The sequence below is a fragment of the Paranoxybacillus vitaminiphilus genome (assembly GCF_003259935.1).
Taxonomy (GTDB): Bacteria; Bacillota; Bacilli; order Bacillales; family Anoxybacillaceae; genus Paranoxybacillus; species Paranoxybacillus vitaminiphilus.
Genome location: NZ_QLMH01000017.1, coordinates 1 through 54,631 on the forward strand (window position 1 = coordinate 1; position 54,631 = coordinate 54,631).

A 54,631-nucleotide genomic window follows, 5' to 3' on the forward strand; every position below is an offset into this window, starting at 1 on the left:
GAGGGTATGGATACCGAAACAACGCACATCTTTTCTTGCGCATCCGCCTAGAAACGGGAGGGAAATTTGTCACCCCCGACTTTTGGTGATGAACCAATTATGTTTCATCAAAGAAATATGACATGTTGACCAGTGTTAACATTACGATACGATAGGACGCTTGAGAAAGCGAAAAGAATCAGTAACTATCATCCCGATTAAAGAATATGGGGATTATCAAGTATACTTATTAGTAGAATTATAGAGATAAAATCATAAGGAAAATGCCGGAAAGAAGTAATAAAATTGTTTAACATTCGTCCGATGTGTTCAATTTGCGGCAAGAACATCGAAGGAAATGCACTTGTATATATCCAGATGAGATACCCTGAACGCAGGGGAATAACGGAAATTAAAGCATATATACAAAATGAAGGGAAAATCATTTGTGAAAATTGTTTTAGCATTTATAGTCATAAAAGTACAAATGCACAATGAGGAATGTGGAAAGTCACTGTTTATTTTCTATTAACATGTTCACCGAAAAGTCTCTTACCTCTAAACAACGTGTAGGTGGAAGAGGTTCATTGTTGTTGCAAAATCAAAATGGAAGGGTACATGCAGTAATTTTTAAAAAAGCTTCGCGTAATCCTAAAGTATGGTGTGTGGATTTTTGGGAGATTTCTATATTCAATTGAGAGATTTTACCGTGATCAAAGGAGTCGGTTGTTATGACCATTCATGAATACGAAATTGTTTCCATCAACGTAGGGAAACCGAAAACACTCGTTTTTGAAGGAAAAGAGTTGTCGACAGGTATTTATAAAAATCCTGTTCATGGACCTGTCTTTTTATCTTTTTTGAATTTTGAAGGCGATCGTCAGGCGGATGCTGTTCATCATGGCGGCAAAGATAAAGCGGTATGCGTTTATCCATATGATCATTATGCATATTGGGAGAAGGAGCTTGGGCGGAAGCTGGAAGAGGCGGCGTTTGGCGAAAATTTGACAGTAAAAGGCTTAGTGGAAGAGGACGTTTGTATCGGGGATCTGTTTCAGTTGGATGAAGCGGTCGTTCAAGTGAGCCAGCCGCGGCAGCCTTGCCATAAGCTGGCGAAAAAGCACAACGTAGAAGATTTGCCGATTCGTGTGCAGAACACAGGATATACCGGTTTTTATTTTCGGGTGCTGAAAGAGGGCTGGGTCACAAGAGAGTCCCGCCTGCAGCTATTAAGCCGTCATCCGCTTGGAGTAACCATTTCATTTGCGAACCATATCAAGTATCACGATAAATATAACCGAGAAGGCATTGAACGAATACTGGGTGTTCCAGAATTATCGGAAAGCTGGCGGACAACGTTGTTGAAACGTCTAAATCAGTAGTAAAAATACCTTACTCCTTTTCTGACTTTCTAGAAGAATACTTAAAATGTTCAAAAACTTAGTTTCTTTTTTTAAGTTTTCTGATTATAATAATGAATAAGAACATTTTTTCATATTAAAATGAAATTTTGAAACATTATAATAAGATTAAACAATACGGCAGGGTGAAACTATGGAAAACAATAAGTTATTGCAAATCGTCGAGGCGGCCAAATTATATTATCAGCTTGATTACAATCAGCAGGACATTGCCAAAAAGTTGGGCATTTCACGTCCTACCGTGTCCCGGTTGCTTCAGCAGGCAAAAAAGATGGGGGTTGTCAAAATTGAAATTATCGATCCGTCGGAAACGCTAGAAGAATTAGCAGAACAATTGAAAGAGAAGTATCAATTAAAAAAGGTTTTTGTCGCCGCTGCATCGCAAAATGAAGATGCCGCTGTCAAAGCGGCGATTGGAAAACGAGCAGCCGATTTTTTATATGAAACCGTAAGCGATGGTGACATCATCGGCGTGACATGGGGGAGAACCCTTTACAATGTTGCGCTCGGGCTAAAACATAAACCGCTCAAAGATGTCGAAGTCGTCCAATTAAAAGGTGGAGTAAGCCATTCCAAGATCAATACATATGCATCGGAAATCGTTTATTTATTTGGAAAAGCATTTGATACCATCCCTCAACACCTGCCTCTGCCTGTTATTGTTGATCATATGGCGGTCAAAAAAGCGCTCGAAGCCGATCGGCACATTCAAAAATTGTTGGAAATGGGGAAAAGAGCCAATATTGCCCTTTTTACGGTTGGCAGCGTGAACTTTGATTCGTTATTATTTCAATTAGGATATTTCAGCGATGAAGAATTGGAAATGTTGTCGAGGGAAGCAGTAGGGGATATTTGTTCCCGATTTTTTGATAAAGATGGAAAAATTGTCAGCGAAAGTTTGAATGAACGAACAATCGGAATTGATTTAAGTGAATTGCAAAAGAAAGAAAAGTCTATTCTTGTTGCTGGCGGAACAAATAAACTCCAAGCGATTAAAGGAGCATTAAAAGGAAAATACGCCAATATCTTAATTACGGATCAATACACAGCCAGAGCATTGCTAGATAAATAGATGAAAAATATCCACTTTCATAGGAAATAACCGGTGCTGTCCCAATTTATTTAGAGGAATGTGCTGAGCTTTAGTTCCCGGAAATCTTGGGCGGAACAATTTTCTTGAAGTTTCAACTTTTTTAGTATCCGTTTTCGAGCGGTTTTGAGCAAAATTCTGAATGAAATTTTGATAAATCCCTCCAGAAAAAATCATTTATTTTTGACGAAATTAGCAAAAATAATGAAATCGTTTTACTTTTTTTCGATTTGATGTTCACATTTGTTCAAACACCTGTTATAGTTATGGTGAACGCGATCGCGAATGAATCAAAAAAGAAGGGTGGCGGCGAAAAAAGTTTACTGATTGAGTGAGCTTTTTGAAAACGTTGTCACTATCTCATCTGGAGGGAATGACATCATGAGATTTTTATTTTTTGCAACGGGTTTGCTGCTCGTATTTATTTTGGCTTATCTTGTAAGCAATGACAAAAAGAATATCCGTTATAAGGCAATTTTATCTATGATTGCCGTTCAAATCATTCTTACGTTTGCCTTGCTGAATACGAAAGCAGGTATTTTCATCATCGGTTTTATTTCAAGAATGTTTAACAAACTGATTGAGCTGGGTATACAAGGCGTGGATTTTGTTTTTGGCGGTTTAGAAAACGAAAAGATGTCTTCATTTTTCCTTGATGTGTTATTGCCGATTATTTTTATTTCGATCCTTATTGGGATCTTAAACTATTTTAAAATATTACCTGTTATTATTAAATATGTCGGTCTGGCATTAAGCAAAATAAACGGAATGGGGAAATTGGAAAACTATATTGCTCTTTCATCCGCCGTATTGGGACAGTCCGAAGTTTTTTTGACAACGAAAAAGCAAATCGGGCTCGTATCGAAAACACGTCTTTATACGTTGTGCACTTCCGCTATGAGTGCCGTTAGCATTGCCATCGTTGGTTCATATATGACGATGATTGAGCCAAAGTATGTTGTCATTGCCATCATACTGAATATCCTTTCGGCTTTAATCATTGCTAATATTGTGAATCCTTACGAAATTACGGATGAAGAAGATTTATTGATCGTGGAAGAAGAGCATAAAATGAGCTTTTTCCAAATGCTTGGTGAAAGCATCATGGATGGTTTGAAAGTTGCTGTGATTGTGGCGGCTATGTTAATCGGATTTATCGCTTTAATCAACCTTATCGATTATGTATTCACGCTCATTTTCCATGTTTCATTCCAGACGATATTAGGATACATCTTTGCGCCAATTGCCTTTTTAATGGGAATTCCTTGGGATGAAGCAGTCAAAGCGGGCAGTATTATGGCGACAAAATTAGTAACGAATGAATTTGTTGCGATGTTGAATTTTAAAGATATCGCTGGAACATTATCCGAGAAAACGGTTGGAATTGTATCTGTATTTCTTGTGAGTTTCGCTAACTTCAGTTCCATCGGGATTATCACAGGCGCTGTGAAAGCTCTTGACACAAAACAAGGGGATGTCGTAGCGAAATTCGGTATGAAACTTTTATATGGTTCAACACTCGCTTCCATGCTATCGGCAACAGTTATGGGTTTATTTTTATAAAATCGCTTTGTTTGTATCCTGCAATAATTGAGGTTCAATCTATCCTAATGCTTGCCGACAGGTGATTGCGGAATTTTTTGATCCTAATATGCCGGCTATTTTAACCAATTTGAAAGGGGATATTCAAGAAACAACAGTGAAGGAATTACTTCCGTTTGCTTTTTCATACGAAGAGATATGATATTAAAGAAAGAACGGACCAAAAATCAGCCTGACACTGACCCGCTTTTTTGAGACGCAGAAAAACATGTAAACGGCCTGCTTTTTGAAACTCTACAAGAAACAGATGGTTTCATTTTTCGTGAATTCGAATTGAATATTAAATGATGAAATGATTCGAAAACACTTCCAAAAATCGATTTCGTTATACATTCGATTCAGGAGGTGTTTTTCTTTCGTTCATTTTCTTAGGGATCTCAGAAAAGCAAAGGTGTTTTTGAGACATTGTTACATTTTGCTGCAAAATGTCTATGCATTCAATGATTTCGAGCGTGTATGAACCGGAAAATCCAGATTATCCAATTATGCAAAAGCAAATGAAATACGGTGGCGGTCTTGTTTCTTTTGGAATTAAGGAAAACAAACAACGTTAAGTCAAATTACCATTAAATGCTGAAGAGCCTAAATTCCTTAAAGACGTGGAGGGATCGGGCTTTTTGTTTTTGACGGAAAAATTTTTTCAAAAACTTATTGACAGATTTTCTCTATGGAAATAGTATAAAAATGAAAGTTGGTTTAAGGAAAAATTTTTTGTTCATTCAATAAGTGTTTTCTCAAACCATATTTGAAAATAGGTTTTTGTCACACTTTTTGCTTCGCGGCATATGTTAACAGTATTGCGGGAAAGAGAAAAATTTTTTTAAACTAAAAGTTGCATTGGACCAAATTTTATAGTTTTGTACAAAAAGAGGAGGGACGTCCATGTTCAAAAAATGGTTGCTTATGATTACAAGCATTGTATTGTTTTCTGTCGTTGGAGCCGGCTGCGCTAGTTCGGACGAAACGGAAAAACAGGAAGGAAAAATTGTCGTTACAACAACAATCGGGCAAATTGCTGATATTGTGAAAAATGTAGGCGGAGAGCATGTGGAAGTCACGGCGTTAATGGGACCTGGAGTGGATCCGCATCTATACCAAGCATCACAAGGGGATATTCAAAAATTAAGCAAGGCAGATATGATTTTTTACAACGGATTGCATTTAGAAGGAAAAATGGGAGAAATTTTTGAAAAAATGGCGAAAAATAAGCCAACGATTGCGGTAGCGGAAGTGATTCCTAAGGACAAATTGATCAAAAGTCAAAGCGGGACGAATGCTTATGATCCGCACGTCTGGTTTGATATCGATCTTTGGTCATATGCGGTGAAAGAGGTACGTGACGAGTTAAGTAAGTTTGATCCAAAACATCAACAGGATTACAAGAAAAATGCGGATGAATATCTTAAAAGCCTGCAGGACGTAAAAACTTATGCCCAACAGCAAATCGTGCAAATTCCGGAACAAAGCCGGGTTCTGATTACCGCTCATGATGCGTTCGGTTATTTTGGCCGCGCTTACGGAATCGAAGTCAAGGGGCTTCAAGGGTTAAGCACAGATTCTGAATATGGGTTGAAAGACGTGCAATCATTAGTTGAGACGATTGTATCGCGAAACATTAAAGCGGTATTTATTGAAAGCAGCATTTCCGAAAAGTCGATCAAGGCGGTTGTTGAAGGGGCGAAAAAACGCAATCATAAGGTAACGATCGGCGGTCAGTTATTCTCCGATGCAATGGGAGAAGAAGGAACGGAAGAAGGAACATATATCGGTATGTACAAACATAATATTGATACAATTGTTTCGGCATTGAAGTAAAGTGGAACTTCATCATATTGATATTAGTTGAACTTATCGCACTTCTAGCGTCCATTATGAGGCTGACTCAAAATCCAAGGGTCAGACCCTTATGAGCCAGCCTCTCTTATGGACGATTAGAACGGGATAAAAAGGAGGAATCAAGATGAATCCGGTAACAGTGGAAAATGTAACGGTGGCGTATCACAGCAAGCCGGTTTTGCAAGAAGTGAGCTTTTCAGTGCCGGAAGGAAAATTAATTGGCATTATTGGTCCAAACGGAGCGGGAAAGTCGACGCTGATTAAGGCGGTTTTAGGTCTTGTGCCGCGTGCATCAGGTGATGTCTATATATATGGAAAACCGTACAAACAACAACGAAAACTTGTCGGATATGTTCCACAGCGCGGTTCGGTTGATTGGGATTTTCCAACGAACGCTTTAGATGTTGTCTTGATGGGAAGATATGGCCATATCGGCTGGTTTAAACGCCCAAGCAAAAAAGATGTTGAATTCGCTATGTCTTGTTTAGAAAAAGTCGGCATGAAAGAATATGCCAATCGGCAAATCAGCCAGCTCTCAGGCGGACAGCAGCAGCGCGTCTTTTTAGCGCGCGCTTTAGCGCAAGATGCAACCGTTTATTTTATGGATGAACCGTTTGTCGGGGTCGATGCAGCGACAGAAAAAGCGATTATTTCTTTGCTAAATGAGCTAAAAGCTCAAGGAAAAACCGTGCTTGTTGTGCATCACGATCTGCAAACGGTGAAAGAATATTTTGATTGGGTGCTGTTGCTAAATATGCGAAAAATTGCGATTGGGCCAACGGAGGAAACATTTACGCTTGAAAATTTACAAAAAACATATGGCGGCCGCCTGACTTTCCTTCATCAACAACACGCCATTGTCAACCAACAATAGGAGTGATCGTCAATGAGTGAAACACTCGTTTCCATATGGACAGATGCCAATACACAGTGGGTGTTAATCGGAACGCTTCTTTTAGGGTTGGCAAGCGGACTGGTTGGAAGCTTTGCCTTATTAAAAAAGCAGAGCTTAATTGGCGATGCGATGGCCCATGCGGCGCTTCCCGGCATCTGTATTGCTTTTTTGATTCACGGGGCAAAATCGATGTCATGGTTTATTATCGGCGCCGCTCTCTCAGGCTTACTGGCGACGTTTTTCATTGAAAAAATGATTAAGTTATCACGAATTAAAGAGGATACGTCCATCGGTCTTGTATTATCGGTGTTTTTCGGGTTCGGAATCGTATTGCTAACATATATTAACCATCAAAGCAAAGGCAATCAAAGCGGAATTGATGACTTTATTTTTGGGCAGGCCGCTTCCCTTGTCGGCGCCGATGTGAAACTGATTAGCGCGGTCGCTGTTCTCCTCATTATTATCACCGTTGTCTTATTTAAAGAATTAAAATTGCTAACATTTGACCCGCAATTTGCGCAAGGAATCGGCTTGCCGACCGGCTTATTAAACGGGTTATTAATGACATTAATTGTCGGGGTTGTTGTGATTGGCCTTCAGGCGGTTGGTGTGATCTTAATGTCCGCGATGTTAATTACCCCGGCAATAGCGGCACGATATTGGACGGAACGGCTTGATCATATGGTGATTATTGCCGGGGCAATCGGCGCCTTTTCCGGTGTTTTTGGCACATTGTTAAGCACGACGACAAAAGGAATGCCGACAGGGCCGTTAATCATTGTGGCTGCGACGATCATCTTTTTGATTTCGATGGTATTTGCGCCAAAGCGGGGATTGTTAGTGAAAGCGATTCGCCGATCCCGGCTCCGCAGGCAAGTGGCGAGAGAACAAGTTTTACAGACGCTTTATGATTTTACCGAGCAGGAATATCTGCAATATAAAACAGGAAACGGCTTTCACGAACAGCAAATCATGAAAAAGCGTCCGATTTCTATGAGCATGCTCCGGAAAGTCCTGCGGTCTCTTGAAAAAGAAGAGCTGGTGAGAAGAACGGGAGATGCGCTTTGGTGCTTAACGGAAAAAGGGTTGACAGAAGCGTATCACATTACACTAAGAAACCGTCTGATGGAAGTATATTTAATGAATGAAATGAATTACGCTCATTTCAACATTAGACAAGATATGGATTTATTACAGCTTCCGGAGAAAGTGTTAACAGAGTTGAAGCAGCTGTTAAAACAATATGGCAGGGAACCGCTTGTATTACCGGCGAATATGAATGCAGGCAAACGCCCCTACCACCGTTATGCCAGCATAGGAGGGAAGTGAAACATGAGTTATGAAGGGTGGATTTTGCTGACAGGGTCTCTCGTAGGCATTAGTTGTGGGATTGTCGGCTGCTTTCTCATTTTGCGGAAGATGGCGATGCTTGCCGATGCGATTAGTCATACGGTTCTGCTTGGAATTGTTGGTGCCTATTTAATTAGCAATAGTTTAGAAGGAGTTTATATGCTTATTGGTGCGGCTGTTGTCGGCATTTTAACGGCGTTTTTCGTACAGCTGCTACATTCGATCGGCGTTCAGTCCGATGCGGCGATCGGCGTCGTCTTTACTTCGCTCTTTGCCGTTGGCGTTATTCTTCTCTCTTTATTTGGAGGAAAGGTGCATTTAGATGTGGAGCATGCTTTAATGGGAGAGATTACATTTATCCCGTGGGACATTCTTGAAATAAACGGCATTAACTTAGGACCAAAAGCGGTTTGGATGCTCGGTACAGTATTAATTCTTAATTTAATCATTATTCTCCTATTTTATAAAGAAATCAAAATCAGCTCTTTTGATCCTGATATGGCTGTAGCACTGGGAATTCCGGTTCTTTTCATTCATTACTTATTGATGGGAATGCTTTCGCTTACAACGGTTGCTTCCTTTGACAGCGTCGGTGCGATTTTAGTTGTGGCGATGCTCATTGTTCCCGGAGCGACGGCATATTTGCTTACCGATAAGTTAAGCGTTATGTTAATGCTCAGTGCGCTTGTCGGCGTGCTTTCGGCGATTGCCGGTTATTTCATTGCGATGATTTTTAACGTATCCATTTCCGGCTCGATGGCCGTAGCCGCAGGTGTGATCTTTGCGATTACCTTTGTGCTTTCGCCAACCCATGGCCTTCTCTCACGATGGCTGGCGCGAAAACGGCTGCAAAATAAATCAGCATAGTTTATTTTTGAAAGATTCAAGGGAGCAAAACAGGGTCTTGAAGATACTAAAAAACCTCGCAATAGAGAATTAACACACCATTTCCGTTTTTCCTGTACCGGCTTCACCGATGATGTTGTAAAAATAAAAAACCTCGTATGGGAGGCTTCGAAGTGCTTTAAATTATATAAATCAAATTTGATTTTTCGACAATATTTAAAAGGCAACTTGCCATCTTTTAATGGAACTTCAGTCTATTTTCATGTTGCATTCATATTCATATGTCGAGAATTTAAGTTGAATTTATATAGAAAAACACCTTTTAAATCGAGTGGGGAATTCATTCGATTCGAGAGGTGTTTTTCTTTGGAATAAGTAAAATGGTCATTTCAATAGAAAGAAAGAATAGAAGTGTTTATAATATCATAGTGAAAGGGGAGTGGGCGCTAAAACAGATGGGATACATAACACACGATGAATGATAGACTAGAAGAAACGAGGAACCCATCATGAAAATACGAGATTGGGACCGCAACTTGAAGGTGCGTTTATTCGGGGAAGCGTTGATGAATGTTACGTTTTGGATGTTTTTCCCGTTTATGGCAATTTATTTTACGGAAGCGTTTGGTAAGGACAAAGCCGGTTTTTTGCTGATTTTCTCGCAAGTGTTTTCTGTTGTTGCCAGCTTACTGGGCGGTTATTGCGCTGACCGCTTCGGAAGAAAACGAATGATGGTGTTATCGGCATACGGGATGGGACTTGCCTTTTTCTTCTTTGCGCTCGCCAGTTCGCCTTGGTTTACTTCACCGTTTGTCGGTTTTTTATGTTTTACTTTAGCCGGCATTTTCGGATCGTTTTATTGGCCGGCAAGCCAGGCGATGGTGACCGATGTCGTGCCGGAAGAAGATCGCAACAGCGTTTTTGCGGTTTTTTATACATCGATTAATATTGCTGTTGTCATCGGGCCAATGATTGGTGGAATTTTTTATGAGAAACATCTCTTTGAATTACTATTAGCAACAGGATTTTCAGGTGTGCTGCTGGCAACGATTTTAGCGAAAATGCTTCAAGAAACGGTGCCTGTGTACTCGATTGAAAACGGCAGCAGCATGAAATGGTATCAGTTTTTACGCGAGCAGATTCACAGCTATGGCATCATTATTCGCGATAAAACGTTTTTATTATTTATTGTCGCAGGTATTCTTGTCGCACAGACGTTTATGCAGCTCGATTTATTAATTCCTGTCTATATAAAGGAGGTTGCCGAGAAGCAAACGTTATTTTCGTTTGGAGATTACTCTGTTCTCTTAAGCGGTGAAAAGGCATTTGGGGTATTGATTTCTGAAAACGGCTTGCTTGTTGCTTTATTTACCGTGTGGATAACAAAATGGATGTCTCATTACCGTGAAAGTTCTGTGTTCATTTGGTCGTCCATTCTTTATGGCATTGCGATTATCATGTTCGGACAGACGACAAACATTTGGGGGATGATTGGCGTAATGGCCGTATTTACTTTTGCTGAACTTATGACAGCTGGTATTCAGCAAACATTCATTTCTAAACTGGCGCCGGAAGAGATGCGCGGACAATATTTTGCCGCAGCGAGCCTGCGCTGGACAATCGGCCGGACCATCGCCCCCTTCTCGATTACGTTAACACTTTGGATTGGCTACGAATGGACATTTCTCATTCTTAGTGTGCTCGCCTTTTTCAGTGCCTTTATTTATTTCGTCATGTTTCAGCAGTTTGAAAAACAGCAGGCAAAAAACGTCATACTATAAACTTTCAACGAGGCTGTCTGAGCGGCTTGCAATGACTATATATCGTACTATATAGCGAATAGCGCTTATGATTCTAGCCTCTTATTGTTAGAGGAGAGGTCAAATATGGAAATTACGCTGATTCGTCATGGAAAATCACAGTGGCAGCAAAGCGGTTGGTTGTCACCAGCCAAGTTTGCAGAGTGGATTAAAGCATATGATTTGCACGGGGTGTCCGAAGATGATGGCATTCCTCAGATGACATTCGAAAAGGTAAAGAAAGCAAACTACTTAGTGGTAAGCCCTTTGCCTCGGGCGGTTCACTCGGCGAATGTGCTCAAACTGTCATGTCCATTCGAAGTCAATCATTTGTTCCGTGAAGTAGAAATGCCTGTTCCATTTATCAATCTGGCTTTTAAGCTGCCAGTAAACGTCTGGCTTATCATAGCAAGAATTCTCTGGCTATGCGGTTATGCACGGAATGTGGAATCTTATCAGGAAGCAAAGCAACGGGCTAAACTGGCAGCCGGTCAATTATGTAAATATGCCGCGCAGCACGGTCATGTTGTCGTTGTCGGACACGGGTGGTTTAACCGCTTGCTTGGGAACGAACTGAAACAAAGACAATGGACTTTAGAAAGGGATAAAAGCTTTCGCCATTGGCAAGCAGTAACCTATAAGAAATAATAAGCAGGCAAGCAGCATTGGTAAATGTACATGGTCGTTTATCGTTTCGCTAACATATTTTCCCTGAATATGTAATAAAGATGAACTAGACTGTTCAGAAATGTTTATCAACAAGAGAGGGGAAGTTAGGTGAAACAGACTACGACACATGAAACAATTACCGATGAGATCATGTCTGCTTGTAATGATTCTGAACAAACAAATCAAGAAGCGATTCTTCCCGCTGGTGATGAGCAAGTTCGTGTTCAATCTGAGAGGATGCGTTATGCTAAACAGAGTGAAGCACGATTTCAGGAAAAACAACATCAAAAATATTTTTATAGAATTCTTTTTCGTATCATGTTTGTTATTATCATTGGCTATGGGGTTTTAAAGGGGTATGGAATAATGAAAACGTATGGCGGGAAAGACATGACGATTGAGCGATTTACCGAAGCGTTAGAAGAGAAGGATCTTCCCGAGTTGAAAAAGTACATTCGCGTGCCTGACCCGGCCATACGTGTGAACGAAAAAAGTTTGCAGCCGCTCTTTACCTATTTAGACAAAAACCCGGATGGGTATAAAAAAATTCGCGATGAATTAGAAATGCAAGACGAAAAAGAGCGTGTTTACATTAAAGGATTGACATCAGAACCGCCGATCTTTCTCATGAGAGTTTATGAGAATCATTACTTTCTTTTTAACCAGTACGTATTTGAACCAGTTGTTTACTCATTAATTGTTCATGTCCAAGGAAAAAATGTGATATTATACGTCAACGGAAAAAAAGTTTACAAAACAGAGTCGGAAACGTTCTCCGGAAAGATCGGCTCCTATATTCCCGGCATTTATGAAATTACGGCTGTAAAGAAAGAGGGAAATGAAACGAAGAAGAAAAGAAAAGAGATTGTGCTATTTGGCGGACCGAAAGCGCAATCTGTTCAATTTACATTTAAGTAAAAGATGGGGTTAGGAGCCCATCTTTTTTAATACTCAAAAATCGCTTGCACGGTTGCTTTGATGACGATATCCTGTGTTTGAATCGGCGGGGCGCCTTGTTCCGCTAAGACCATTGTTTGGGCTGCAAATCTCGGTTGCGGCAGTACGGGGCTCTCCTCTTTTATCTTCAGCGGAATCGTTTGAACAGGAATACCGAGGGTGCGGCCAAGAATAACAGCTTTTTCGACGGCATTCCGAAGCGCATCGGCTAAGGCGTGTTCATAATATATATCCGGGTTCGAAAGATGAAATTGGATATTGCGCGCGATATTAGCACCGTTTGCGACAGCTGTTTCATAAATGTTTCCCGCTTTATTGACATCTTTTACGGTAATATCAAAAATGTGTTCGACTTCGTATCCGACTAGCGAGGATTTTCCATCTTTATATTCGTATTTTGGATAAATCGAAAATGACGCGGTGTCGATCTCCTCGTCTTTAATCCCGATCGATGTTAGTGCCTGAATCATATTATTGGCTCGTGCTGCATTTTCCGATAATGCTTGACTGACGATTTCACTCTCTGTACGAATGCCGAGGGTAATGGTCACCGTATCTGGTTTCACTGTGATGGTCCCTTGGCCGCTTACCGACATCGTTCGCTGTTTCGGTACGTGTTGGTAGGCGGAAATATGATGGCTGTCCCAGTCGTACATAAACACACTCTCCTTTCATCATGCCGCTTTATTGTCATCTTCCTCTTTATATTGCTGTTTTAACTCCCAATAATACACTCTCGGCAGACCTGAAAAATACCAATATTCTTTTATCAATGACATACCAACGAAATAGAGCATTTGCCAGTCAATTCCTTTCATCGTTTCTCATCTCCTTTCAATGGACGGTCTTTGTAAAACATATTCGGCAGATAAGTTGTCTTATGATGGCTCAATCGGTTATGCTAAAAATACAAGATACAATTTTTTCTCCGGATGAAACTAAATGTCCGGTCATACGTAAAAAGTAGACAAGCAGTGCAGTACAGAAGAGAAGATGCAGGAAGGGATGGAACATGCGTAAAGCATTAAAAACACTTTGGCGGCTGTTCGTTTCATGGAATATCGGGTTAATCGGTGCCATTGTTGTCTTTTTCGTTTTTGACTATCAGTTTTTTCTTTCTTTTCTATCAGGGACAGTGTTAATGGTTATAACGTCGGCTTACATGAAGAGAAAAGAGGATAAAATCGTCGCGAGCGATCTTTTTAAAGAAGAAAAAGATTATATACGCAGCGAGCTGAAAGAAGCGGACAAGAAAATAAAACGAATGGGCCGGGCGCGGTTTAAAGTTCGTTCCTTAGTCATATGGAATCATATTTCCCGCATTTATACGGCTTCACGAAAAATATTGGACGCTGTAGAACAAGATCCACGCCGGTTTCGCGCAGCCCAGTCATTTTTTATTACGACATTGGACTCTGCTGTTACGATGATTGAAAAATATATTTATTTAGTCCGCCAGCCTGTGCGCAGCCAAGAGATGAACGAGGCGATTCGCAATGCAGAAGAGCTTCTCAGGGAGCTGGCGGCATCAACAGAACAAGAGCTGCTGCGCATTCTTTCCGATGATGTGTTTGATTTAGATGTGGAGGTAAAGCTGTTAAAGCAAGCGTTAGAGCAGCCAAAAGAAGAAAACGTACTCCAGTGGCAAAGAAAGAAGGAGGAGGAATATGAAAGAATTCGATAATCAGGCATTCAATAGTAAGATGGATCAAGAGCTTTGGACAAGCTCGGTTGATTCGCTCTTAGCTGATCCTTTCGCTGCACCGAATACCTCTGCTTTTGAGCAAACGCAGCCGCCGAAACTCATTGACACATTGAAGCCGGAACATAAAGAAAAAGCGCTTCAGCTTGCTAAACAAATTGATCCGAAGAATCAGCAGGCGATTATTCAATATGGAGTGGCTGCCCAAGCGGAATTATCAAAGTTTTCGCATTCGATCTTGAACCATGTACAAACGAAAGATGCCGGACCAGTGGGCGAAATCATTAGCGAACTCATGGGAAAAATTAAAGAAGTCAACCCGGATGATTTTATGAAGACAAAGGGAGGCATTTTTTCCCGGCTGTTCAACTCCATGTCCAAATCGATCCAAGGCATTATTTCAAAATATCAAAAAATTGGCGTAGAAATTGATAAAATTGCCGATCAGCTGGAAAAACACCGGCAAATGCTCTTTCGCGACATTATGATGTTAGAAACATTGTATGAGAAAAATAAAGAGTATTTTGATGCGCTCAATATTTATATAGCTGCTGCGGAAATGAAGCTGGAAGAATTGCGGACAAAAACGATTCCGGAATTAAAGGCAAAGGCAGAGCGTTCAGGCAGCCAAATGGACATTCAAGAGGTCAACGATTTGCTTCAATTTGCCGACCGTTTAGAAAAACGTGTCCATGATTTGAAATTAAGCAGACAAATCACGATTCAAACGGCACCGCAAATTCGTATGATTCAACATATGAATCAAACATTGGTGGAGCGCATTCAATCGTCCGTTTTAACAGCGGTGCCGCTTTGGAAAAACCAAATCGTCATCGCTCTTACGTTATTCCGCCAGAAAAAAGCGGTCGAAGCGCAAAAACAAGTCACAAAAACAACCAATGACTTGCTGCTTCGCAATTCGGAAATGCTAAAAATGAACACGATTGAAGTCGCGAAGGAAAATGAGCGGGGGCTTGTCGATATTGAAACGCTGAAGAAAACGCAGGAAAATTTAATCGCGACTTTAGAAGAAACGCTAAAAATCCAACATGAAGGCCGGATGAAACGCCAGCAGGTCGAACAGGAATTAATCCATATGGAAGAACAGCTAAAAGAAAAGCTAATGTCGATGAGAAAGTGAGCTGGATGTGGCGGCAAAAAAAGGCTGCGGCAAAAGCAATGGGCAGACCTCACATACATTCCGTTTTGTTATGAACGACGTGTGAGGTCGGGCCCTTATGAGACAGTCTCTTCATTCTGCTATTCATTGTTATCGTGCTTTTTTAAATGATAAATATCTTCTTCTTCGGCAAATTCGGTTTGCAGACGATTCAATGCGACACTGTCGTCGTTAAAGTACCGATCCTGATCTTGATGGCGGGTGAGGACGCGGTTTTCCATATAGGCATGGAATAACGCTTCGCCGAGGGCGATAGCAATCGCTGCAATTAATGAAGCAATGATGAGATTGGTTTGTGCTTCCTGAACGAAAAATTGGCTCAATAGCCATATGCCGGCAGTAAACATAACAAAATCGGCAATCGAGGCAATTAAATTTCCAAAGCGAGGCAGGATGAATAAGTCGCCGATGACATATGTTGCTAGCGTAATGACTAAGCTTATTAATGTAATTTCTGAAAACAAGGCGGTACTAAAAATGGTTAAAATGGAAAATAACACAGTTGCCGTGAGAGCCAATTTAATTCCTAACGCCGTTACATGTCTCATTGTCGCAACCATCCTTTTTATCAAATTATTCTGCCGGTCGGTTTGGCCCCTCTAATTTTTTGTCCCCGAAACCAGGTTTTTGTTCTCCATCCTGCTCATTTTGCCGAGCTTTATGCTGTTGTTCTAAATTTTCTTCATTTTTTCTTTTTCCCATTGTTTTCACCCTTTCAGGAAAGTCTTTTCACTGGATAGTTTGCCTATTTTTGTGCGTAATATTTACAAAAAGGAGAGATATTTTCGAGTTTGTCACATATGTGAAATTGACAAATGAATCAGAAATGGTTAATATACGGTATTGGGTATATAACTAAAGAGGTGATAAAAGAAAAAATGAGTGTATTTTTGGTGATTCTTTTGCTTGTTCTTACTTATCATCTTTACATTCGCTATGTGCCAGTTTGCTGCATTCCGACGCTTACTTTGCAACAGCTGCGCAGCGTGAATGATGAAAAGGTAGCCATCGTGGATTTACGCGATTATAACGACTCAAGCCCATTGCTTGTTGAAAACGCTATTCGTGTCCCGCTCGCATACTTAAAAAGAAATTATCAACAGCTGCTTTGTGAAGAAGAAGTGATTATTATCGCTTCTGATTACATTACAAAAAATATAGGGATTCGAACACTGAAACAATATGGGTTCAAAGTAAGGGGTGTATATATCGCAGTTTATCCATCTCTCACTGCTTAAAGTGAGAGACTTTTTTATACCATCATTTTCGAAATATGTTATATTATTTAAAAGTGCTCTTACATCATAAAATAATTACTGCAAGAATTCGAGGGATTGCTTTGGAAACATCATTTTTTTTATTGACGCTAATTGGTATCCTATCCTCCTTTGTTGGTACGCTAGCAGGCGGTGCGGGTTTGATAACGTTACCTGCGATGATGCTTGTTTCCATTCTTTTTTTATTAATCGGTCAAATACTTTATAAACTTATATAACAGCGAGGCTGACCGAAGCAAAGTGTCTGACCTCACGCATCTATAATCTCATGTTATGGTGGGTCTGACACTTAGCTTTTAGGTCAGTCCTTTTTTTATAAATTAATATATGTAATAAAATATGACAAGAAAAATTCGTTTTATCATCGTTATTATTCAATTTTTAGAAAAATCATATAAAAAGGTTGAAAATTTTATTTTTATGTAATATATTATTACATAAAAAGTTATCAAAAATAACAAAGGAGGATGTGAAATGGATTTAAAAGAACTATCAATGGGACTTGATTCATTATGGGTGATGGTGGCAACGATATTGGTCATTGGGATGCAGGTGGGCTTTGCGTTGTTAGAGGCAGGTTCAACGCGAATGAAAAACTCCGCACATGTCGCCGGCAAGCAAATTTTAAGTTTTGCGATTGCTTCGATCGCGTTTTGGGCTGTTGGCTTTGCTGTTACATTTGGTAAAGGAAATCCATTTATCGGAACAGAAGGATGGTTTTTAAAAGAAGGAAAAGATACATTTGCTTCGCTTGACTGGGCCAATGTTCCGCTTTCTTTAAAGTTTCTGTTTCAATTAGCCTTTGTTGGTGTATCTTTAGCGATTGCTTGGGGAGGATTTGCCGAGCGCGCTAAATTATCTGTGTACTTTATTTTTGGGATAATTTTTACAATAGCGATTTATCCGGTCATTGGCCATTGGGTGTGGGGCGGCGGCTGGTTAGGATCAATGGGAATGCAGGATTTTGCGGGCTCCACGGTCGTTCATTTGCAGGGAGCGATTGCTGCCCTAATCGCTACGATTTTGCTTGGACCGCGAATCGGTAAATTCAATAAAGATAAGACACCGAATATGATTCCGGGTCACAACCAAGTATATACGGTCATTGGCGGACTGGTTTTATGGATCGGATGGTTTGGTTTTAACGCAGGAAGTACGATGGGAACAGCCGATGGTTTCTTTGGTTATGTAGCGTTAACAACGAACTTAGCTGCTGCCGCCGGAGCGGTTGCTGCGATTTTAACCGCGAAAATCTTAGTTGGAAAAGCGGATATCCCAGCGATGGTCAATGGAGTATTGGCAGCTCTCGTTGCGATTACAGCAGCATGTGCATTCGTTGAGCCTTGGGCAGCTGTTGTTATCGGCGCTGCAGCCGGTTCATTTACGTTTTGGACTTCTGTCTATTTTGAAAAGAAGGGAATCGATGATCCGGTTTGTGCGTTTTCTGTGCATGGGATTGCAGGTATTATCGGCACAATTTCAACAGGCTTTTTTGCTTCCCCGCGATTGGTAGAAATCACAGGGATTGGTAAGGCAGGATTATTGTATGGCGGCGGTTTTGAGCAACTAATTGTACAGACAGTAGGAGTCATCGGAGCGGCTGTGTATGTAGCGATTGTCTCATTTATTGTGTTGTTCGTACTGAAAAAGACAATTGGTCTCCGCGTCACAGCAGAACAAGAAATTTCCGGGTTGGATATTAGTGAACACGGTTCTTACGGCTACCCTGAACAGCTTGATCCTGCGTACATGAATGCGGTGAATTTGAAGACAACAAACGCTTCGTCTCATTAAGAAAACAATAAAGCGGCTGACTGATACACAAAATTGCTGCGGTTAGCTTGTGTGTAGTCAGCCGTTTTTTAGAGGATGGTGAAAAATGGATGAAATGAAAACATTGCTAACAGAAATAAGTCGAGCCAATTCGCTTGTGGAGCTGAAGGGACTTCATGAGAAGCTGGAGAGGAAAATGAAGGAACAATTAAAAGGATATAATGTGCCGGAAGAGTTTGTTTATTCATTGTCTGAAGTGCATGATACTATTGTGAAAAAAGCTTTGTATTTTGCTGAATGTGAAACTGCACATTCCAAGGTTGGAGAACGGCCGAAAACGTGGTGTTGGTTTGTAATGGGAAGCATGGGAAGGAGAGAAGCGACAATTTGGACGGATCAAGACAATGGAATTTTATTTGACTGTGAGCAAGGGAAAGAACAAAAGTGTTATGCGTATATTCAGCAGTTTGCTGCAGTAGGGACAAAATATTTACAAGCTGTCGGTTATCCGTTTTGTCCGGGGAATGTGATGGCGACCAATCCACGCTGGTGCAATTCACTTCAAGATTGGCGCAAAAAAATTTATAACTACCTTGCTGATCATTTCCCTAACGATATTCGCTTTTTATTAATGGCAGTGGACATGCGGCCGATTTATGGAGAGTTTCAATTAGCGGAAGAGGAAAAACAACGGATGACAGAGCTGATTTATCAACGCCCGATCATTTTAAAAAGAATCGGCGAACATTCATTATTTCCGAAGCTCCCCCTTGGGTTGTTTGGTCATTTTTTAGAAGAACGCTATGGCCCGTATTATGGACAGTTCAATTTAAAGCATAGCGGATATGTCCAGCTTATTAACTGTGTAAAGTTTCTTTGTTTATTTGAAAATATCACAGCGGAAACAACGTTAGAACGGATAGAGAAATTAAAGACAAAGGGAGCGATACCTCATGCACTACTCGAAGATACTAAATATGCCTTTTTACAATGTTTATATTTTCGCTTGAAATATGACGCACAATACGGACAGCATGACTATTATATTCACGGTGAAAAGCTGAATAAAGAAGAGCGATGGAAACTGAAAAAAGTGATGAAGACGGCGAAAAAGCTGCAGCGCTTCGTTTTGAAAAAGGCCGGTGGAATGAAGGATGTATGAGCAACGGGGATTCCGCCAATGGGTTAGCCGCCTGTTGTCGTTAGGGCTGCCGAAGGAACAGCTGTTAGGTGTATCGGAAAATAAATACAGTGCGTTTCATCAAGAAGCTTGGATTCGTAATCTTTTAAAAGAGGCGCAAAGAAATCGGCTTCATCTTCACGTATCATTAGAAGAGGTTCCGTTTTTTATATTGGATACAGAAACGACCGGCTTTTATCCGCAGTTAGGCGATGAAATTATTGCGATTGCTGCGGCAAAAACGATGAACGGAACTATTCAAAATTTTTATTTTAGTCTCATTAAGCCGGGGCGAATGATTCCGCATGAAATCACTAAGCTGACGGGTATAACGGACAAAGATGTTGAATCAGCACCACGCTTAGCAGAGGAAATAACAAAATTATTGGCGTTTCTCGAAAATGGAGTGATTGTAGGCTACCACATTGGCCATGATCTCGTATTTATTAATCATTTTCTTTGGACACAATATAGAACGAAGCTCACCCATCGGTATTTTGAAATGAAAAGCATATTAGAAATGTTGTATGGAAAAGGGGCATTTCCAACACTTGATGATGCGCTTCACTATTACTCCATTTATTGCGAAAAACGGCATACGGCAGATGGAGATGTAAGGGCGATGACTGAACTATGGGGATATTTGCTTCAGGAACTGAGGCAAAATGGAATAGAGACGCTGCATGATTTGTACAGCGCCCTAAGCTTATGTTGAATTTGTCATATTTTTACCTGTCAATCGGAAGATAAGAAGATACATGAAAGCATCATTTAATAACTTTTTTATATAAAAAATTGTAAAAGACCGGGGCAAAGGATCATATTCATTTCTCTTTCCCATTCAGCAGGTTATGCGTGTTATTTTTTTTAAAATAGAATTAGAATTGAATACAAAATAAAAGGGCTGACTAGTGTCAATCCCTACAATTACAATACGATTTGCGTATCGTTTGTAAGAGTGGACACTTATGAGTCAGTCCGCTTGCTCTGAAAGCTTTTCATAATACTCCTCTAAAATAGAAATGATTTCAATATACGGCGGAATCATGTAAAATGCCTCTCTTTTTTTTATTTGTTATTGCTATTATGGACGAAAGGAAAATTTTTTAAACGTTATACTTCAGGAGTAGGGGTTGGTTTTCCGTATCCTTCTTTATATTTTTCATCAATCATTTTACGGATTTCTTTTACAGATTTTCCGTTGTTAAATTCATAAATCGATTCAGCAGCAATTTCCAGGCAAACTCCGCATTTTGTTGCATGGTCGTCCCATGTTACTGAGCCGTCCTTTTTATTTTCAAACACAAAACAATCATAGTTGTTCATATGTCCCGCTGAATCACCGCATCCGCAATAGCATGGAAGGTTTTCGAGCAACTCTTGATGTTTTGCGGCTTGTTGGTAAAGAACAGCCATTTCTTCTTCATGTTTGCTTAAGAAGCTTGGCAAATGTTCGCTCGATTTCGTTGTCTCGCGAATATCTCCAGAGCTTGTCATATGATGAGCGGAATGCTCGTCTTTTTTTTGTGCATTTTCGTCCGCAGAGCAGGCGCTCAGCAATAAATTTACCGAGAATAGGCAAGCCGCAATGGCAAGACTGCGTTTCATCGTTTCCATCGACCCTCTCTATCCTTTTTTCTTCACAAAGATAACATACATGCGGTCCCATCGGCAACAAAAGTGTTTCTTTATCATGAATTTTTTGATGGATTTGAACAACCGCTGCAGCCGATTAGCAGAGAAGAATGAGTAAGAGTATAAGAAGCAAAAAGGACGGATTGCTGCAATTTAGTAAATATAGTAAAACTTATATATAAGAACAAATGTTTTTTGTTAGATCGGAGAAGGAGAATAAAATGAAAATAAATGAAATACAATCAAATTGTTGCAACAAGAGTTTGAGGATGTTGAACTATTTATCTCGCAACAAGGTTTTATGCCAAATCAATAAAACAATCAGACGATAAAAAGGTCATTCTCATAAAAAACGGAGAATAACCTTTTTTCTATTAGTTTTCTATTAGTTTTCCAAGAAATATTTTTCGATATCGTCTAACATTAAATGAGCTGCTAGTACACCACCAGCTGTGTTCCAAATCGCATCGCTTACTTTATATACTTTTCCTTGTTTGGCAACATTTAAGTTTTTGAATAATGGATCGTTAATCCATTCTTCTTCCACTTTTGTCGCTTCACCGTTGCCTTCTTCATAAGTGAAGTAGAAGAGAATATCGCCGTCCATTGCCGGGATGCGTTCTTTTGTAACGCCTTTTTCTGCAAAGTCATTCACATTTTGTGATTCAGGGCGGGCAAATCCTAGTTGCTCTAAAATAACACCGGAGAAGGAATCTTTATGATAAATGCGCACATCGCCAGCCATAAAACGTACAATTGATACTTTCATATTTAGTTTGTCACCTAATTTTGCTTTTAAATCTTCAATGCGTTTGTCATATTGAGTGATTACTTCTTTTCCTTTTTCTTCTTTATTTACCGCTTTTGCGTATAACATAAAGTTTTCTTTCCAGTTACCTCTTAGCGTTTCGGCAAATACAGTAGGAGCAATCGCCTTAAGCTGCTCGTAAATTTGTTCATGGCGCATTTTATTGCCGATGATTAAATCAGGTTTTAAAGCAGCGATGGCTTCTATATTCGGCTCTCCTTCTGTCCCGAGCTCTTTTACGCCATCCATTTTGTCTTTAATATGATCATACCAAGGGTTTCCAGTCCAAGATTTAACCGCACCAACAGGTTTTACACCAAGTGCCAATAAAGCTTCCGTTCCTTCGTTTGTTAAAATAACAACGCGTTTTGGAGTGCCTTTGATTTCAGTTGTTCCCATTGCGTGTTCAACTGTATAGGAAGTGGATTCCTCTGTTTTTGGTTCTTCTTTTTTCGGCTCGGCTTCTTCTTTTTTTGTACCGCCGCAGCCGGCAAGAACGAAAAGAAGAGCAAAAACAACGGCTGTTAGAAAAGCGAATTTGTGATGCTTAAACATTATGTATTACCCCCTGTTTTTGATAATGATTTTCATTTACAAAAAGATAATAACGGCAATGAAAATCATTGTCAATGCATAATTGAAAATAATTTTCAAAATCATTGACACTGATAGTCATTATCAAATAAACTTAAAATTGTAAGATTAAGAAAAAGGAGAAAGCAGGAAAGATGCTGTTAAAGACAGATAGAAATCGCTTGGTTGGCTTTATCTTTTTTGTCCTATTGCTGTTAGTCAGCATTGGGATCAGCATTGTCTATGGCTATACCGATACAAGCTGGAAAACAGCGATTGAAGCGTTTACCAATAACAACGGTTCAAATGAACATATTATTATAGAAACGGTTCGTTTGCCGAGAGCATTGATTGCTGCTGCAGTCGGAGCCAGCTTGGCGATGGCGGGGGCATTGATGCAGGCGATGACGAAAAATCCTCTCGCTTCTCCGGGACTTTTTGGAATTAATGTCGGCGCGGGATTTTTCATTGTCTTGTTTGTCAGTTTATTTCATGTAAACTCGCTGCAAGCGTTCACTTGGCTTGCGTTTATCGGAGCGGCTTTAGCAGCGGCTGTCGTTTTCGTCATCGGGTCGCTCGGCCGTGAAGGAATGACTCCTTTAAAATTGACATTGGCGGGAGCTGCTGTTGCCGCTTTATTTTCATCGCTGACACAAGGAATTTTAACAGCGAACGAAACAGCATTAGACCAAGTGTTGTTTTGGCTTGCCGGATCGATATCCGGGAGAAAACTGGAAATGCTGCTTGCCGTTCTTCCGTATTTTGTCATTGCTTGGACAGGGGCGATCGTATTCGCAAAAAAAGTCAATGTGTTGACGATGGGAGACGATGTGGCCCGGGGATTGGGTCAGCGAACAGAACTGGTGAAGCTGGGAATGGCTGTATTAGTTGTCCTGTTGGCTGGAGGAGCGGTAGCTGTTGCCGGTCCCATTGGATTTATCGGTATTATTGTTCCTCATTTTGCCCGTGCGCTCGTAGGAATTGATTACCGCTGGGTATTGCCGTATTGCGGAGTGCTTGGAGGCATTTTATTAATTGTTGCTGATGTGGCGGCACGATACATCATTATGCCGCAGGAAGTCCCAGTTGGCGTTATGACAGCATTTATCGGTACGCCATTCTTTATTTACATTGCCCGTAGGGGGATTTTGGCGAAATGAGAAAGTACATAGCTTTACGATTTAGCAAAAACATATCCTTTTTTCTGGACAAAAAAGCGATTATCGTTCAGTTTCTATTATTATGTTGTGCCGCAGCGGTTTTCATTATTAGTACAGGAAGCGGAGAAATGTACATTTCTCCACAAAATGTTCTGAAAGCATTGTTTGGCAGTGGTTCAGAAATGGAAAATCTTGTAATTCATTCTTTTCGTTTGCCGCGTATATTCGTCGCGCTGTTTGCGGGAATGAGTTTGGCTGTTGCAGGAGCGATTTTGCAGGGAATGATTCGCAATCCGCTCGCTTCGCCGGACATACTTGGCCTCACAGCAGGAGCCTCCGTTTTTGTTGTAGCGTTTTTTGCGATTTTCAGCGACAAAAACAACTCTTTAACGATCAGCATACATTGGCTGCCGTTAGCTGCGTTTCTTGGTGCAACCATTACCGCTTTACTTGTTTATAAACTTGCATGGAAAAATGGCATAACACCAATGCGGCTTGTATTAGTTGGAATTGGCATGTCCGCTTTCATGCAGGCAGGCACGACACTTTTTATGTTGCTTGGACCGATATATCGCGCAAGCCAAGCGAATATTTGGATCACTGGTACAGTGTATGGAGCTTCTTGGGAACATGTGAAAATGCTCTTCCCTTGGACAATGATTTTGCTAATGATCAGTTTTGTGTCGGCACGCCATATGAATATTCAAGAATTAGGGGATGAGCTTGCTGCGAGTGCAGGTGTTTCCCTGCAAAAACAACGTTTTGTTCTTCTGGCATTAAGCACGGCATTAACAGGTGGAGCCGTTGCCTTTGCCGGCGGAATTGGCTTTGTCGGTTTAATGGCTCCGCATATGGCGAGAAGGCTTGTCGGTTCATCGTTTGGGGCGCTGCTGCCGGTTGCTGCGCTTTTAGGCGCCATTTTAGTGATGCTTGCCGATTTAATCGGGCGTACGCTTTTCGCTCCTTTAGAAATTCCTGCAGGAGTATTTACTGCGGCTGTTGGAGCGCCGTACTTCATTTATTTACTTTATAAAAACAAATGAGGTGATCGCTAAATGAAAGATGTGTTAGAAACTAAATCGCTCACTTTGTCTTATGGCGACACGATTATTATTCATCAACTTGATTTTCGCATTCCAAAAGGAAAAATCACCGTTTTGATTGGCGGAAACGGCTGCGGGAAATCAACGCTGCTTCGTTCGCTCGCCCGCCTGTTAAAACCAACTGACGGTGCGGTACTGCTCGAAGGGAAAGCCATCGCGAAAATGTCAACAAAGGAAGTAGCGAAGAAGCTGGCGATTTTGCCGCAATCTCCGACAGCGCCGGAAGGACTGACCGTATTGCAGCTTGTCAAGCAAGGGCGATATCCGTATCAAACATGGCTAAAACAATGGTCGGAAGAAGATGAAAGAAAAGTTCAATTTGCTCTTGAAGCAACAGGGATGAAAGAATTCGCGGAGCGTCCAGTTGATTCGCTTTCCGGAGGACAGCGTCAGCGCGCTTGGATTGCAATGACTCTAGCCCAAGATACCGATATCATTTTGCTTGATGAGCCAACAACGTATTTAGATATGACGCATCAAATCGAAATTCTCGATTTGCTGTTTGAATTGAACGAAAGAGAAAAGCGGACGATCGTTATGGTACTTCATGATTTAAATCTTGCCTGCCGCTATGCTCATCATATCGTGGCGATTCGTGACAAAAAAATATACGCGCAAGGAAAGCCGGAAGAGATTATTACTTGCCAGTTAGTCAAAGACGTATTTCAAATGGATTGTCAAGTTACAATGGATCCGCTTTTTGGTACTCCGTTATGTATTCCTTATGGAAAAGGGAGATGTATTTTACAAAAGGAAGGCGTATCGTGATGATGTTTTCCGAAAGCGAAATCGCTCAATTAAAGAAGTTTCGGCTTTCTACGGAAGAGACTAATTCACCATTGTCTGTCCGCCTTGATCAACTGCTGTGCGAAGACCGTTTAACAGCCTATTTAGAAATGTTAAGGGAAAGGATTCACGCACCTAATAAGGCGGTTGCTGCTTCGATGTTCATGAAAAGATACAGTTTTTTGCTCATCATGTCTCTTTATGCCATGTCCGTTTGGAATAAGAGCATCCATTTTGACTTCAAAAAAATCTGGATGGAAAGCGAAGATGAAAACAAAGTATGGATGCCGACATTCCGCTTTGAAACGTTGGAATACACTAAAGCGGATAATGACCGTCAAAGCTGGCGCAAACAGGTGATGACTGACCTTTTTGCCAATCATACGTATGTACTCGTTGAAGTGCTCGCTGATGTGTCGAAACTGTCGAAACGGATTCTTTGGGAAAATGTTGCTATTTATATATTTTGGCTTTATGAATCGTTAATGGAAGATGAGAAATTTGCTGCAATACATGACCATTTATTTGCTGATTTTCACTTTATCGTTCAAGAAGCGGAAGGAAGTTTGTTTGGCGCCTATCACAAAAATCCGCTGTTTCGCTTTTGGAAGGAAAAGACATTTTCGATAGAGTTGCAGAAAGAGATTCGGGTGCGGACTACTTGTTGTTTATATTATCAAACGGCAGAAGATGGTGCACGCTGTCAAACTTGTCCTTGTCGTGTGTGAATATTATGGCGAACATCACCAAAAAGGTGATGTTTTTATGTATAGCAGACAACATGATTGTGTTTATAACTTTCAAAGGTATAGTATAGGTGAAGCAAATGTTAGATCCAGCTTGCCATACGGAAACAAAAAGGCTCTCTCTGCTCACAAAATGAATGTGATTGTCTTGAGCGAAAATTTTGATCAAATTTGTTGATTTGTGTATGTATTTTAGTGAAAATGAAATTGATAGACAAGCTATTTTGATAGAGTGAGAAGCTTATTATACAGATAGGATGTTGATAAGAGAAAATGATTTGGAGAGGTATTAGCTTGTATGACAGATAAATTCTCTGCTTTTTTCCATTACTTTGCTGATGCGATGGTTATTTTCGACCCGCAAGGAAATGTCGTAAACATAAACCCGGCATTTGAAGAATTATTTGGCTGGACGGAAGACGATCTGAAACAAATCGGCTTAGCAAATATCGATTTATGCGATTGGGAAAGAGCTAAACAAGTGTTTGAGCAGGTCAAGCGTGGCGAAATATTGCGCAATATTGAATTTAAAGCCAAAAAAATAAATGGGCAATCTATCCCGATCAGTGCTACTTTATCGCCGATTTTTAACGAAAAACACGAGGTGATATATATTACCTGTGTCTTCCGCGATATTACAAAACAAAAGGAAATAGAGTCTGCCCTGCAAGATAGCGAACGGCGTTTTCGTCTTATCGCTGAACATTCCTCTGATTATATACTTATGTTATCAAATGAAGGAAATTTAACATATGTATCTCCTTCATATAAAAACGCTTTTGGAAATTTATCTGAAACAATTTCTAGAGAAGATTTGTTTTGCTCGGTTTATCCAGACGATATTCCCATGTTAAAGGAAAAATTGCAAAAACTATATACAGATTGTAAGCCTCAGACAGTGGAATTTCGCAGGAAGTCTAAAAATGGGGACTGGATTTGGCTTGAGGCCCAAGGCACACCGATTTTAAATGAAAAAAAACAGATTGACTACGTAGTGATTGCTGCTAAAAACATAAGCGAACGAAAAAGATACGAAGAAAAGCTTCGCCAGCTTGCTTATTTTGATTCACTGACAGGCATACCGAACCGTTCTTATTTTGAAAAACATGTAAAAGAGCTGGTCGGGCAAAATTGTACGTTTGCCCTTTGTTTTTTAGACTTTGACAAGTTTAAATGGATTAACGACCATTTTTCTCATCAAGCTGGTGACTATTTTCTAAAAGAAGCGGTCAATCGCGTGCAAAGCGTGCTTCGTCCTAATGATTTTTTTGCCCGCTTAGGCGGAGATGAATTTGTTTTATTGCTGCCAAAAGTGACAAAGGACGAAGTGACAGTAATGGCGGAAAAACTGATTCAGGCATTTCATCAGCCTTTTTATTATGAACAGCAGCTGATTCAATCGACTCTTTCAATTGGCATAGCTTTTTATCCAACGGACAGTGCGAATATTGATAAACTGATGAAGTATGCAGATAAAGCGCTTTATCAAGTGAAGGAGCAGGGGAGAAACGGCTATTATTTTTATCGTCCGCTGCAAAAACGCAATGCCATTATTGAACAAGATTTGCCGTTTGCGATTATGAGGAAACAGTTTTATTTATGCTATCAGCCGAAAATCGAACTTGACAGCGGAGTGGTGATGGGCGTCGAGACATTAATTCGCTGGAGTCATCCAGCATTAGGAGAGATCAGCCCGCTGGAGTTCATTCCATTGGCAGAAGAGAGCGGATTTATCTTTGAAATTACGCTATGGGTGTTAGAGCAGGCGTGCAGGCAAGTGAAGGAATGGCAGCGTCATTTTACAGACTTGCATTTAGCGGTCAATCTTTCGCCGTACTTGTTAAACCGCAAAGAGTTAGTTGGTCATGTGATGAATGTATTAAAACGTACACAATTTAAGCCTGTCCACTTAATTCTTGAAGTGACGGAAAGCGGCTTGATAGAAAATATCGAAACAGGAAAAAAGATTTTAACCGAGCTGAAAAATATCGGCATACAAGTAGCCATTGATGATTTTGGAACCGGTTTTTCTTCATTGGCATATATCCGCAATTTGCCGGTGTCTCTTTTAAAGATTGACCGCTCCTTTATTAAAGATATTGCCGGCAGTTCAAAAGATGCGACGATTGTTGATACGATTATTCATTTAGCGAAAAGTTTAGATATAAAAGTGTTGGCTGAAGGAGTAGAAAACAATGAGCAGGTATCGCTTCTTCAGCAAATGGATTGCGATTTTGCCCAAGGATTTTATTTCAGCCAATCGCTTGAAGCGGAAAAATTAAAAAAATGGCTGGAGGAACATAACGCAAAGGCTTCAACTCGTTAATGGAGGCTGTTTCAAAAATCAAGGGTCAGACCCCACAACCATAATATATAGGACATAACATAGGATAAGAACACTATTGGATTATTCATGAGGTCAGTCCTTTATGAGACAGCCACTTTTTTCATGTAATTAAGGCGCGAATGGGAAATACATGAAATAAACAATAAAAAGCGAAAGATAAGACAATGTTCAATACAATCCGCTAAACAGGAAAGTCAAAATGTTTAAGCGCTGTTTTAGTTTTTGGTCACTTTTCATTATTTTTCTGATTAACCTAAATAGAATAAGGCCGAACATAGAAAGCGATAACAGAATATAAAATGGGACAACCCATCTTTCAAGGATGAGTGGTAGCACCTGAATTTCGCCACTCTTGTTTGTCTAATGAAAATAAACCAATCTATAAACTCTCGATCATAAAAGCAGCAACCACTAAAATAAAAAATTTGCCAATCCATATTTTTTGTTTTTTTGATACCCCTCTTAGTAAAAGAAACACCATTAACAAATATACGAGGGCAATCCATTCCGTGTTTTAAGTTATGATGAGAAAAAATTTTGGGATTGCGGTCGAGTGGCTTGAAAAAACGGGCGAAATGAGATGAAACTGGAGGGAACAAATATGCTGACATTATATTTAACAAGACATGGGGAAACAGAGTGGAATGTACAAAAGCGAATGCAAGGGTGGCAGGATTCGCCGTTAACGGAAAAAGGGAAAAGGGATGCAGCGCTTTTAGGCAAACGGCTTGAATCGATTGAATTCGCCGCGATTTATACAAGCACAAGCGGCCGTGCGATTGAAACAGCACAATTAATCCGCAGCGGACGGCTTATCCCAATGTATCATCATGAAAATTTACGGGAAATCAACCTCAGGGATTGGGAAGGAAAAACGCATGATGAAATTGCTGAATTCGACCCGGTTGCTTACGAGCATTTTTGGAATAGGCCGCATCTCTATTCACCGCAGCGCGGCGAACGTTTTATTGAGGTCCAAACACGAGCCCTTCATGTCATACAAGATATCGTGAACCGCCATCCATCAGGCAATGTTCTTGTTGTGACGCACGCTGTTGTTTTAAAAACATTAATTGTCTATTTTAAAAACATGCCGCTTGCCGAGCTTTGGGAGCCTCCGTTTATGCAAGGAACAAGCTTAACGATTGTGCAGGCGGCGAATGGGACGTTTGAGCTTGTCACGGTCGGGGATGTGTCGCATTTAGAGATGAATGTTGAACGTTGATAAAAACCCCCCTTTACAGCTTTTGCGTATTTAAGGGGGGGATATAGCTCCATCTCAGATTTTCAACATATAGAGCCTATACTTTTCTCCCAAAAAATTAAATCAAAAACATGTTTATGACGCTATAGTATTGAAACAACTAAAGTATGCGCAATAAGGAAAAATTTTGAGCCGATCGATCGTAGAATCGTCCAAAAATATACATCCCTCACGAAAAGTGCAGAAAATATTCCAATGATTTTTTGAAAATGGATATAAAATTGAGAAAAAGGTGATATGCATGAACATTGTCATTGCACCAGATTCATATAAAGGAAGTTTGACGGCTGTTGAAGTCGGAACGATAATACAAAAAGCATTTTTGAGCGAATTTCCTCATGCAAACATTGAAGTCGTTCCGATGGCCGATGGCGGAGAAGGAACGCTTGATGCATTTATGTATGCAATAGGAGGAGAGCGTTTTTCTGTTGAGGTAACAGGGCCTTTGGGCAGCAAAATTGCGACGAAATATGGGGTGTTAGAGGACGGAAAAACGGTTGTTATTGAAATGGCGAAGATTGCCGGTTTGCCGATGGTTCCGCCAGAAAAACGGGACCCTTATAAAACAACGTCTTATGGGATTGGAGAGATCATCATTCATGCAATGGAAAAGGGGTACCGTCAATTTATTATCGGTTTAGGGGGAAGTGCTACGAATGATGGCGGTTTAGGGATGCTGCAAGCGCTTGGCGTTACTTTTATCGATGGCAATGGTGAAACCGTGAAACCATTTGGGGAGTTTGTAAAGAAGGTAGCGAAGGTTGATTTTTCATCTCTCCATCCGCTGGTGAAAGAATGCCAATTTCAAATTGCCAGCGATGTCGATAATCCATTATGCGGTGAAAGAGGAGCGTCGCATGTATTTGGTCCGCAAAAAGGAGCGACACCGCACCAAGTCTTTGAATTGGATAAGGCATTAGACCATTATGCGAATGTCATTGAAAAAGAGATTGGCAAGTCTTATAAAAACGTAAAAGGTGCCGGAGCAGCGGGCGGATTGGGCTATGCTTTTTTGCTGTTAGGCGGAAAAATGATGTCAGGCTCCCGCATTGTTGCTGAAGTGACGCAGCTTGAAGAGAAGATAAAACAGGCTGACTGGGTCATTACGGGGGAAGGACAAAGTGATTTTCAAACGCTCTATGGAAAAGTGCCTTCTTATGTAGCGGCAATCTCAAGACAATATGGAGCTAAACCGATTCTTATTTCCGGTAGTCTTGGGACAGGGTATGAACAATTGTATGAGCAATTTGTCAGCTGTTATTCGATTGCAAGCGGACCGATGAGTTTAGAACAATGTATAAAACAGGCAAAAGAATTGCTTTTTACCCAGGCAAAAAACGTGGCGAGATTAATTAGAGCCGCCTCTGTTTAGAAATTTATGCTAAAGCTAGAAGAGGCTGACCCAAAAGAAGTGTCAGATCTCATAACTATAATGATAGGATATAGCATGGATAAAAACACTATACGAGAGGTCAGACACTTGTGTCAGCCCCCATAAACAATAGAAAACGTAAATGAAAAGGCAGCGAAAACTGTTTAAGTTATGTAGATTCTGTATCAAGTGTTAAAAGAGCATCAAAATAGTTTTAAAGATTTTTGAGCAAGTAAATAAAATATTCGTTCATCGTTTTTTCTCTTTATTAATTAATGTATGTTAATGTTTCAGTCTTCCGCTAATTCCGACGCAAGAAAGCCGATGACGAGCTCATCAATGATGATAGGGAGAGTAAACGATTGTCGCAAATTCCCCGCCGTTGATGATTATTATAAGAGGATATTCGGATACAAATTCTTCTTACTTCATAAGTCCTTCAGCCATATATTTCGTTTTTGTACTGTGTTTTTTTATTATAATTTCGTACGTTATCCTACTCTGTTTTTATAATACGCTCATACTATAAATTTTTCATTTTATACATTTATATTTCGAGGAGTGTCAATACGGGAGAAACAAAACATACAGGACCAATCAAATTAGATCAACGGCCCGAGCCATCTCTTTAAGGAAGCTTGATGCCGATGGGGCTTGGAAAAGTTACATCATATCATATTCACGATATGTCAAAGGTTTTCATTTTCGCGAGGATTCGTTATGCCTTCTCACAGAATATATATTTCAATTATTTTTAAAATTATAAAAATTATTTGAAAAATAGAAAAAGAAGTGATTAAATAATAAGTAGTATCCATTTAGATAATGGCAGTGAAACAATAGAAGGGGTTTTTTACTAAATTAAAGAAACAGTGTTTCTTATTACAGAACAACAAGGGGTGTTGGGATTGATTGCCACAGAGTTTTTATTGGAATTAAAGTCGATTTTACGCGACAGCCAAATTCAGGTGGAAGAAAACGAAAGCCATCCGCTGGGGAATAGCGGTCGGGTAACGGTTTATCCGCAAACAGAAGAAGAAATTGCGAACGTTTTAAAGTATGCCGACAACGGCGGAAAAAAAGTAACGATTGTCGGCGGCGGAACAAAGAGAGGATTTGGCGGGTTAACGGAATGTGCTGATATTTTGCTTTCATTGGCGGACTATAAAGGTGTTGTCGAGCATACCGTTGGCGATATGACATTAACGGTTAAGTCGGGGACGCCGTTTCAACAATTGCAGGAATATTTAGCTCAATATAACCAAACGATTGCTTTAGACCCGGCATGGCCGGAATATGCAACGATTGGCGGAGTCATTGCGGCCAATGACAGCGGTCCGAAACGATTTCGTTATGGCTCTGCCCGAGACAGCGTCATCGGGATGAGAGTCGTTTATCCGAATGGAACCATCATCCGCTCAGGTGGCAAAGTTGTAAAAAATGTGGCCGGTTATGATATGAACAAGCTGTTTATCGGTTCGATGGGGACGCTCGGAGTAATAGCGGAAGTAACGTTGAAGCTTCGTCCGCTGCCAAAATACGAAAGCCTCATTCTCTTATCGTTCCCGGAAGGAAATATTGAAGAGATTCGCGCTTTTGCTGTGAGGTTGCTGGATTCGATGATGGAACCAACGTCCCTTGAACTGTTAAGCCCATCCTTATCGGAACGGTTAACCGGTAAGCGGACTTATACATTAGCGATCGGCTTTGAAGATGTCGAAAGCTCCGTCCATTATCAAGAAGATTTTGTAAAGCGCATTCAGCCGTCAAAAACAAGCATGGCCATTTTGCCACTAAAAGAAGCGCGAGTGTTTTGGCAACAATTTTATACAATCGGTCCGAATGGAAGACAAAGCGGAGACGGCCAAGAAATAGAAGCTGCCTTGAAAATCGGTGTCGTTAACCTCGACGTCCTTCAAGTCATCAAAGAAAGCCACATCTTGCAGGAGGCCGCGAATGTAGCCATTGAGGCGCACGGCGGTCTAGGGCATGGGTTATGCCAAGTATATGTAAAAGGGACAGGCGAAGATGTTGTCGCCGTCATTGAACGGTTTCGACAGTTTGTGACACCGCTTGGCGGATACGTGATTGTGAAGCATTTACCGTTTGCGCTGCGGCAAAAAGTAGACGTTTGGGGTGAAAAACCGTCTTATTTCTTCCTATTAGAAGGAATTAAAGCAAAAATTGACCCGAATCATACTCTTAATCATAGACGATTTGTAGGAGGGATCTAAAGTGAGTGTAAGAGAAAGCGATTTAAAACAAGCACCTGCATGTACAACGACGAGCCTGGGCAATTATCTTTGGAGCGATCCGCCTGATGAAAGCAAATGGGCCGATTGCGTTCATTGCGGCATGTGCTTGGAATCATGTCCAACTTATGAGCAAACCGGACAGGAGCAGCATTCTCCGCGCGGACGTGTCCATCTCATTAAATCGGTTGCCGAAGGAAAGCTGGAAGTTAATGAAGCTTTTGCAGATCCGGTTTTTGCCTGTCTTGATTGCCGGGCATGTACAACAGCTTGTCCTGCTGATGTCGATGTCGGAGGGCTCATTGAAGAGGCGCGCGGGCAAATTCGTCAGGCGATGCCATTAACCGGCTGGAAGGGAGCGGTAAGTAAATTTTTCCTTGAAGGAGTGTTTCCGCATCCAGATCGCCTGCATTTATTAGGAAACTTGTTAAAGTTTTATCAAAAGAGCGGATTGCAAAAGGTGGCGCGCAAAACGCGGCTTATCAATATTATGCCTGAACATTTAGTGGAGATGGAAGCGGTTTTACCGGAAGTCAAACAGCCGGTGCGCAAAAAATACAAACAGGCGGGCGTCATTAAAGCAAAAGGGGAGACGAAGCGGACTGTTGCGCTTTTAACCGGATGTGTCATGGATGTGATGTTCAGCGATATTAACGAAGCAACGATCAATGTGTTAACCCGTAATGGAAATGACGTAGTGATCCCGCAAAATCAAACGTGTTGTGGAGCGCTGCATGTTCACGCAGGCGACCGCGAAACAGGAAGAAAGCTGGCGAAGCAGAACATCGAAGCGTTTAAAGATGCTGAGACGGTCATTGTCAATGCAGCAGGCTGCGGCTGCATGTTGAAGGAATATCCAGAACTGTTCCGCGAAGACGATGAGTGGCGTGAAAAAGCAGAACAGTTTGCTTCGAAGGTAGAAGACATTTCCAAATATCTTCATGACACAGGCTATGAAAAACCAAAAGCGGAAATCAAGACGCGGATTACGTATCATGATGCATGCCATTTAGCCCACGGCCAAGGTATACGTCAGGAGCCTCGCAGCATTCTCCTTAGCATTCCCGGGGTGGAAATGGTTCATATGCCAAATGCTGACCGCTGCTGTGGAAGCGCCGGCATTTATAATATTACGAATCCAGAAATGGCAGGAGCTGTACTTAAAAGTAAAATGGAGTACGTTCCTGAAGACGTCGAAATGATTTCAATGGGAAACCCTGGATGTATGCTGCAAATGGCGCTGGGGGTGCTGAAATACGGAAGAAATCAAAAAATTGTGCATACGGTTCAGCTGCTTGACTGGGCATATCAAAAAGAGGAGCGTCTGAAGGGGGTATAATCATGGCTGTAAAAGACGTGCAAATCAAAGATAAACATATCGAAAATCTTGCGAAAATCGTTGGCGGCGCTCAATCGATTCTTTACAAAAAAGAGGATTTGCTTGCATATGATTGTGACGGTTTTACGATTCACCGGCATTTGCCGAAAGCGGTTGTGTTTCCAAAAAGTACAGAGGAAGTCGCACAGATTGTGAAATATTGCCATGAAAATGATTTGCCCTTTCTTGCCCGCGGAGCAGGAACGGGTTTAAGCGGCGGAGCGATTCCGTTGAATGGTGAGGTGGTCATCAGCTTAACAAAGATGAAGCGGCTGCTAAGTGTCGACCTTGAAAATCGACGTGCGGTTGTGGAGCCGGGTTTTGTAAACCTCAAATTGACACATTCGATTTCTGATAAAGGCTACTATTATGCTCCCGATCCATCAAGCCAATATTGCTGTACAATTGGCGGAAACGTTGCTGAAAATGCCGGGGGAGCGCACTGTTTGAAATACGGCGTGACGACAAATCATATTTTAGGGATGGAAGTCGTTTTGCCGAATGGCGAAATTATCGAAATTAGCACAAATGGAGTTCTTGACCCTCCTGGATATGATTTATTAGGACTGTTGACGGGCTCGGAAGGAACATTAGGAATTGTGACAAAAATAACAGTTCGCATTTTGAAAAATCCCGAAGCAAAACAAACCGTGTTGGCTTATTTTGATAAAGTTTCCGACGCAAGTCAGGCTGTGTCTGATATTATCTCTGCCGGAATTGTTCCCGCTGCTCTTGAAATGATGGATAAAACAGCAATTGAGGGAGTTGAAGCGGCGGCGTTTCCAGTAGGACATCCGAAAGACATCGAAGCGCTGTTGCTTATTGAAGTCGACGGCATTTCCGCCGGTATCGATGAGCAGATTGATGAAATTTTAAAAGTATGCAGAAGACGAAATGTTCGTGAAGTGAAAGTAGCGCAAGATGAGAAGGAAAGGGAAAGATGGTGGGCGAATCGCAAAACAGGCTTTGGAGCGATGGGGGCGATTTCTCCTGACTATTTAGTACAAGACGGAGTGATTCCGCGAAGCAAGCTGCCGGAAGTGCTGGAGCGAATCAAGCAAATAAGCGAAAAATATGGCTTGCGCATCGCTAATATTTTTCATGCCGGAGATGGAAATCTTCATCCGCTTGTTCTTTTTGATGCGAGAAAGCCAGGAGAAACAGAAAAAGCGCTGGCAGCTGGGAGCGAATGTCTGCAAGTTTGTGCCGATGTCGGCGGCTCCATTACCGGTGAGCATGGAGTAGGGATTGAGAAACGCGAAGAAATGCGCTTCATTTTCACCGATGAAGAAATTATTGCCCAAACCAATATTCGTGATGTGTTCAATCCGAAAAACTTATTAAATGCTGGAAAATTATTTCCAACACCAGGGCGCTGTGTAGAAGTAAAAAGAAACGAGAAAACGAAATAATTTTTTGAAAATTATTGAAATAACCACAATTTTATGCTATTATTTTTTTAAATAAATTACGAAACAATGTTTTTTAATAACAAACAAAAGTTGATTTCTCCGTAATACGAGCAAGCACTCTTACTAAATCGTTCATTATGAAAAGGGGGAAATGTTTTTATGCAAAACTATGTGAAAGTAGGCAACCTTCAAGTGGCCAGTATTTTCTATGATTTTATCAATACGGAAGTTCTGCCGCAAAGCGGGGTGGACAGTGAACAATTCTGGGCGGATTTAGAAACGCTAGTAAAAGATTTGACACCAAAAAACAAAGCGCTGCTTGCCCGCCGCGATGAAATTCAAGAAAAGCTGAACGAATGGCACCGGCAGCATAGAGGAAATTTTGACTTTGACGAATATAAATCATTTTTGCAGGAAATTGGCTATTTAGAGCCGGAAGTAGAAGATTTTCAAATTACGACTGAAAGGGTCGACGATGAAATCGCTTTACAGGCCGGACCACAGTTAGTTGTTCCTGTCAGCAATGCCCGCTATGCACTGAATGCAGCGAACGCGCGCTGGGGAAGTCTTTATGATGCTCTTTACGGAACGGACGCGATCAGTGAAGAAGATGGCGCACAACGCGGAGAACGTTACAATCCGGTCCGCGGTGAGAAAGTGATTGCCTATGCAAAACAATTCCTTGATGAAGCTGTACCGTTAAACGGATGCTCTCATAAAGATGCTGTCAAGTATGCCGTCGTCAATGGCAAATTGTCTGTTTCCGTTAAAGACGGCCGGACAACGAGCCTTCAAGATGAAGAAAAATTTGTCGGCTATCAAGGAAATCCGGAAGATCCATCGGCTATCTTGCTGAAAAATAACGGTTTGCATATTGAAATCCAAATCGATCGCAGTCATCCTGTCGGCAAAACAGATACAGCCGGTGTAAAAGATATTTTATTGGAAGCTGCGCTGACGACGATTATGGACTGCGAAGATTCTGTCGCTGCCGTCGATGCAGAGGATAAAGTGCATGTATACCGCAACTTGTTAGGTTTAATGAAAGGAGACTTGACGGCAACATTCACAAAGGGAAATAAAACAATCACGCGCGCGCTCAATCCTGACCGCACTTATACAACGCCAAGCGGAGAAGAATTGACATTGCCGGGCCGTTCGCTCATGTTCGTACGCAACGTTGGACATTTGATGACCAATAATGCCGTATTAGATCAAAATGGCGAGGAAATTTATGAAGGAATTTTGGATGCAGTTGTCACAAGCTTAATTGCGAAACATTCTCTATTAGGCAATGGCCGCTATAAAAATTCCGCAAAAGGCTCTATCTACATTGTTAAACCGAAGATGCACGGTTCAGAAGAAGTCGCTTTTGCGAATGAACTGTTTGACCGTGTTGAAGATATGCTCGGACTGGAGCGAAATACAATTAAAATCGGTGTGATGGATGAGGAACGCCGCACAACGCTGAACTTGAAAAACTGTATTTATCAAGTAAGAGATCGCATTGTGTTTATTAATACCGGATTTTTAGATCGAACTGGCGATGAAATCCATACTTCGATGGAAGCAGGACCGATGATTCGCAAAAATGATATGAAAACATCAACATGGCTGCAAGGATATGAGAAGTCAAATGTAAGCGTTGGTCTTGCCTGCGGCTTCCAAGGACGGGCGCAAATTGGTAAGGGAATGTGGGCAATGCCGGATATGATGGCGGAAATGCTGAAGCAAAAAGGCAGCCAGCTTCAGGCAGGTGCCAATACGGCATGGGTGCCTTCTCCAACGGCAGCCGTCTTGCATGCGATCCATTATCATCAAATCGATGTCACAAAAGTACAAAATGAATTAAGCAAAGAATTTAAAGATTTTCGCGATGAAATTTTACAGATTCCAGTGGCGGCCAATCCTAATTGGACTCCTGAAGAAATTCAACAAGAGTTGGACAATAACGCTCAAAGTATTCTTGGATATGTTGTCCGCTGGGTAGAGCAAGGAATTGGCTGCTCGAAAGTGCCGGATATTAACAATATCGGGCTGATGGAAGACCGGGCGACATTAAGAATTTCCAGCCAGCATATCGCGAACTGGCTTCACCATGGAATTTGCACGAAAGAGCAAGTGCTTGAGACGTTAAAGCGCATGGCGAAAGTCGTCGATGAGCAAAACGCTGGTGATCCTGCATATCGGCCAATGTCTGAAGACTATGACAACTCAGTTGCCTTCCAAGCGGCATGCGATCTCATTTTCAAAGGCTATGAACAGCCAAACGGTTACACGGAGCCAATCTTGCACCGCCGTCGCTTAGAAGCTAAAGCGAAGTTCGCAGTAAAACAGTAATCTACGATACAAAGTAGCTGAGAGAGGCTGTCTCATAAGGGGCTGACTTCACACAAGTTTCACAATATATCGTTCATTTATCCAATGTGATGTCCTATATATTGTGTTGTGGGGTCTGACCCTGGGGCTTTTGGGACAGCCTCTTTCATATACACAACGCTGTGAGTGGGGAATGGGAAAAACTGTTGTGCGATCAGCAGTTTTTGCTGAAGCTTTGCTTGATAAAAGAGTTTCAGCCGCGAGCCGCTGGCAAAACCGGAGTTACTCATAACTAACATGAGAGGAGTTAAGCGATGAAATTTGCCAGATTTACTGCCAATGGAGAAACGTATACAGGTGTGTTAACGGATGGTGTAATAAGGGAAATTCAAGGGGATATGTTTAGTGAATGGGAATATACAGGAAAAATCTTTTCCAAGCACGAGGTCAAATTTCTTGCTCCGTTAGAGCCGAACCAAATTATCGGAATCGGTGCAAACTATGTCTCAAAAAAAGAAGAGCTTCCTGCTCTGCTGCCGGAAATTCCGGTATTTTTCTTCAAACCAACTTCATCGGTGATCGGACCTGAAGAAGAAATTATTATTCCAAACGGAATTGACCAAGTCAAGTTTGAATCAGAGTTAGCGGTTGTGATTGGGAAGGAAGCGAAGCATGTTCCTGAATCAGATGTATTGGATTATGTGTTCGGTTATACCGTTGGAAATGATGTAACCGCACCACAATTTTTTCATCAAGACGGCCATTGGACGCTTGGGAAAGCATTTGATACATTTACGCCATTAGGTCCGGTAATTGAAACGGAACTCGATCCTTTCAAGGTGAATGTGAAGGCAAGACTAAACGGTGTTGAAAAACAAAATAGTCCGACTGAACTGATGATTATTCCAATCTGTAAAATGATCTCCTATCTGACGAATATGATGACGCTGAAGCCGGGGGATGTGATTTTAACAGGAAGTCCGGTAGGAGCCGAGTTTGTCAAGGCAGGGGATATGATTGAATGTGAGATTGAAGAGATCGGAACGCTCCGCAATACGTTTGCTGCAGCAAAAGAATGCGCTAAAATTCGTTAATGATCGCTTAAATGCCCGGGGATAAATGTTATAATGAATTATCATGTTTTATGCTAGAGGTGAGAGAGCATGGAAAGAGAAAATATGGTCAAGTCTGTGAGCCGGGCATTAGATATTATCGGTATCGTCAGTTCAGAAAAGAATGGCTTAGGTGTTACAGAAATTGCGAAACAAATGGATATTAATAAAAGCTCTGTGTATCGGATTTTATCGACACTTGTCCAATACGGATATATGGAGCAGGATGAAGAAACAAGCCGCTACAAGCTTGGCTACAAATTTTTGGAGATGAGCTCGAAACTGCTCGAATCGATCGATCTAAGAAAAGAGGCGAAGCCATATTTACAACAATTGGAGAAAGAAACAAATGAGGTCATTCATCTTGTTGTATATGACCAGGGCGAAGTGATTTATATTGAAAAGTTAGAAGGAACGGAAACGCTGCGCATGCATTCGAAAGTCGGCAAAAGAGCTCCGATGCATTGCACGGCAGTAGGAAAAGCGATCTTAGCGCATTTGCCGTCCAATGTTGTGCTCGATATTTTAGAACGTAAAGGAATGCCAAAGCATACGGATAAAACGATTACCAATCAGGATGAATTTTTGAAAGAGCTCGCACAAGTAAAACAAAAGGGATATGCGCTTGACTTAGAGGAAAACGAATACGGGATTCGCTGTATTGCTGTACCGATTTTTGATCATGCAGGAAAAGTCGTTGCCGCTGTCAGTATCTCCGGTCCGACAATCCGCATGACCGATGAACGAATCAAACAACTGCAACCGAGAATGCTGCAAATCGGTAAACAAATTTCCGCAAGGCTTGGATATATATGAAAATGTTAAAATGTTGCTCGGTATCTGATTGGAAGATATCGAGCTTTTTTGTTGCAAATGAATTTTGTCAATTAAATTCTATGAGCCCTTTCTTTCAGCATAATATGTGATTTTCTTCATTCCTTCTCTAAATCGCTTTCAAAATACGAGTTCGGCAGAATGAATATTTTCCTTTTTATGTTAAACAATAAAGAAAGACGTTTGTCGGCAGCAAATATTGAATTTGAAGGAGAAAAGAGAGTTGCTGAATAGAGAGATTACTCGACATGAAAAAAAGATAATTTTCTTCTCGTTCCTTGCAATAGCTGCTTTTGTGTCACCGTATTTTCTTCTCGGCGAAGATGCTCATATGCGCGTTCACGATAATTTAGATTCGAATATTGCCTGGTATAAAGTGTTAATCAGAAGCGGTGAATTGTTCGGTTCAGTGAATGCGGTCATTCCCCAAATTATTAACGGCCTGCCGCGAAACGCATTTGGGACAGAATTTAGCGGCATTGTATGGCTGCATGCCTTATTTCCTTCGATTTATGCTTATGGCTTAAGTCAAACCATCACGCGCGTGTTTGCCTTTATCGGAATGTACCTGCTTTTGAAAAAACATTTTATTCAGGAGCCGGAATGGGCATGGATTCGTGTCGGTGCCGCGTTAGCCTTCGCTCTTACACCGTTTTGGCCGTCAGGGATGCTGAGTACGCTTGGAATGCCGCTTGCGTTATGGGCGTTTTTAAACATTCGTGCCGGTGAGCGTTCGTGGCTGAATTATTTGGTGTTAACGCTCCTGCCTTTCTATTCAAGCCTTGTTCTTGGCTTTTTCTTCTTCTTAAGCGCGATGGGGATGTTGTGGTTGGTTGATGTCGTGCGCGGAAAAGGCTGGAACGTGCGGTTTTTATTGGCGATTGTATACATGAGTGTGATTTACTTAGCGATTGAATATCGCCTTGTCCATTCGCTTTTATTTTCGACGGAGCCAACGAGCCGTGATGAATATTTTCATGCCCGCCTGCCGCTTTGGCGTGTCATTCGTTTAACTTTTAAAAACTATGTTCTTGGGCATAACCATGTCATGACGGTACATGGTCTTGTGATTTTGCCGGTCACGTTCATTGCCTTATATGTTGTCTGGAAACAAAAACGCTGGCGCGAAGAAAAAACATTTCTGTTTTTGCATGTCCTAAACTTTGCGCTTTCCGCATGGTATGCGTTTTGGTTTTATAAAGGATGGCTTCCATTGACAGAACGGTTCGACCTTCTTGATAAGTTCAATTTTGCTCGTTATCACTTTTTGCGGCCGCTAGTCATTTATGTATTATTTGCGCTTTCTTTGAAAATTTTATGGCGGCAAGGAAAAGCATGGCAGAGAATGTCTCTCTGTTTCATCACAGCGCAGCTTCTTGTGCTGACGGCCTTTAACGAGGAAATCGTTTATCAGAACAAACCGTCGTTTAAACAGTTTTATGCCGAAAAGCAGTTTGCAGAAATTAAAGAATACATAGGGCTTCCAGTGGAAGAATATCGCGTCGCGAGCATCGGAATTCACCCGGCGATTGCTCAATATAACGGATTTTATACGCTTGATACGTACAACAATTTTTATCCGCTCTCATATAAACATCGTTTTCGAGAAATGATTGCGCAGGAATTAAAGAAAAATAAGAAGCTTCGCGAGTATTTTGATGAGTGGGGTGGACGTTGTTATATTTTTGTGGACGAACTTGGAAAACATTATATGTTTAAAAAACATTCACAAAAAAAGATCAAACATTTGCAGTTAAATACGGATGTATTTCGGGAAATGGGCGGTCGCTATATTTTATCCGCACTCCCGATTGAAAATGCGACAAAAAATCAACTGAAATTGGAAAAAGTATTTCATTCGCATGAATCCGCTTGGAAAATCCATTTGTACAAAGTGATGCCTAGGGAGGAATGAGCTTGAACGAACCAGTTCTTACCATTGTTGTGCCATGTTATAACGAAGAAGAAGTGCTGCCGGAAACGATGAAGCAGCTGTTGAACTTGCTTGAGCAGCTAATCGCGGAAAAGCTTGTTTCGCGGCAAAGCAAATTATTATTTGTCGATGATGGGAGCAAAGATCAAACGTGGCAACTCATTTATAAAGCGAGTTTGCAGCATGAAGCGGTGAAAGGGGTAAAGCTTTCGCGCAACGTCGGTCATCAAAATGCTTTGCTTGCCGGATTGTTTGCCGCTAAATCGGTTTCTGACTGCATCGTTTCCATTGACGCTGATTTACAGGATGATATTTCGATCATTCGTGAATTTATGCAAAAATTTCATGAAGGCTATGAAATTGTCTATGGGGTGCGAAAAAAGCGAGAGACGGATACGTTTTTTAAGCGGCATACGGCACAAGGTTTTTATAAATTGATGAAAGCGATGGGGGTGAATGTCGTTTATAATCATGCCGATTATCGCTTAATGAGCCGCCGCGCTGTTGAAGAACTCGAACGTTTTGAAGAAGTGAATTTGTTTTTGCGCGGGATTGTTCCTTTGCTTGGGTTTCGCTCTGCCGTTGTCTATTATGATCGGAAAGAACGTCCGGCCGGGAAAACGAAATATCCGCTCAAAAAAATGCTGGCGTTTGCCTTGGACGGAATTACATCGTTGAGCATTACTCCGATTCGCTTTATCTCGCTTATTGGTTTTATCTCGTTTTTCGTCAGTCTTATATTCGGCCTATATTTCATCTTTTTAAAATTTACCGGGCATACGCAAACCGGCTGGACGTCTCTCATTATGTCGATTTGGCTTCTCGGGGGATTGCAGCTCATTGCGTTTGGCTTAATCGGTGAATATATTGGGAAAATTTACAAAGAAACCAAGCGGCGCCCGAGATATATTGTCGATATGGATTTATTGAATTTGCCGCTTCGAGCGACATCTCGAGACGCAGAGGAGCCTATTCATGTTGACGTTAAAAGGTTATCTCAATCGAACTAGCCCGTTTGTTCGGCACTTTATTTTACACGGTGCTGAATTACCTCGGACAAAAAATGATTGTTTTTACGGTAAAGTAGGATTTTTTTGGATGGATGTCGAATACAAAACCATACTAAGAGTTGCTCATATTTTTGGCGAGTACAGCGAAAAAACGGCATATACATTGTAATAGTCAGTTTTTTGTATTCTGATTTTGAGGTGAGGCATATGGAAGTCATTGTATTGTTTGGGTTGGTGTTTTTCCTTGTTTTTGTTATCTATTCGGTATTGTCCCAAGCCCCTGGTCAAGGAAGAAAGGGGAGAAATAGTGACAGTTACCTTCTTCCGCCTTATTATCATGATACATCATCTGATTATAACGATTGTATTGGCGGTTTTGGCGGTGATTGCGGCAGCGGCGGAGACGGCGGAAGCTAGAAAGTTCGGCAAAAACAACGCTTGGGCTATTTCCATCCCAAGCGTTTTAGTTCCAATTGAATATTCAATTATTGAGGAAATAGTGATTTATATCTTTTAATAGCGGCATCAACGATACAGCGCATGTTTTCGCAGAGGAACGCGGAATTCAATAATCGGCTTGACGATCTGTGTGACCGGTTTGCTTGCTAATATGATCGTTACAGCAATGGATACGATGATCAATAACGGATATCCATTGATTTCCGTGATCACGTCTGGGAAGTTTGTTGTGTGCAAGTACTTTAGAATAAATCCGTGTAAAATATATACATAAAATGTTCGTGTTCCTAAAGCGGAAACTGTTAATTGGCCGTTTGGAATCAACGACATGAAACAAAGCGTCATTAAAAAGCTGACCCCATACAACAGCAGCCGGAATAAAACACCCATTTCCTCGTTGACTCCTAATGTCTCATAAGATTTTGAGCCGTACAGCCATTCTTCTTGTAAGTTCGGAAATATAAAATGAACAAGTGCAAATGCACTAATAAGCAAAATGACCGATAGAAAGCGGACTCCCGGTTGAAATAGTCGTTCGAAATGCTTCTTTTTCAGCAAGAAGCCAAACAGGAAGAACGGGAAAAACGTAAACGTCCGCGAAAGGCTCAAAAACTTTTCGATATCGGTCAATCCAATTAACACACCCAGAAGTATGGTTAAGGAAATGGCATACGTTTTTGGGATTTTGGCAAAAATATACAGCATCACATTCCAACAGAATAAACTTAGCAAAAACCAAAGCCCCCAGTGAGGGGTAAGGAAATCAAGCGAAAGAGCATCGTCTTCATATAAAAACGAATAATAAATCGAGTAAAGCAGTTGAAAAATGACATATGGAATGAGTATTTTTTTTGTTATCTTCTTTAAATATCCTTTTTTATGGAAATTTTTCGCGAAATATCCAGAAATCAACACGAATGCCGGCATGTGAAACAAAAAAATCCAAACATATAAACTATGAATCAATGTATTTTCGGCAATATATGGACGAAGAAAATGACCGAACACAACAAAAACAATAAGAAAAAATTTCGCATTGTCAAAATAATAATCCCGCACTTTCATGAATACCCTCCTTGTCAGATATGACAGATTGTTGAAGGGAGCTTTTATACAACAATTTATTATTCTAACATAAAAAGTCGAAAGATGGGTATATATTTTTAGGATGGTAAAATACACCATTATAAAAATGAAAGGAATTTCGGAAAATATACTAAAAGGTTTATTTAAGGAATTCCTGTTGAAGGAAGAACTGGTGAGAAGCAAAAACAATCGAACCGTTCGACCAAGGCAGAAAATCATTCTTATTTAGTGTGCAATGATCATTTATTTTGGAAAGAACTTAATGTAATGGCCGAAGACAGCGCATATAATCGTGAAAGGGAGGGTTTTCATGGAAGTGATTAGAGCGAAACAAATTGCCGAGTCAGGCGATATTGTCCGTGTAACATATGAAGGAAAGCAAGTATTTATTCAACAAGTAGATGAAAAAAAATGAAACGGCAAGAATTTACGAGCAAAAAAAATCGAGACAAAGAGATGGTTGTGCCGATTCGTCTTCTTCATGAAGCATAGAGACTGATCCATAAGCGTCTGGCCTCATGTGCATTTCCTAATATAATTTATCCATGTAATGTTTTTTATATATTGTTTTGCAGGGCTGACACTTTGCTGTTGGTCCCTCTTTTTTATATCAAAAACACCTTTCTATCTTTTTTGTAACACGTTATAATGATAAATGGATAGGCTATCGGAAAACTTTTAAACTGGAGTGGATAATTATAATGAATATTGGTTTTGGTGAAGTTGCGTTGATCGTCTTTCTTGCACTTTTAATATTCGGTCCGAAAAAATTGCCGGAACTTGGAAAAGCTGCCGGCAAGACGCTTCGCGAGTTTAGAAACGCAACGAAAGGTCTTATTGACGAGGAAGAAAAAAGTGAAAAAAATAATGTTTTAAAAAAATGACCCATTGCCTATATGGCAATGGGTCATTTTTGTGATTAAGCGGAAAGTCTTCTGTGTTTGAAGGAGGACTTCAAGAGCATTAATCGAGTTTACATTGATCCAACGGTACAATCTTTGTCTTTTTTATGATTTTGTATCCTAGCCACACAGCAATAAAAATAGGTAAGCCAATATATGATACAAGTATACCGTACCAATCAATTTGCTCCCCGGTAAATGCGGAATAGTTTTGCCCAAGTATGACAATCATGCATAGGGTGAAAGCGAATAAAGGACCGAATGGGAACCACTTTGCTTTGTATGGCAGAGCATTTAAGTCACGGCCTTGTGCAATATATGCTTTACGGAAACGGTAATGGCTGATCGCTATACCTAGCCAAGCGATAAAGCCGGACATGCCTGATGCATTCAATAACCATGTATATACGGCACCATCCCCGAAAAAGGAAGATAAAAACGCCAATGTACCAACTAAGGAAGTAACAATGAGTGAATTGACAGGAACTCCCCGCTTATCTAGCTTTGCCAAAAATTTTGGTGCTTTTCCTTCACGAGCTAAATCCCAAAGCATTCTTGTAGAAGCGTACATCCCTGAATTCCCTGCTGATAAAACAGCCGTTAAGATAATGGCGTTCATAACAGATGCAGCGAATGCGACTCCGGCTTTATCGAACACAAGCGTAAATGGACTTACGGTTACATCGCTGTTAGCAAGGTTTTCATTTGTATAAGGAATCAAAAGACCGATAGCAAGAATGGCTAATATATAGAATAAGAGAATTCGCCAGAATACTTGTCGCACCGCGCGAGGAATGTTGCGCTCAGGATCTTCGCTCTCTCCAGCGGCAACCCCAAGCAATTCTGTTCCTTGAAACGAAAATCCAGCAGCCATAAAAATTCCTAATATCGCCATAAATCCGCCATTAAATGGCGCGTCCGCTATGGTAAAGTTTTTAAAGCCGACTGCTTCCCCGCCCATGATGCCGAAAATCATTAAAAAACTAATGACTAAAAAGATGATTACCGTTGCTACTTTGATTAAGGAGAACCAATACTCTGCTTCACCAAACCCTTTAACAGATAAATAGTTTAAGAGAAACATAATAATTAAACAGAGAGCGCTCCACAAGATGGAAGGGCTGTCAGGAAACCAAAACTTCATAATCAATGTCACAGCAGATAATTCTGCAGCAATCGTAATTGCCCAATTGTACCAGTAATTCCACCCTAAAGCAAATCCTAATGCCGGGTCAACAAATTTTGTGGCATAAGTGCTAAATGAGCCGGCTACTGGCATATAAGCTGCCATTTCTGCCAGACCGGTCATAAGAAAGTAAACCATGATTCCAATCGCGATATACGCAACAAGTGCTCCCCCAGGTCCTGCAGTATGAATTGCCCCGCCGCTTGCTAAAAACAGACCTGTTCCAATGGTTCCTCCAAGTGAAATCATCGATAAGTGCCGTGCTTTTAATTTGCGCTGCAGCTTATTTGTGACTGCGGAGGAAGAGCGAGGATTAGAGGTCGTGTCTTGAATTGCGCTTTTCATTATGATCACTCCTTATAAAAATATTTGGAAGGAGTGGGTAATAAAAAAAGCCGTCGAAGGTGATTCGACGGCAATATGTCCATTACCCGTATCAAACCTTCCGAAAAGATAGCGCGCCACGTTTGCCTCATCACAAACGTGACAGTGCTGTTCCTATTCGGCAACAGCCCCAGCTTCCCCACTCAGAGAAAGTGCGGAAACTTCGGCGACTTTTCCTTTCAAGCGGAGTCGTCGACGTTCTCTGCGTCTCGTCCGCTTTACTGATAAAAGCCGCAACCTCTACCCCATCGGTTGAATAGGATAGCGATTATTCACTTTTTAGGTAATTCCAATTGCATTATAAAAGATGATCGAATTTATTTCAATATATTATTTTTCTATTTTTATGAACGCTTACTAAGTAAAAGTTTGTGCAGGGGGCTGGTCCATAAGTGCCTGACTTCACATGCATTTCACCATATATCGTTATTGCATGGCTTTTAATGCTTTGGTCATTTACTGTTCCTAAGTCGCTGTTGTTTTGCATGGTGGGAATCACCTCTTTAAGATAATCCATTTTGTAAGCCACGAATATGCTGTTGCATTTTTTGAATATCCTGCTTCATGAATGTTTTTTTGTTTTCGGCCTGTCATAATGATTAGTTATATAAGTAAAATGATAAATTGCAGAAAACATTGAGGATTTGATGCCCGGCGAAAGCGGGAGAGACAGAGGAAGAAAAGCGGTCGGTATCCCAACGGTACTTACACGGATTAAACGATTTGCAAAAATTGAGGAGTGATGAACAAAGGGGTCCCGAGCATGTAACGTTTCGGACCCCTTTGTTATTTATTCCATCATCTTTACTAATTTTTTCGAAATGAGAAGCAAGATGAGACCTAGTCCGATTGTAACGGCACCAATTAAGCTGAAAATTTGTAAATAGCCTAATGAAACTGTATATGCAGCGAGTACACCAGCTAATTTATTGGCCACACCTGTTCCTGCTAACCAAGCTCCCATTAATAACGAAGCTAAACGAACAGGAGCAAGCTTACTTACCATTGACAAGCCAACAGGGGATAAGCATAATTCACCAAGTGTATGCATGAAGTATGTTAACACGATAAACATGACATGTGCTTTTTCCACTACTTGGTCTTCATTGCTGCCTGTATGCATGACAGCTGGAACTAATACTAAAAAACCTAAACCGAGTAAAATCATACCAAGAGCCATTTTTGTCGGAATGGACAAGTCTCCGCGTTCGGTATTAGAAAGTTTGATCCATAAGGCTGAAAGAATTGGAGCTAAAATAACAATAAACAAAGGATTTAATGATTGGAACCATGATGTTGGAATCGTCCAGCCGCCAATGGATTTGTCAACAAATTTATCGGTGTACAGTGTTAAAGAGCTTCCTGCTTGTTCAAAGCCAGCCCAGAAGAATACAACAAAGCTAGCTAAAATTAAAATAACAGCTGTACGTTGTTTTTCCTTTTTTGTTAATGGAGCTTTTGATTGAGAAACCGTATTTGTTTGTTTTCCAACCGGCTTTTTACCGATTTCACCTAAATAACGATTTCCGAATAGATTGAAAATTAATTGTCCAATAACCATACCGATCGATGCAGCAAGGAAACCATATTTAAAGCCGTATTGGACAACGCCGTTAACGGTTGTTTTGAAAAAGTCTTCAGCTAAATAGCCAACAACAAGCGGAGCAAAGAATGCACCAATATTAATTCCCATGTAGAAAATCGTGAATGCTGCGTCTCTGCGCTTATCATTTTCTTCGTAAAGTTCTCCGACAAGCGTTGAAATATTTGGTTTAAAGAAACCATTACCAATAATGAGTAAAGCAAGACCGATATATAATCCCATTTTTGAATGGAGTGCAAATAAAGCAAAGTTACCAAGTGCCATCGCAATACCACCGATGGTAATGGCTAATCTTCTGCCTAGAAATTGGTCAGAAAGGTATCCGCCGATAATGGGTGTGAAGTAAACCAACATGGTGAAAGTGCCATAAATGCTCACGGCGACACTTTCTTCAAAACCTAAACCACCGCTTACTAAAGATGCAGTTAAATACAGAACTAAAATCGCTCTCATTCCATAATAGCTGAAACGCTCCCACATTTCTGTAAAGAACAATAAATAAAGACCGGGAGGATGTTTCTTTTTCGGTTCTTCATATTTTTGAGTGTCTGCTAATGCTCCCATTTTGTTGCCTCCTTATAAAAAATAAAACTATGAACAATTTTAATTTACATAATATTATATTATTAAGTCAATAAAGTTATATAAATATATAATTTTTAAATAAATTAGAAAATAAATAAGTTTTTATTATTATTAACTAAAATATTTTGAATATTTATTGAATTGGTTAAAAATATTTTTTTATAATAGTTTTTTATTTGGTTATAATTATTTATCTGAATAATTTGTTAAGTTTTTTGTTTTTTATCGCTGCAGAGGCTATAATCAAATTGCGGTATTGCAAAGATTCAAAGGAGAGGAAAAAGGTGCTTGCTTATACAAGACGATTTATACTGCTCGTTTTTATTTTCGTTTTATTTGGCTGCCAGCAGTCTTCTTCCAAGATTTCCGCTGTTGTGCTTGAAGTGGTTGACGGCGATACATTAAAAGTAGAAATCAACGGGAAAAAAGAAACGGTACGTCTTTTATTGATTGACACCCCGGAATCTGTTCACCCGACAAAGCCGGTGCAGCCGTTTGGGATGGAAGCGAGTCATTATGTAAAGAAGCTATTGCCGAAAGGAACAGAGGTAGAGTTGGAGCTCGATATTCGCGAACGTGATAAATATGGCCGTTTGCTGTCATACGTATGGGTCAATGGAAAGATGGTAAACAAACTGCTTCTTGAGCAAGGATATGCCCGCGTCGCATATGTATTTGAACCAAATACAAAATATGTCGACGAATTTCGTGCTATACAGGAAGAAGCCCGTAAAAAGGAACTTCGTATTTGGTCTTTAGAAAATTATGCGACGGAGCAAGGATTTAACGATCAGTCAGTTAATGGGCAACAGTGCGACAAACCAACGATTAAAGGAAATATTCGCAAAGATGGAGAAAAAGTTTATCATTTGCCAAGCAGTCCGCAATATAGTGTGACAAAAGCAGAAGTGATGTTTTGCACAGAAGAAGAAGCAAAATCGGCAGGATTTCGCCCTGCGCATGCTCGATAAAAGAACCTTATGACGATTACTTCATCAAGCCGGCTTGCAGATTCAGATTGTCTATGTTTGTTTTGTACAGCAGAAATACGATTGGAATCATTTGTGAATCTATCAGTGCTGATCCATAAGTGTTTGACCTTGCGCCTATTCTACACTTATCCAATGCGATGTCCTGTCTATGTGTTGTGGAATCTAACACTTTGCTTTTGGATCAGCCTTTTTTTTGTTGGTTTATATTCGATAAAAAGTACGAAATTCTTCACAAATTTCTCACAATGATTGCGTATAATGTGCTACATGAAATGAACGGCTGCCTTCTAAAAGGGAGAGATAAGATGAAAAAATATGTTTTGCTTATGATGATTATTGGTCTCGGGATTTTAGCAGGATGTCATACAAAGACGTTTACACCGGTACCTTTAGAAATGAAAACGCTTATTAGCGTGAATATTAAAGATGGCAGTTTGACATTTTTGGATTTGGAAAATAACAAAGTTTTTACAGAGTGGAAAATAAAACAGCCAATAAAAGGGGCTAGTTTGCTTCCGGACGGAAAGACGCTTTTGTTATACGGGAATGAACTGGATAAGGTACAGTTATACAATTTGGCAAAAGGAACGTTAGAACGTGAATGGAAGACGGGTAAAGGGATTGTGAATGCGATCGTATCCAACGACGGTAAACATCTATTTTTTGCTGATCAACATAAAAATGCCGTCAGAATTTTTTCGCTTAGAGGAAAAGAACTTGGTATTGTAAAAGTGGGCAAAAAGCCGCTTACCCTTTTGCAAAACAACAGCGGAACAAAGATATATGCGGTTAATTTTGCCGAACCAATTCTCAGCGTGATCGATGTTCAAAGAAAACGAGTAATTGAAAAAATCAACATTCCGAAAGCGTCAGCAGGAGGACTCATTCGTGAAGAGCAAAAACAACTATGGATCGGTGGACACGGAAATGGAAAAGAAATTCAATCCAATATCCACGTTTATTCATTAGAGACAGGTAAGTTGTTAGACATGATTCATGCTCCGAAAATGCCGATTTATTTTATTGAAACAAAACATGGAATATTTGCGCTCAGCCATGGTACAAGCATGATTAGAAAGTATAATGAACATTTTCAAGAAACAGGTTCGCTTCAAATTGGCGCAAATCCGTTTGCTATGGCAGCAGGCGAGCAAGAGCTATATATTGCGAGCTATGATAGCAATGAAATTTACAAAGTTGACCAGCAACATTTGAAAATCATCGACAAGTTCCCAAGCGGCAACGGGCCGTTTCAGTTAATCATCAGGGAGGGACATTCGCTTGAATAAAAAAAGAGTGCTTATTGTGGACGATGAAGAAGATATGCGATTTTTAGTATGTATGTATTTGGAGAACTCCGGATTTGAATGCTTACAGGCAGAAAACGGGGAAGAGGCGCTGGAGCTGGTGAACAAAACGAAAGTTGATTTAATATTGCTCGACATTATGATGCCAAATATCGATGGATTTACTTTATGCGAACGCATTAGAGCTTTATCCGATGTACCGATCATTTTTTTAACGGCAAGAGGAGATGAGTGGGATAAAGTAAAAGGGTTAAAACTGGGGGGAGACGATTATGTTGTCAAACCGTTCAGCCCTGGTGAGCTAGTCGCCCGCATTGAAGCGGTGATGCGAAGATCAACGTATCACAATGAGCAGGTAGCAGACGGGCTTCTCTCTTTCGGAACGATGCAAATTGATGAAAAAGGGAGAAAAGTGGTGGTGGAAGGAAAAGAAGTCGTATTAACGCTGAAAGAGTTTGACTTATTGTTGTTTCTTGCTCAGCATAAAGGCCAGGCATTCAGCCGTGAAGACTTATTGACGCGCATATGGGGATACGATTATACCGGCAATGCGCGAACGGTCGACACACATATAAAAACGTTGCGTCTGAAGTTAAAAGAACATGGCCGTTTCATTAAAACGGTATGGGGGATCGGTTATAAGTTTGAGGTGTAACAAAAATGCGGCGATGGTCGATGACATTAGTGCAAAAAATTTGGTTAACCATGAGTTTAGGTGTGATAGTAACCATTTCCTTTTCGTATTTTCTTTCTCATTATTTTTATCAAAAGCTGTATGTAGATAATGTAGAGAAAACGTTAATCGAAGAAGGGAAAAATTTAGCAAGCGATTACCACGGCGGGCCAATTACAGATGAATATCGCCAAAAAGTAGAATGGTATAATGAAAAATCAACAGCAGAAATTTTGTTAGTCAGCAATCCCCGTGAATTAAGCGCTTGCTTGCCGTTTGATATTGATTACGATTCGCTTATTAACGAAGAAGACCGTGCAAAATTGTTAAAAGGCGAAGTCGTTACAAAAACCGGGTTTGAAGAGCGGTTCGGCCGACAAATTATGGGTGTGATCGTGCCGCTTTTGGACGAACAACGGTTAGAAGGGGTATTTTATTTATATATTCCTTTAGCAAGCATTCAAGAAATTACTACAGAAGTGGCCTATATTTGGATTCCTATAGCTTTCGCCTTTGTTTTTATTTTGCTGATTGCCGGTAAAATGATGGCTGACCGCATCGCCAATCCGCTCAAGGAAATGGAAGCGGTCGCTTATAAAATGGCGCACGGCGATTATAAGACGGAAATCCCGATTTGTTCCAATGATGAAGTCGGCAGACTTGCCAAAGCATTTAACATTATGGCCAAAGCCATTGCCGAAGAAGATATGCGGAAAAAAGAATTTTTAGCCAATGTATCGCATGAGCTCCGTACGCCGTTAAGCTATGTAAAAGGCTATAGCGAAGCGATTCTTGAGGGGGTTGTCCAAACGAAGCAAAGTGAACAAAAGTATGTGAAGCTTATTCATCGGGAAGCGAGCCGAATGGAGCGGCTTGTTCACGATTTGCTTGATTTGGCGCAATTAGAAGGGGAGATATATCCGCTGCAAAAAATTCCATTAGCGTTTTCGCAAGTCATTGAAGATACGTTGGAAAAATATGAACCGTTTTTGCAGGAGAAAAACATTTCGTTAACGACTGAGTTAAATCCAGAGATTATTATTGAAGCTGATTATGACCGAATCGAGCAAGTCATTCATAACATCGTCGATAATGCGATTCGTTATACGCCAGCAGGTGGAAACATCCATATCCAATTAGAACAAATAAATGAGCATGATTGCCGGCTTATCATTTCTGACACAGGTAAAGGAATTCCAAAGGAAAAACTGCCATTTCTCGGAGAGCGGTTTTTTAGGGTGGATAAAGCAAGAACGAGATCAGAAGGCGGAACGGGATTAGGGCTTGCGATTACAAAGCAAATTATTCATCTGCATAGAGGAAGACTTCATTTTAAAAGCGAAGAAGGAAAAGGAACGACTGTAGTGATTGAATTACCAACGCTGAACGGCGAACTGGAAGAATGAAAGAAACAAATAAGGCTGACCATAAGTGTCTGAGCTCACGCGCAACCGACAAATATATAGTTGTTATAACCTATATATGGTAGTTGAGGAGTGTGACACTTGCTTTCGGGTCAGCCTCATTGCTCAAGCTGGAATACTTTTATCTTTTCATTTAACTCTTGTGACACTTTTGTTAATTTAGAAATGGCAAGGTCGATGTCTTGCACTGCTTGATAAGACATTAGGTGCATATTGGTAATTTGAGAAATAAGCTGTTTTGTAAACATATGAAAGGAATGAAGCGCTGTCGTCATTTTATGTACTAGCGCTGCCAACTCCTCTTTTTCTCGAAAATCTCCTTTGAGCGATTCGATTTTATAAGGATGGGCGAAAAACCCCTACGCCTTTAGGCTAGGGGATGTAAGCCCTAACGACCTTGTTCTTGAATATATTTTTGGATAATCTCTTT

General features: G+C 40.7%; 50 protein-coding genes, 1 pseudogene and 1 riboswitch. Of the genes and pseudogenes, 41 read left to right on the forward strand and 10 right to left on the reverse strand.

All coding sequences use genetic code 11. The annotated features are described in order from the left end of the window. Window positions 1–710 precede the first annotated feature (710 nt). The 12 genes and pseudogenes from B0I26_RS14610 (at window position 711) to B0I26_RS14660 (ending at window position 12,405) form a co-directional block, all read left to right on the forward strand. Complete coding sequence (locus tag B0I26_RS14610) at window positions 711–1,361, forward strand: MOSC domain-containing protein (RefSeq protein WP_111646156.1); 651 nt, start codon at window positions 711–713, stop codon at window positions 1,359–1,361. Window positions 1,362–1,533: 172 nt separating this feature from the next. Further along, window positions 1,534–2,472 carry a sugar-binding transcriptional regulator gene (locus B0I26_RS14615; protein ID WP_111646157.1) on the forward strand — a complete coding sequence of 313 codons (939 nt, stop codon included), beginning with the start codon at window positions 1,534–1,536 and terminating at the stop codon, window positions 2,470–2,472. Window positions 2,473–2,871: 399 nt separating this feature from the next. Then, complete coding sequence (locus tag B0I26_RS14620; protein WP_111646158.1) at window positions 2,872–4,053, forward strand: NupC/NupG family nucleoside CNT transporter; 1,182 nt, start codon at window positions 2,872–2,874, stop codon at window positions 4,051–4,053. A 43-nt stretch (window positions 4,054–4,096) separates the two neighbouring features. Next, window positions 4,097–4,234: pseudogene (locus B0I26_RS18685) on the forward strand (cytidine deaminase); the annotation flags it as partial. Window positions 4,235–4,523: 289 nt separating this feature from the next. After that, window positions 4,524–4,646, forward strand: coding sequence for a hypothetical protein (locus B0I26_RS18885; RefSeq protein ID WP_281268718.1), 123 nt, complete (start codon window positions 4,524–4,526; stop codon window positions 4,644–4,646). Between the two features lie 328 nt (window positions 4,647–4,974). Then, the gene (locus B0I26_RS14630) at window positions 4,975–5,907 is read left to right on the forward strand and encodes a metal ABC transporter solute-binding protein, Zn/Mn family (RefSeq protein ID WP_111646159.1); all 933 of its coding nucleotides are present in this window, start codon (window positions 4,975–4,977) and stop codon (window positions 5,905–5,907) included. 145 nt (window positions 5,908–6,052) lie between these two features. Beyond that, complete coding sequence (locus B0I26_RS14635) at window positions 6,053–6,802, forward strand: metal ABC transporter ATP-binding protein (RefSeq protein WP_111646160.1); 750 nt, start codon at window positions 6,053–6,055, stop codon at window positions 6,800–6,802. Between the two features lie 12 nt (window positions 6,803–6,814). After that, window positions 6,815–8,152 (forward strand): metal ABC transporter permease, encoded by a 1,338-nt coding sequence (locus B0I26_RS14640; protein WP_111646161.1) that lies wholly within the window; start codon window positions 6,815–6,817, stop codon window positions 8,150–8,152. Window positions 8,153–8,155: 3 nt separating this feature from the next. Beyond that, window positions 8,156–9,040 carry a metal ABC transporter permease gene (locus tag B0I26_RS14645; protein WP_111646162.1) on the forward strand — a complete coding sequence of 295 codons (885 nt, stop codon included), beginning with the start codon at window positions 8,156–8,158 and terminating at the stop codon, window positions 9,038–9,040. 488 nt (window positions 9,041–9,528) lie between these two features. Further along, window positions 9,529–10,800 (forward strand): MDR family MFS transporter, encoded by a 1,272-nt coding sequence (locus tag B0I26_RS14650; protein WP_111646163.1) that lies wholly within the window; start codon window positions 9,529–9,531, stop codon window positions 10,798–10,800. A 105-nt stretch (window positions 10,801–10,905) separates the two neighbouring features. Next, window positions 10,906–11,466: a histidine phosphatase family protein gene (locus B0I26_RS14655; RefSeq protein ID WP_111646164.1), complete on the forward strand. Its 561-nt coding sequence runs from the start codon at window positions 10,906–10,908 to the stop codon at window positions 11,464–11,466. 129 nt (window positions 11,467–11,595) lie between these two features. Next, window positions 11,596–12,405 (forward strand): TcaA second domain-containing protein, encoded by an 810-nt coding sequence (locus B0I26_RS14660; RefSeq protein ID WP_111646165.1) that lies wholly within the window; start codon window positions 11,596–11,598, stop codon window positions 12,403–12,405. Window positions 12,406–12,431: 26 nt separating this feature from the next. Here B0I26_RS14660 and B0I26_RS14665 read toward each other — a convergent pair whose 3' ends face one another. Together B0I26_RS14665 and B0I26_RS18395 are read right to left on the reverse strand one after the other, a co-directional pair. Beyond that, window positions 12,432–13,100, reverse strand: a complete 669-nt coding sequence (locus B0I26_RS14665) for an SIMPL domain-containing protein (protein ID WP_111646166.1) — start codon at window positions 13,098–13,100, stop codon at window positions 12,432–12,434. A gap of 18 nt (window positions 13,101–13,118) precedes the next feature. Then, window positions 13,119–13,262, reverse strand: a complete 144-nt coding sequence (locus B0I26_RS18395) for a hypothetical protein (protein ID WP_181502919.1) — start codon at window positions 13,260–13,262, stop codon at window positions 13,119–13,121. A 194-nt stretch (window positions 13,263–13,456) separates the two neighbouring features. Between B0I26_RS18395 and B0I26_RS14670 the strand changes: the two genes are divergently transcribed. Next, a complete protein-coding gene (locus B0I26_RS14670; RefSeq protein ID WP_111646167.1) occupies window positions 13,457–14,128 on the forward strand; it encodes a 5-bromo-4-chloroindolyl phosphate hydrolysis family protein in 672 nt (223 codons plus the stop codon). Next, window positions 14,112–15,287: a toxic anion resistance protein gene (locus tag B0I26_RS14675; RefSeq protein ID WP_111646168.1), complete on the forward strand. Its 1,176-nt coding sequence runs from the start codon at window positions 14,112–14,114 to the stop codon at window positions 15,285–15,287. Before B0I26_RS14670 ends, B0I26_RS14675 begins: the two co-directional genes overlap by 17 nt. A gap of 119 nt (window positions 15,288–15,406) precedes the next feature. Here B0I26_RS14675 and B0I26_RS14680 read toward each other — a convergent pair whose 3' ends face one another. Together B0I26_RS14680 and B0I26_RS18890 are read right to left on the reverse strand one after the other, a co-directional pair. Next, window positions 15,407–15,874 carry a YndM family protein gene (locus B0I26_RS14680; protein ID WP_181502921.1) on the reverse strand — a complete coding sequence of 156 codons (468 nt, stop codon included), beginning with the start codon at window positions 15,872–15,874 and terminating at the stop codon, window positions 15,407–15,409. Window positions 15,875–15,899: 25 nt separating this feature from the next. After that, window positions 15,900–16,028: a hypothetical protein gene (locus tag B0I26_RS18890; RefSeq protein WP_281268719.1), complete on the reverse strand. Its 129-nt coding sequence runs from the start codon at window positions 16,026–16,028 to the stop codon at window positions 15,900–15,902. 176 nt (window positions 16,029–16,204) lie between these two features. Between B0I26_RS18890 and B0I26_RS14685 the strand changes: the two genes are divergently transcribed. From B0I26_RS14685 to B0I26_RS14705, 4 genes are all read left to right on the forward strand, one after another. After that, a complete protein-coding gene (locus B0I26_RS14685) occupies window positions 16,205–16,564 on the forward strand; it encodes a rhodanese-like domain-containing protein (protein ID WP_111646170.1) in 360 nt (119 codons plus the stop codon). Between the two features lie 513 nt (window positions 16,565–17,077). Next, a complete protein-coding gene (locus B0I26_RS14695) occupies window positions 17,078–18,397 on the forward strand; it encodes an ammonium transporter (RefSeq protein WP_111646171.1) in 1,320 nt (439 codons plus the stop codon). Window positions 18,398–18,482: 85 nt separating this feature from the next. Then, window positions 18,483–19,538 carry a DUF294 nucleotidyltransferase-like domain-containing protein gene (locus B0I26_RS14700; RefSeq protein ID WP_111646172.1) on the forward strand — a complete coding sequence of 352 codons (1,056 nt, stop codon included), beginning with the start codon at window positions 18,483–18,485 and terminating at the stop codon, window positions 19,536–19,538. After that, window positions 19,531–20,271 carry an exonuclease domain-containing protein gene (locus B0I26_RS14705; RefSeq protein WP_111646173.1) on the forward strand — a complete coding sequence of 247 codons (741 nt, stop codon included), beginning with the start codon at window positions 19,531–19,533 and terminating at the stop codon, window positions 20,269–20,271. Before B0I26_RS14700 ends, B0I26_RS14705 begins: the two co-directional genes overlap by 8 nt. A 398-nt stretch (window positions 20,272–20,669) precedes the next feature. Here the strand turns inward: B0I26_RS14705 and B0I26_RS14710 are convergent, their stop codons facing one another. Further along, on the reverse strand, window positions 20,670–21,164 hold the full coding sequence (locus B0I26_RS14710) for a PCYCGC motif-containing (lipo)protein (protein WP_111646199.1): 495 nt from the start codon (window positions 21,162–21,164) through the stop codon (window positions 20,670–20,672). Between the two features lie 412 nt (window positions 21,165–21,576). Next, window positions 21,577–22,554, reverse strand: coding sequence for an ABC transporter substrate-binding protein (locus B0I26_RS14715; RefSeq protein ID WP_111646174.1), 978 nt, complete (start codon window positions 22,552–22,554; stop codon window positions 21,577–21,579). Window positions 22,555–22,727: 173 nt separating this feature from the next. Here B0I26_RS14715 and B0I26_RS14720 point away from each other — a divergent pair, with 173 nt between their 5' ends. The 17 genes from B0I26_RS14720 to B0I26_RS18105 all read left to right on the forward strand — a co-directional run bounded on the left by B0I26_RS14720 (window position 22,728) and on the right by B0I26_RS18105 (window position 44,017). Beyond that, the gene (locus B0I26_RS14720; protein WP_111646175.1) at window positions 22,728–23,732 is read left to right on the forward strand and encodes a FecCD family ABC transporter permease; all 1,005 of its coding nucleotides are present in this window, start codon (window positions 22,728–22,730) and stop codon (window positions 23,730–23,732) included. After that, window positions 23,729–24,775, forward strand: a complete 1,047-nt coding sequence (locus B0I26_RS14725; protein ID WP_111646176.1) for a FecCD family ABC transporter permease — start codon at window positions 23,729–23,731, stop codon at window positions 24,773–24,775. Before B0I26_RS14720 ends, B0I26_RS14725 begins: the two co-directional genes overlap by 4 nt. Window positions 24,776–24,787: 12 nt before the next feature. Beyond that, window positions 24,788–25,603: an ABC transporter ATP-binding protein gene (locus tag B0I26_RS14730; RefSeq protein WP_111646177.1), complete on the forward strand. Its 816-nt coding sequence runs from the start codon at window positions 24,788–24,790 to the stop codon at window positions 25,601–25,603. Beyond that, window positions 25,603–26,349, forward strand: coding sequence for an IucA/IucC family C-terminal-domain containing protein (locus B0I26_RS14735; protein ID WP_111646178.1), 747 nt, complete (start codon window positions 25,603–25,605; stop codon window positions 26,347–26,349). Before B0I26_RS14730 ends, B0I26_RS14735 begins: the two co-directional genes overlap by 1 nt. Before the next feature lie 316 nt (window positions 26,350–26,665). Further along, window positions 26,666–28,693 (forward strand): sensor domain-containing phosphodiesterase, encoded by a 2,028-nt coding sequence (locus B0I26_RS14740; protein ID WP_111646179.1) that lies wholly within the window; start codon window positions 26,666–26,668, stop codon window positions 28,691–28,693. Between the two features lie 622 nt (window positions 28,694–29,315). After that, window positions 29,316–29,939 (forward strand): histidine phosphatase family protein, encoded by a 624-nt coding sequence (locus B0I26_RS14745; protein ID WP_111646180.1) that lies wholly within the window; start codon window positions 29,316–29,318, stop codon window positions 29,937–29,939. A 280-nt stretch (window positions 29,940–30,219) separates the two neighbouring features. Continuing rightward, a complete protein-coding gene (locus tag B0I26_RS14750; protein ID WP_111646181.1) occupies window positions 30,220–31,350 on the forward strand; it encodes a glycerate kinase in 1,131 nt (376 codons plus the stop codon). A gap of 908 nt (window positions 31,351–32,258) precedes the next feature. Then, window positions 32,259–33,584, forward strand: a complete 1,326-nt coding sequence (locus B0I26_RS14755) for an FAD-binding oxidoreductase (RefSeq protein WP_111646200.1) — start codon at window positions 32,259–32,261, stop codon at window positions 33,582–33,584. A 1-nt stretch (window position 33,585) separates the two neighbouring features. After that, window positions 33,586–34,941: a (Fe-S)-binding protein gene (locus B0I26_RS14760; protein ID WP_111646182.1), complete on the forward strand. Its 1,356-nt coding sequence runs from the start codon at window positions 33,586–33,588 to the stop codon at window positions 34,939–34,941. Between the two features lie 2 nt (window positions 34,942–34,943). Then, the gene (locus B0I26_RS14765) at window positions 34,944–36,392 is read left to right on the forward strand and encodes an FAD-binding oxidoreductase (RefSeq protein ID WP_111646183.1); all 1,449 of its coding nucleotides are present in this window, start codon (window positions 34,944–34,946) and stop codon (window positions 36,390–36,392) included. A gap of 159 nt (window positions 36,393–36,551) precedes the next feature. Beyond that, on the forward strand, window positions 36,552–38,732 hold the full coding sequence (locus B0I26_RS14770; protein ID WP_111646184.1) for a malate synthase G: 2,181 nt from the start codon (window positions 36,552–36,554) through the stop codon (window positions 38,730–38,732). Window positions 38,733–39,025: 293 nt separating this feature from the next. Further along, window positions 39,026–39,805 carry a fumarylacetoacetate hydrolase family protein gene (locus B0I26_RS14775; RefSeq protein ID WP_111646185.1) on the forward strand — a complete coding sequence of 260 codons (780 nt, stop codon included), beginning with the start codon at window positions 39,026–39,028 and terminating at the stop codon, window positions 39,803–39,805. A gap of 69 nt (window positions 39,806–39,874) precedes the next feature. Then, window positions 39,875–40,639: an IclR family transcriptional regulator gene (locus tag B0I26_RS14780; protein ID WP_111646186.1), complete on the forward strand. Its 765-nt coding sequence runs from the start codon at window positions 39,875–39,877 to the stop codon at window positions 40,637–40,639. 256 nt (window positions 40,640–40,895) lie between these two features. Next, entirely contained in the window at window positions 40,896–42,572 is a 1,677-nt protein-coding gene (locus B0I26_RS14785; RefSeq protein WP_111646201.1) for a DUF6044 family protein, read from the forward strand. Window positions 42,573–42,574: 2 nt separating this feature from the next. Next, the gene (locus B0I26_RS14790) at window positions 42,575–43,600 is read left to right on the forward strand and encodes a glycosyltransferase family 2 protein (protein WP_111646187.1); all 1,026 of its coding nucleotides are present in this window, start codon (window positions 42,575–42,577) and stop codon (window positions 43,598–43,600) included. Continuing rightward, on the forward strand, window positions 43,566–43,769 hold the full coding sequence (locus tag B0I26_RS14795; RefSeq protein WP_111646188.1) for a hypothetical protein: 204 nt from the start codon (window positions 43,566–43,568) through the stop codon (window positions 43,767–43,769). Before B0I26_RS14790 ends, B0I26_RS14795 begins: the two co-directional genes overlap by 35 nt. A gap of 38 nt (window positions 43,770–43,807) precedes the next feature. Beyond that, window positions 43,808–44,017, forward strand: coding sequence for a hypothetical protein (locus B0I26_RS18105; protein ID WP_146612819.1), 210 nt, complete (start codon window positions 43,808–43,810; stop codon window positions 44,015–44,017). Window positions 44,018–44,125: 108 nt separating this feature from the next. Here B0I26_RS18105 and B0I26_RS14805 read toward each other — a convergent pair whose 3' ends face one another. Then, window positions 44,126–45,124 (reverse strand): acyltransferase family protein, encoded by a 999-nt coding sequence (locus tag B0I26_RS14805; RefSeq protein ID WP_111646190.1) that lies wholly within the window; start codon window positions 45,122–45,124, stop codon window positions 44,126–44,128. Window positions 45,125–45,455: 331 nt separating this feature from the next. On the opposite strand from B0I26_RS14805, the gene B0I26_RS14810 reads away from it, so the two are divergent. After that, window positions 45,456–45,560, forward strand: coding sequence for a small, acid-soluble spore protein, H family (locus tag B0I26_RS14810; protein WP_409991437.1), 105 nt, complete (start codon window positions 45,456–45,458; stop codon window positions 45,558–45,560). Window positions 45,561–45,846: 286 nt separating this feature from the next. Continuing rightward, window positions 45,847–46,029 (forward strand): twin-arginine translocase TatA/TatE family subunit, encoded by a 183-nt coding sequence (locus B0I26_RS14815; protein ID WP_111646191.1) that lies wholly within the window; start codon window positions 45,847–45,849, stop codon window positions 46,027–46,029. Window positions 46,030–46,108: 79 nt separating this feature from the next. Here the strand turns inward: B0I26_RS14815 and B0I26_RS14820 are convergent, their stop codons facing one another. Both B0I26_RS14820 and B0I26_RS14825 read right to left on the reverse strand, forming a co-directional pair. Next, entirely contained in the window at window positions 46,109–47,578 is a 1,470-nt protein-coding gene (locus tag B0I26_RS14820) for an amino acid permease (protein WP_111646192.1), read from the reverse strand. Window positions 47,579–47,679: 101 nt separating this feature from the next. After that, window positions 47,680–47,868: riboswitch (Lysine riboswitch) on the reverse strand. Between the two features lie 539 nt (window positions 47,869–48,407). Then, complete coding sequence (locus tag B0I26_RS14825; RefSeq protein ID WP_111646193.1) at window positions 48,408–49,784, reverse strand: peptide MFS transporter; 1,377 nt, start codon at window positions 49,782–49,784, stop codon at window positions 48,408–48,410. Between the two features lie 305 nt (window positions 49,785–50,089). Between B0I26_RS14825 and B0I26_RS14830 the strand changes: the two genes are divergently transcribed. The 4 genes from B0I26_RS14830 (at window position 50,090) to B0I26_RS14845 (ending at window position 54,183) form a co-directional block, all read left to right on the forward strand. Beyond that, window positions 50,090–50,776 (forward strand): thermonuclease family protein, encoded by a 687-nt coding sequence (locus B0I26_RS14830; protein WP_111646194.1) that lies wholly within the window; start codon window positions 50,090–50,092, stop codon window positions 50,774–50,776. 326 nt (window positions 50,777–51,102) lie between these two features. After that, complete coding sequence (locus B0I26_RS14835) at window positions 51,103–52,086, forward strand: YncE family protein (protein ID WP_111646195.1); 984 nt, start codon at window positions 51,103–51,105, stop codon at window positions 52,084–52,086. Next, on the forward strand, window positions 52,079–52,759 hold the full coding sequence (locus tag B0I26_RS14840) for a response regulator transcription factor (protein WP_181502923.1): 681 nt from the start codon (window positions 52,079–52,081) through the stop codon (window positions 52,757–52,759). Before B0I26_RS14835 ends, B0I26_RS14840 begins: the two co-directional genes overlap by 8 nt. A 5-nt stretch (window positions 52,760–52,764) precedes the next feature. Continuing rightward, window positions 52,765–54,183, forward strand: a complete 1,419-nt coding sequence (locus B0I26_RS14845; RefSeq protein ID WP_111646197.1) for a sensor histidine kinase — start codon at window positions 52,765–52,767, stop codon at window positions 54,181–54,183. Window positions 54,184–54,299: 116 nt separating this feature from the next. Here the strand turns inward: B0I26_RS14845 and B0I26_RS14850 are convergent, their stop codons facing one another. After that, window positions 54,300–54,497, reverse strand: a complete 198-nt coding sequence (locus B0I26_RS14850) for a hypothetical protein (RefSeq protein WP_111646198.1) — start codon at window positions 54,495–54,497, stop codon at window positions 54,300–54,302. Window positions 54,498–54,631: the final 134 nt, after the last annotated feature.

Coding starts and splice junctions, on each gene's coding strand:
- B0I26_RS14725 (WP_111646176.1), top strand. CDS start 23,729: ATGAGAAAGTACATAGCTTTACGATTTAGCAAAAACATATCCTTTTTT.
- B0I26_RS14655 (WP_111646164.1), top strand. CDS start 10,906: ATGGAAATTACGCTGATTCGTCATGGAAAATCACAGTGGCAGCAAAGC.
- B0I26_RS14645 (WP_111646162.1), top strand. CDS start 8,156: ATGAGTTATGAAGGGTGGATTTTGCTGACAGGGTCTCTCGTAGGCATT.
- B0I26_RS14730 (WP_111646177.1), top strand. CDS start 24,788: ATGAAAGATGTGTTAGAAACTAAATCGCTCACTTTGTCTTATGGCGAC.
- B0I26_RS14770 (WP_111646184.1), top strand. CDS start 36,552: ATGCAAAACTATGTGAAAGTAGGCAACCTTCAAGTGGCCAGTATTTTC.
- B0I26_RS14635 (WP_111646160.1), top strand. CDS start 6,053: ATGAATCCGGTAACAGTGGAAAATGTAACGGTGGCGTATCACAGCAAG.
- B0I26_RS14710 (WP_111646199.1), bottom strand. CDS start 21,164: ATGAAACGCAGTCTTGCCATTGCGGCTTGCCTATTCTCGGTAAATTTA.
- B0I26_RS14640 (WP_111646161.1), top strand. CDS start 6,815: ATGAGTGAAACACTCGTTTCCATATGGACAGATGCCAATACACAGTGG.
- B0I26_RS14680 (WP_181502921.1), bottom strand. CDS start 15,874: ATGAGACATGTAACGGCGTTAGGAATTAAATTGGCTCTCACGGCAACT.
- B0I26_RS14665 (WP_111646166.1), bottom strand. CDS start 13,100: ATGTACGACTGGGACAGCCATCATATTTCCGCCTACCAACACGTACCG.
- B0I26_RS14810 (WP_409991437.1), top strand. CDS start 45,456: ATGGAAGTGATTAGAGCGAAACAAATTGCCGAGTCAGGCGATATTGTC.
- B0I26_RS14670 (WP_111646167.1), top strand. CDS start 13,457: ATGCGTAAAGCATTAAAAACACTTTGGCGGCTGTTCGTTTCATGGAAT.
- B0I26_RS14615 (WP_111646157.1), top strand. CDS start 1,534: ATGGAAAACAATAAGTTATTGCAAATCGTCGAGGCGGCCAAATTATAT.
- B0I26_RS14740 (WP_111646179.1), top strand. CDS start 26,666: ATGACAGATAAATTCTCTGCTTTTTTCCATTACTTTGCTGATGCGATG.
- B0I26_RS14805 (WP_111646190.1), bottom strand. CDS start 45,124: ATGAAAGTGCGGGATTATTATTTTGACAATGCGAAATTTTTTCTTATT.
- B0I26_RS14845 (WP_111646197.1), top strand. CDS start 52,765: ATGCGGCGATGGTCGATGACATTAGTGCAAAAAATTTGGTTAACCATG.
- B0I26_RS14695 (WP_111646171.1), top strand. CDS start 17,078: ATGGATTTAAAAGAACTATCAATGGGACTTGATTCATTATGGGTGATG.
- B0I26_RS14775 (WP_111646185.1), top strand. CDS start 39,026: ATGAAATTTGCCAGATTTACTGCCAATGGAGAAACGTATACAGGTGTG.
- B0I26_RS14610 (WP_111646156.1), top strand. CDS start 711: ATGACCATTCATGAATACGAAATTGTTTCCATCAACGTAGGGAAACCG.
- B0I26_RS14825 (WP_111646193.1), bottom strand. CDS start 49,784: ATGGGAGCATTAGCAGACACTCAAAAATATGAAGAACCGAAAAAGAAA.
- B0I26_RS14675 (WP_111646168.1), top strand. CDS start 14,112: ATGAAAGAATTCGATAATCAGGCATTCAATAGTAAGATGGATCAAGAG.
- B0I26_RS14795 (WP_111646188.1), top strand. CDS start 43,566: ATGTTGACGTTAAAAGGTTATCTCAATCGAACTAGCCCGTTTGTTCGG.
- B0I26_RS14715 (WP_111646174.1), bottom strand. CDS start 22,554: ATGTTTAAGCATCACAAATTCGCTTTTCTAACAGCCGTTGTTTTTGCT.
- B0I26_RS14620 (WP_111646158.1), top strand. CDS start 2,872: ATGAGATTTTTATTTTTTGCAACGGGTTTGCTGCTCGTATTTATTTTG.
- B0I26_RS14700 (WP_111646172.1), top strand. CDS start 18,483: ATGGATGAAATGAAAACATTGCTAACAGAAATAAGTCGAGCCAATTCG.
- B0I26_RS14705 (WP_111646173.1), top strand. CDS start 19,531: ATGTATGAGCAACGGGGATTCCGCCAATGGGTTAGCCGCCTGTTGTCG.
- B0I26_RS14745 (WP_111646180.1), top strand. CDS start 29,316: ATGCTGACATTATATTTAACAAGACATGGGGAAACAGAGTGGAATGTA.
- B0I26_RS18885 (WP_281268718.1), top strand. CDS start 4,524: ATGCATTCAATGATTTCGAGCGTGTATGAACCGGAAAATCCAGATTAT.
- B0I26_RS14720 (WP_111646175.1), top strand. CDS start 22,728: ATGCTGTTAAAGACAGATAGAAATCGCTTGGTTGGCTTTATCTTTTTT.
- B0I26_RS14820 (WP_111646192.1), bottom strand. CDS start 47,578: ATGAAAAGCGCAATTCAAGACACGACCTCTAATCCTCGCTCTTCCTCC.
- B0I26_RS18105 (WP_146612819.1), top strand. CDS start 43,808: ATGGAAGTCATTGTATTGTTTGGGTTGGTGTTTTTCCTTGTTTTTGTT.
- B0I26_RS14765 (WP_111646183.1), top strand. CDS start 34,944: ATGGCTGTAAAAGACGTGCAAATCAAAGATAAACATATCGAAAATCTT.
- B0I26_RS14780 (WP_111646186.1), top strand. CDS start 39,875: ATGGAAAGAGAAAATATGGTCAAGTCTGTGAGCCGGGCATTAGATATT.
- B0I26_RS14815 (WP_111646191.1), top strand. CDS start 45,847: ATGAATATTGGTTTTGGTGAAGTTGCGTTGATCGTCTTTCTTGCACTT.
- B0I26_RS14630 (WP_111646159.1), top strand. CDS start 4,975: ATGTTCAAAAAATGGTTGCTTATGATTACAAGCATTGTATTGTTTTCT.
- B0I26_RS18395 (WP_181502919.1), bottom strand. CDS start 13,262: ATGAAAGGAATTGACTGGCAAATGCTCTATTTCGTTGGTATGTCATTG.
- B0I26_RS14650 (WP_111646163.1), top strand. CDS start 9,529: ATGAAAATACGAGATTGGGACCGCAACTTGAAGGTGCGTTTATTCGGG.
- B0I26_RS18890 (WP_281268719.1), bottom strand. CDS start 16,028: ATGGGAAAAAGAAAAAATGAAGAAAATTTAGAACAACAGCATAAAGCT.
- B0I26_RS14735 (WP_111646178.1), top strand. CDS start 25,603: ATGATGTTTTCCGAAAGCGAAATCGCTCAATTAAAGAAGTTTCGGCTT.
- B0I26_RS14835 (WP_111646195.1), top strand. CDS start 51,103: ATGAAAAAATATGTTTTGCTTATGATGATTATTGGTCTCGGGATTTTA.
- B0I26_RS14750 (WP_111646181.1), top strand. CDS start 30,220: ATGAACATTGTCATTGCACCAGATTCATATAAAGGAAGTTTGACGGCT.
- B0I26_RS14685 (WP_111646170.1), top strand. CDS start 16,205: ATGAGTGTATTTTTGGTGATTCTTTTGCTTGTTCTTACTTATCATCTT.